27 protein-coding genes are annotated in these 57,671 nt (G+C 74.7%); 11 read left to right on the top strand and 16 right to left on the bottom strand.

Annotated elements, in window-relative coordinates; genetic code table 11:
- The first annotated feature begins 696 nt into the window (after positions 1–696).
- Positions 697–1,794, top strand: coding sequence for a glycoside hydrolase family 11 protein (locus HHX37_RS35090; protein ID WP_182883658.1), 1,098 nt, complete (start codon positions 697–699; stop codon positions 1,792–1,794).
- A 121-nt stretch (positions 1,795–1,915) separates the two neighbouring features.
- Here the strand turns inward: HHX37_RS35090 and HHX37_RS35085 are convergent, their stop codons facing one another.
- Positions 1,916–2,623, bottom strand: a complete 708-nt coding sequence (locus HHX37_RS35085) for a ThuA domain-containing protein (RefSeq protein WP_182888137.1) — start codon at positions 2,621–2,623, stop codon at positions 1,916–1,918.
- A 283-nt stretch (positions 2,624–2,906) separates the two neighbouring features.
- On the opposite strand from HHX37_RS35085, the gene HHX37_RS35080 reads away from it, so the two are divergent.
- From HHX37_RS35080 to HHX37_RS35055, 6 genes are all read left to right on the top strand, one after another.
- Positions 2,907–6,446, top strand: coding sequence for a DUF4132 domain-containing protein (locus HHX37_RS35080; protein ID WP_182888136.1), 3,540 nt, complete (start codon positions 2,907–2,909; stop codon positions 6,444–6,446).
- Positions 6,443–7,519: an ATP-binding protein gene (locus HHX37_RS35075; protein ID WP_182888135.1), complete on the top strand. Its 1,077-nt coding sequence runs from the start codon at positions 6,443–6,445 to the stop codon at positions 7,517–7,519. Before HHX37_RS35080 ends, HHX37_RS35075 begins: the two co-directional genes overlap by 4 nt.
- Before the next feature lie 2 nt (positions 7,520–7,521).
- Complete coding sequence (locus HHX37_RS35070) at positions 7,522–9,765, top strand: DUF5682 family protein (RefSeq protein WP_182888134.1); 2,244 nt, start codon at positions 7,522–7,524, stop codon at positions 9,763–9,765.
- A gap of 14 nt (positions 9,766–9,779) precedes the next feature.
- Positions 9,780–10,898: a VWA domain-containing protein gene (locus HHX37_RS35065; RefSeq protein ID WP_117409468.1), complete on the top strand. Its 1,119-nt coding sequence runs from the start codon at positions 9,780–9,782 to the stop codon at positions 10,896–10,898.
- Positions 10,895–12,868: an SWIM zinc finger family protein gene (locus HHX37_RS35060; protein ID WP_182888133.1), complete on the top strand. Its 1,974-nt coding sequence runs from the start codon at positions 10,895–10,897 to the stop codon at positions 12,866–12,868. Before HHX37_RS35065 ends, HHX37_RS35060 begins: the two co-directional genes overlap by 4 nt.
- 143 nt (positions 12,869–13,011) lie before the next feature.
- Positions 13,012–13,770, top strand: a complete 759-nt coding sequence (locus HHX37_RS35055; protein WP_182883664.1) for an AfsR/SARP family transcriptional regulator — start codon at positions 13,012–13,014, stop codon at positions 13,768–13,770.
- A 112-nt stretch (positions 13,771–13,882) separates the two neighbouring features.
- On the opposite strand, the gene HHX37_RS35050 is transcribed toward HHX37_RS35055, so the two are convergent.
- Positions 13,883–15,310: an MFS transporter gene (locus tag HHX37_RS35050; protein ID WP_182888132.1), complete on the bottom strand. Its 1,428-nt coding sequence runs from the start codon at positions 15,308–15,310 to the stop codon at positions 13,883–13,885.
- 139 nt (positions 15,311–15,449) lie between these two features.
- Here HHX37_RS35050 and HHX37_RS35045 point away from each other — a divergent pair, with 139 nt between their 5' ends.
- The 4 genes from HHX37_RS35045 to HHX37_RS35030 all read left to right on the top strand — a co-directional run bounded on the left by HHX37_RS35045 (position 15,450) and on the right by HHX37_RS35030 (position 20,746).
- A complete protein-coding gene (locus tag HHX37_RS35045; RefSeq protein WP_117409461.1) occupies positions 15,450–16,037 on the top strand; it encodes a TetR/AcrR family transcriptional regulator in 588 nt (195 codons plus the stop codon).
- 239 nt (positions 16,038–16,276) lie between these two features.
- Complete coding sequence (locus HHX37_RS38060; RefSeq protein ID WP_182888131.1) at positions 16,277–19,078, top strand: LuxR family transcriptional regulator; 2,802 nt, start codon at positions 16,277–16,279, stop codon at positions 19,076–19,078.
- 110 nt (positions 19,079–19,188) lie between these two features.
- Positions 19,189–19,734 carry an allene oxide cyclase barrel-like domain-containing protein gene (locus tag HHX37_RS35035; RefSeq protein ID WP_165900865.1) on the top strand — a complete coding sequence of 182 codons (546 nt, stop codon included), beginning with the start codon at positions 19,189–19,191 and terminating at the stop codon, positions 19,732–19,734.
- 13 nt (positions 19,735–19,747) lie between these two features.
- Positions 19,748–20,746, top strand: coding sequence for an aldo/keto reductase (locus tag HHX37_RS35030; RefSeq protein WP_117409459.1), 999 nt, complete (start codon positions 19,748–19,750; stop codon positions 20,744–20,746).
- Between the two features lie 61 nt (positions 20,747–20,807).
- On the opposite strand, the gene HHX37_RS35025 is transcribed toward HHX37_RS35030, so the two are convergent.
- From HHX37_RS35025 to HHX37_RS34955, 14 genes are all read right to left on the bottom strand, one after another.
- Positions 20,808–21,041 carry a ferredoxin gene (locus HHX37_RS35025; RefSeq protein ID WP_117409458.1) on the bottom strand — a complete coding sequence of 78 codons (234 nt, stop codon included), beginning with the start codon at positions 21,039–21,041 and terminating at the stop codon, positions 20,808–20,810.
- 29 nt (positions 21,042–21,070) lie between these two features.
- The gene (locus HHX37_RS38055) at positions 21,071–22,309 is read right to left on the bottom strand and encodes a cytochrome P450 (protein ID WP_182888130.1); all 1,239 of its coding nucleotides are present in this window, start codon (positions 22,307–22,309) and stop codon (positions 21,071–21,073) included.
- Positions 22,310–22,438: 129 nt separating this feature from the next.
- The gene (locus HHX37_RS35015) at positions 22,439–23,545 is read right to left on the bottom strand and encodes an acyltransferase family protein (RefSeq protein ID WP_220499862.1); all 1,107 of its coding nucleotides are present in this window, start codon (positions 23,543–23,545) and stop codon (positions 22,439–22,441) included.
- Positions 23,546–23,661: 116 nt separating this feature from the next.
- Complete coding sequence (locus HHX37_RS35010) at positions 23,662–23,868, bottom strand: ferredoxin (protein WP_117409465.1); 207 nt, start codon at positions 23,866–23,868, stop codon at positions 23,662–23,664.
- 5 nt (positions 23,869–23,873) lie between these two features.
- Entirely contained in the window at positions 23,874–25,061 is a 1,188-nt protein-coding gene (locus HHX37_RS35005) for a cytochrome P450 (RefSeq protein WP_182877272.1), read from the bottom strand.
- 126 nt (positions 25,062–25,187) lie between these two features.
- Positions 25,188–26,840, bottom strand: coding sequence for a dipeptide ABC transporter ATP-binding protein (locus HHX37_RS35000; protein WP_182888129.1), 1,653 nt, complete (start codon positions 26,838–26,840; stop codon positions 25,188–25,190).
- Positions 26,837–27,637 carry an ABC transporter permease gene (locus HHX37_RS34995; RefSeq protein WP_220499863.1) on the bottom strand — a complete coding sequence of 267 codons (801 nt, stop codon included), beginning with the start codon at positions 27,635–27,637 and terminating at the stop codon, positions 26,837–26,839. Before HHX37_RS34995 ends, HHX37_RS35000 begins: the two co-directional genes overlap by 4 nt.
- Before the next feature lie 2 nt (positions 27,638–27,639).
- On the bottom strand, positions 27,640–28,650 hold the full coding sequence (locus tag HHX37_RS34990; protein ID WP_182888128.1) for an ABC transporter permease: 1,011 nt from the start codon (positions 28,648–28,650) through the stop codon (positions 27,640–27,642).
- Positions 28,635–30,311 carry an ABC transporter substrate-binding protein gene (locus tag HHX37_RS34985; RefSeq protein WP_220503399.1) on the bottom strand — a complete coding sequence of 559 codons (1,677 nt, stop codon included), beginning with the start codon at positions 30,309–30,311 and terminating at the stop codon, positions 28,635–28,637. The genes HHX37_RS34990 and HHX37_RS34985 overlap by 16 nt, the downstream gene beginning before the upstream one ends.
- Positions 30,312–30,421: 110 nt before the next feature.
- A complete protein-coding gene (locus tag HHX37_RS34980; RefSeq protein ID WP_220503398.1) occupies positions 30,422–31,408 on the bottom strand; it encodes an LLM class flavin-dependent oxidoreductase in 987 nt (328 codons plus the stop codon).
- A gap of 91 nt (positions 31,409–31,499) precedes the next feature.
- Positions 31,500–33,416, bottom strand: a complete 1,917-nt coding sequence (locus HHX37_RS34975) for an HAD-IIIC family phosphatase (protein ID WP_182888127.1) — start codon at positions 33,414–33,416, stop codon at positions 31,500–31,502.
- Complete coding sequence (locus HHX37_RS34970; RefSeq protein ID WP_182888126.1) at positions 33,413–36,769, bottom strand: type I polyketide synthase; 3,357 nt, start codon at positions 36,767–36,769, stop codon at positions 33,413–33,415. The genes HHX37_RS34975 and HHX37_RS34970 overlap by 4 nt, the downstream gene beginning before the upstream one ends.
- Entirely contained in the window at positions 36,762–47,597 is a 10,836-nt protein-coding gene (locus HHX37_RS36045) for a type I polyketide synthase (RefSeq protein WP_259406975.1), read from the bottom strand. The genes HHX37_RS34970 and HHX37_RS36045 overlap by 8 nt, the downstream gene beginning before the upstream one ends.
- Positions 47,598–47,660: 63 nt before the next feature.
- Positions 47,661–57,659, bottom strand: coding sequence for a type I polyketide synthase (locus HHX37_RS34955; protein WP_259406976.1), 9,999 nt, complete (start codon positions 57,657–57,659; stop codon positions 47,661–47,663).
- Positions 57,660–57,671 lie beyond the last annotated feature (12 nt).

The raw sequence follows: 57,671 nt of genomic DNA, 5'->3' as shown, positions 1-57,671 counted from the left end.
CTCATGAATAAGCCGAGAACGGCCCGGGAGAAGAGTCGCGGCCGGCAATCTTGATCGGCCTGATCCCGAAACTATCGGCGTATTGACGAAAGTATCGGCACGCCTGACTTGGGGTGTCAACGATTTCGGAGGGGACACAGACCCCTTTGGGCAGGTGGCGATTCACGTAAACGCTGGTCGTGGCCGATCGCCCCGTCGCACGAGGGCGAACTCTGGGCGGTGAAGAGCCGGTCAGTCCCGGTGAAAATTTCACGATTCCGGCCACAGCGGGCGGCGAAGCGGGTGCGTCGACTGATCGCACGATGGGATCATGTGCCGTTTTCGGGGACGACCGGCCTCCTCCTCGAAATTTTCATCGTCCGCTCCGCGCCACGACCGGTCGCGAGGGGCGATGGCCAGGGGTGATGACTCAGGCGAGATCGTCGATCTCGGCGCGTCTCACACGCGGCGTTGACAGCGGTGCAGACGCCATCTGACACTTTCGCCGTTCAACCGATAGTTTCGTCGGCGAAGGGCCTCAACCGCTGTCGGAACCGGTCACCGGCCGCGATGTGGTCCTCCGGTGGTCGCCCCTGTGACGACCGGTCACCCTCCGCCGCGTTGTGCGACGCCGACGTCCGGTGGCGACCGTGACCCGTGCAGGCTACCGACGCCGCCTGGCCGCCTTCGGCCTTTTCACGAGGAGGAAGTACGCACATGAACGACGTGCATCGGAGAAGCCGCGGACGCGGCGGGATCAGGCTGCTGGCCGGCCGTGTGACCGCGGTGGTGCTGGCCGCGGCGGTGGCGCTGCTGCCCGGTGTGGCCCACGCGGCCGTCACCACCAACCAGACCGGCACCCACGACGGTTACTTCTTCTCGTTCTGGACCGACAGCCAGGGCACCGTCTCCATGGACCTGGGATCGGGCGGTAACTACAGCACCTCCTGGCGCAACACCAACAACTTCGTCGCCGGCAAGGGCTGGAAGCCCGGCGCGCGGAGAACGGTGACCTACTCCGGCAGCTTCAACCCCTCCGGAAACGCCTACCTGGCCCTGTACGGATGGACCCGCGGCCCGCTGGTGGAGTACTACATCGTCGACAGCTGGGGCTCCTGGCGTCCAACCGGCACCTTCAAGGGCACCGTCACCAGCGACGGCGGCACCTACGACGTCTACCAGACGACCCGCTACAACGCGCCGTCGATCGACGGCAACCAGACGTTCAACCAGTACTGGAGCGTCCGCCAGCAGAAGCGGGTCGGTGGGACGATCACCGTCGGCAACCACTTCGACGCGTGGGCCCGCTACGGCATGCAGCTCGGCAGCCACGACTACCAGATCCTCGCCACCGAGGGCTACCAGAGCAGCGGCAACTCCAACGTCACGATCAACGGCACCACCACGAGCCCCTCCGCCTCGCCGTCGTCCTCGCCCTCCACCCGTCCCTCGCCCTCGGTCACGCCCTCGACCTCGCCCTCCTCGCCGCAGGGCGGCGGGCCGTGCCGCGTGTCCTACGTGAAGAACGAGTGGAACAACGGCTTCACCGCGAACATCACCGTCACCAACACCGGTAGCAGCGCCATCAACGGGTGGGCGGTGACCTGGTCCTTCTCCAGCGGCCAGCAGGTCACCAGCTCCTGGAACGCCGACGTCAGCCAGAGCGGCTCGTCGGTCACCGCCCGCAACGTGTCCTACAACGGCTCGCTGGCGCCCGGCGCCAGCACCACGTTCGGCTTCCAGGGCACGCACAACGGCAGCAACCCCACCCCCTCGGCCTTCAGCCTGAACGGCTCGGCCTGCACGATCGGCTGACCCACCGGGGCCGTACGCCGCGACGTACGGCCGACGTGAAGAACAGAGGGGAGCGGGCGGTCACGCCCGCTCCCCTCTCCATGCCGTTCTCCGTGCCGTCAGCGCCCGCGGTTCCCCGCGTTCACCGGCAGGCCCAGAGCATCCCCCGTTCGATGACGGTGCGCACGCTGTCGTTCCGCAGGACGTCGAGGTTGTGGCCCGGGGTCGCGACGAAGATCTTCCCGCTCCCCCACCGCCGGGTCCAGATCGCCGGCGAGGTGACCTCCCGGTGCCAGGGGTCCCACGGCCGGACCTTCTGGGTCGTCGTCGCCAGCACGTCGACGTACTCGTCGGTCAGCACCCAGTACTGCTCGGTGACGAGGTCGAAGTCGGCGATCCCCTCCGTGATGGGATGCGAGGCCGCCTCGGGCAGGATGTTCACGGTGTAGGGCACGAAGTAGTTCTCCTCCGCGCCCTCGCGCCACTCGGCCGGATCCTTCCCCGGATGGCAGGCGAACTGCCCGCCGATGAGGTGAAGATAGTCGGAGGCGCTGCGGAAGGAGTCGGCGATGCCGCCGTGCCATCCCGCCATCCCCGTGCCCGCCCGGATCGCGGCGTCCAGCCCGCGCATCTCCTCCGGCTCGATGGTGCCCATCGTGTAGCACTGCACGATGAGATCGACGTCCGCCATGAACGCGCTGTCGGCGTACGGCGCCGGGGAGTCGGCCCGGACCACCTCGAACCCGTTCTTCTCCAGGAACGAAATGAACAGCTCGGTGGCCTCCACCGGGACATGCCCTGCCCAGCCACCCCGCACCACGAGGGCCCTGCGGCCCTGGTCACCTGTCATGCTCTCGCCTGTCTCACTCGGGATCAGCATCAGTGATCTTCACATTTCACACCACTGAGGCGACGAAGGCCACAAATCATCCACGACGCCGGCGGAGCGGCCGACGGCCGGAGCCGGATTGTCGGTCCCGCGCGCGATACTCGCGCTGACGATCACGAGGACGAGACATCCGAGTCGGCGCGGTCACTCCGCCGTGCCGCTCGAAGTCGCTCGGAGTCCCTGAAGTCCCCTGAAGTCCCTTGAGCGACGGGGTCTACACCAGACGCAGCGTGGAGGTATCGGCATGAGCGCGGGTCGGATGCTGACCTATGTCGGCGGCGGTTCGGCGAAGTTCTGGGAGGTGCGTCAGGACGGCACGGAGCTGAACATCCGCTACGGGCGGCTGGGCGCGGCCGGTCAGACGCAGGTCAAGTCGTTCGGCTCGGCCGCCGCCGCCACGGTGGCGGCCGACAAGCTGGTGGCGGAGAAGTTGCGCAAGGGCTACACGGAGGACGAAGCGGCCGCCGCGCGGGTGACGTCCCCGCCCGTGACCTCTCCGCCCGTGACCTCTCCGGCAGAGATCGCGGCCGAGGATGAGGACCGGCTGACGATGCCGGCCTCCTGGCTGCGTGCTCTTCATCCGCGGCGGGGTGGCGTCAAGGTCTCCGTGAAGCGGCCGGACGCGGGCGCGCCCAGGGAACTCGCCGCGAGGGTGGACGCCCATCGTCAGCTGATCCGCGACTCTCTGGCGAAGTGCTCCGACCCGGAGATCACCGCCGCTGGCGCGGCACACCTGGCCGGGGAGCCCACACCGCTGGGCGCCGCGGTGGTCGCCTCCGTGGTGGCCGCGCAGCTGCCGTGGAACGAGCGGACGTCGCTGCGCCTGTTCGGCGAAGTCTGGCCGGCCGAACACGGCCTGGTGTTCGCGGCGACCGCCGTGACCGAACTGGCCTCGCTGGGTCTCCATGTCGGCGGGTACGCCCAGCCGCTCCGGCGGCTCGCCACCGATGAGTCCCATGATCACTGGTACGGCTGGCCCTGGATGGAAGTCGCCTCGCGGGTCCGTGCCGTCCTCTCGGTGGCGCCGGACGCCGAGTACGCCGAGGTCGTCGCGGCTCTGGCGGTGAGCCGGGAAGGCGGGCTCCACCATCGGGTGGCGGCCTCCTACCTGGTGCCCACCGAGGTGGAGTGGGTCGCGGACGACTGCGCCGAAGTGAGCCGCGTCAACCCGGATCTCGCCCTCGGCCTGGTCTCCGCGGTCAGCACGCCCGAGCACGCGGCGCTCGTCGCGGGCCACGTACGGGGCTACTCCGTGTTCGGCTCGCTCGCGCTGCCCGCCACTCTCGTGGACGGCATCGGGGAAGCGGCCGTGCCGATGCTGGCCGGATGGTTCGACGACCTCTACGACGCGGAGAGCCGGCGGCGGCTGCTGGGCGTGCTCGCCGACCTGCCGGGCGACGCGGCCATGCGGGCGCTCCTCGACCTGATCGAGCACAAGTACGCCGAGTCGGCGTTCCTGCGCGCGGCGGCCCGCTTCCCGCGCCGGGCGATGCGGATGCTGGCCACCTCTGGCGGCAAGGCCCTGGACACGCTGCTGCGCGCCCACGTGCTGGCCCATCCCGGGCTCGTGGCCGAGGTGCTCCCGAGCGTCGGCGACGACGCCGCCGGGCGGATCAACAAGATCACGGCCGCCGCGGCCGTCCCCGCCGCGCCGCTCGAAGCCCTGCCCGAGGTGCTGGTCAGCCCGCCCTGGACCCGTCCGCGTACGGTCCGCAAGCCGGTCGTGGTGAATGACCTGGTGTGTACCGACGAGCCGGCCGTGCTGTGGCGGCCGGGCGAGCGGGACACGTGGAGTTCCGCCCGCCCGGAGCACCGTTCATGGGACCGGCCCCGGCACGAGTGGAAGAAGGTCGCCTCCCGGATCGCCGCCCAGATCGCCGCAGGCGGGCAGACCCCCTCGTACGCGTTCGACGAGATCGCCCTGTTCGTCGCCGGGCCCGATGAGCTGGCCGCACCGCTCATCGGGAAGTGGCGCCCGGGCGACCTGTGGGGAGTCTCCGAGTGGATGCCGCAGGTCGCCGCGAGGTTCGGGCCGGCGGCGCTGCCCATGATGCTGGACAGCGCCCGCCGCGCCCCCGTCCAGGTCGCTCCGCTGCTGCTTCCCTTCGCCGGTCCGGAGATCGCCGTGCTGATGGCCGAGTGGCTGTCGCGGCTGAAGTCGGTGCGCGCCAGCGCGCTGGCGTGGCTGGCCCGCCACCCCGAGACGGCCGCGAGGGCGCTGATCCCGGCGGCTCTGGGCAGGCCCGGGGTGCCCCGGCGTCAGGCGGAGCGGGCGCTGGCGGTACTGGCCGCGGGCGGCGGCCGCGACGCCGTGACGGAGGCCGCCGCAGGCTACGGCCCCGTCGCCGAGGCCGCGGTCGCCGATCTGCTCTCGGCCGACCCGCTCGACGCGCTGCCCGCCAGGATGCCCGTGCTGCCCGAGTGGGCGGAGGTCGCGGTCTTCTCACCGGTCCACCTGCGCGGCGGCGCGGGTGTGCTGCCGCCCGAGGCGGTCCGCCACGTGATGACGATGCTGGCGATCTCGCGGCCCGGCGATCCGTACGCCGGTCTGACCCTGGTGAAGGAGGCCTGCGACAGCCGCGGCCTCGCGGACCTCGGCTGGACGCTGTTCCAGCGCTGGCAGGCGGCCGGCTATCCGTCCAAGGAGAGCTGGGTGATGGACGCGCTGGGACTGATCGGCGACGACGAGACCATCCGGCGGCTGACGCCGGTGATCAGGGCCTGGCCCGGCGACGGCGGGCACGCGCGGGCGGTCGCGGGTCTGGACCTGCTGGCCGCCATCGGCTCCGACGTGGCCCTGATGCACCTGCACGGCATCGCCGAGAAGGTCAAGTTCACCGGGCTCAAGAACCGGGCCAGGCAGAAGATGAACGAGGTCGCCGCCGAGCTCGGCCTGACGCCGCAGGAACTGGCCGACCGGCTGGTGCCCGACTTCGGACTGTCCGCCGACGGCAGCCTGACCCTCGACTACGGCCGCAGGCGGTTCGTCGTCGGCTTCGACGAGCAGCTCAAGCCGTACGTGACCGACGCCGCCGGGAAGCGGCTGAAGAACCTGCCCAAGCCGGGGGCGAACGACGATCCGGAGCTCGCGCCGGCCGCCTACCAGCGCTTCGCCGGGCTGAAGAAGGACGTGCGCGCCGTGGCCGCGGACAGCATCCGCCGGCTGGAGCAGGCCATGGTGAACCGGCGCCGCTGGACCGGTGCGGATTTCCGCCGGCTGCTCGTCGGCCACCCCCTGCTCTGGCACATCGTGCGGCGTCTGGTGTGGGGGCTCTACGACTCCTCGGGCCGGCTCACCGGCGCCCTGCGGGTGGCCGAGGACCGCAGTTTCGCCGACGTCGAGGACGACACGCTGACGTTGCCCGACGAGGCCGTCGTGGGGGTGGCGCACCCGCTGGAGCTCGGCGAGGAGCGCGCCGGGTGGGCCGAGGTGTTCGCCGACTACGAGATCCTGCAGCCGTTCCCCCAGCTGGGCCGGGAGACCTACGGCCCGGACGAGACACTGCTGGCCGAAATCATGGCCGCCAGAGTCCCCACGGGCAAGGTGCTCGGCCTGGAACGGCGGGGCTGGCGGCGGGGCTACCCGCAGGACGCCGGCTGGCAGGGCTGGATCGAGCGGGATGTGCCCGGCGGCGGGACCGTCACGGTCGGTCTCGATCCGGGCATCTCGATCGGCTATCCCGAGTTCGCCGACGAGCAGACCCTGATGGGCGTGGCCCTCGACGGCCTCGATCCGATCACCGTGTCCGAGATCCTGCGCGACCTCAGGGAGATCACCCGATGAACGAGCACGCCCAGCGGCCCCCGGCCGAGATCCGCTACGCCGACGAGCTGGCCCGGCTGCGGGACAGCGACACCGACGCCCGGCCACCAGGCTGGGCGCTGAGCCTGCGGGCCGCCCGGCGCTTCGTCCTCGGAGACGAGAAGCTCGGCGTCAGCCGCAAGTTCGTGGGTGATCCCTCGCTGATCGATCGATCGCTGGTGACGCTCGCGACCAACCGCGGGCTGATGCTGGTCGGCGAGCCGGGCACGGCGAAGTCGCTGCTGTCCGAACTGCTCGCCGCGGCGGTGAGCGGAACCTCGACGCTCACCATCCAGGGCGGAGCGGCCACCACCGAAGACCAGATCAAGTATTCGTGGAACTACGCGCTGCTGGTCGCCGAGGGCCCGTCCACCCGGTCGCTGGTGGCCGCTCCGCTGCTGCGCGGCATGGCCGAGGGCAAGGTGGTGCGCTTCGAGGAGATCACCCGGTGCCCGCTGGAGGTGCAGGACTGCCTGCTGTCGCCGCTGTCGGACCGCGTGCTCGCCGTACCGGAGCTGACCGGGCCGGAGGCCATGGTGTTCGCCCGGGAGGGGTTCACCGTCATCGCCACCGCCAACACCCGCGACCGCGGCGTCAACGAGATGAGCGCCGCGCTCAAGCGCCGGTTCAACTTCGAGACGGTCTTCCCCATCGCCGACTTCGACACCGAACTGCTGCTGGTGGAGGCGGAGGCCACCGCCCTGCTGAAGCGGTCCGGCGTCGCCGCGCCACCACGGCGCGACGTGCTGGAGGTCCTGGTCACCGCGTTCCGGGAACTGCGTGACGGGCAGACGACGCGCGGCGACGCCACCGACCGGCTGTCGGGGGTGATGAGCACCGCGGAGGCCGTCTCGGTCGCGCACGCCGTCGGGCTGCGCGGATGGTTCCTGCGCGGAGAGCCCGGCACCGCCGCGGACCTGGTCTCCTGCCTGGCCGGCACGGCGGCCAAGGACAATCCGGAGGACCTGGCGAAACTCCGCAGATATCTGGAGCAGCGGCGGTCGGGCAAACAGTGGAAGGCCGTGTACGAGGCCCGTCACCTGCTGCCGGGCTGACGATGGCGGTCACGTTCCTCGGCGTGCGGCACCACAGCCCCGCCTGCGCCCGGCTGGTCGCCGACACCATCCGTTCCCTGCGGCCCGCGTACGTACTGGTCGAGGGCCCGGCGGAGATGAACCACCGGATGGACGAGCTCCTGCTGGCGCATGAGCTGCCGATCGCCGTCTACACGAGCTACCGGGACGCCCAACGACGGCACGGCTCGTGGACCCCGCTGTGCGACTACTCCCCCGAGTGGACGGCGCTGGTCGCGGGCCGGGACGTCGGCGCCGAACTGCGGTTCATCGACCTGCCCGCCTGGCATCCGGCGCTGGCCGGGGTACGCAACCGTTACGCCGACGCGGAGGCCCGCTACACCGAGGTGACCGGACGACTGTGCCGCACCTTCGCCGTGGACAACGTGGACGCGTTGTGGGACCACCTGTTCGAGATCGAACCGGCCGACGGGCTGGCCGAACGGCTGGCGACCTACTTCGACCTGGTCCGCGGCGACACACCGACCGGTCCGGACGACACGGCCCGCGAGGCGTACATGGCGCGGTGGGTCCGGGCCGCCGTCGCCGACGCGGGCGACCGGCCGGTGGTCGTGGTCACGGGCGGCTTCCACCGCCCCGCGCTGGTCCGGCTGGCCGGGCAGGGCGGCCGCGACTGGCCGGAGGTGCCGCGGCCGCCCGCGGACGCGGTCGTCGGCAGCTACCTGGTGCCGTACTCGTTCCGGCGGCTGGACGCCTTCGACGGCTACCAGGCGGGGATGCCGTCGCCGGGCTACTACCAGCGCCTGTGGGAGTCGGGCCCGGCCGAGGCCGCCCGCGGGCTCACCGAGGCGGTGACCGCCCGGCTGCGCGCCCGGCGGCAGCCGGTGTCCACCGCGGACCTGATCGCCGCCCGGGCCACCGCGGACGGGATCGCGTCGATGCGCGGCCACCCGCATCCGGCCCGGGTCGACGTGCTGGACGGCCTGGCGAGCGCGCTGGTCAGCGAGGCGATCGAGACCCCGCTGCCCTGGGCGTCGCGCGGCCCGCTGCCGGCCGGTAGTCATCCCGTGATCGTGGAGATGATCGCGGCCCTCAGCGGTGACCGGGTGGGCCGCCTGCATCCCTCGACCCCGTTGCCCCCGCTGGTCCACACGGTTCTCGCGGTGCTGGGCGGTCCGGGCGAGGAACGGCTCGACCTCGGCGAGGACACCGGCCGCGAGCGCAGCCGGTTGCTGCACCGGCTGCGGGTGCTGCGGATCCCGGGCGTGGTGCGCACCTCGGGACCCAGCCCGGCAGGCCGCGCGGAGCTGGCCGAACGATGGACGCTGACCGAGTCCGACGACCGGCTGCCCGCGCTGATCGAGGCCGGCGGGTACGGCGTGGACCCGCAGGAGGCGGCGGCCGCCGCCCTCGCCGCACGGATCCCCGGGGCGGGCCTGGACGAACTGGCCGAGGTGCTGTTCGACACGGCGCTGTGCGGCGTCGGCGACCTGACCGGGCAGGTGCTGGACGACCTGACGAGGGCCGTCGAAGCGGCGGCCGACCTGGGGGCGCTGGGCCGCGTCCTCGCCGTCGCCCTGGCGATGTGGCGCCACGACGACCTGTTCCACACCAGCGGCGGCACCACCGTGGGCACGGTGGTCCGGGCCGCCACCCGCCGGGCGCTGTGGCTGGCCGAAGGCGTGCGCGGCGGCCCCGCCCCCGCCGATCTCCGGCGCGTCGACGCCATGACCGCCGTCCGCGACGCACTCAGGCACGCGGGCCCGTCGCTCGGGCTGGACACGCCCGCGGCGCTGGGCGTCGCGGACCGGCTCGCCGCCTGCCGGGACGCGCCGCCCGACCTGCGCGGCGCGTCTCTGGGACTGGGCTGGTCGCTGCGTGGTACGGCCGCCGCGGACCCCGTGCGGGCCGTGCGCGGCGCGTTCGTCCCGGCGTCGGCCGGGGACTGGCTGACCGGATTGTTCGCGCTCGCCCGGGAGGAGGTGCTGCACACCCCCGGGATGCTGGAACTGCTCGACGACCTGGTCGGGGCGATGACGGACGACGACTTCCTGGTGGCCCTGCCCGCCCTGCGCCAGGCGTTCGGCTTCTTCCCGCCCCGCGAACGGCACCTCATCGCCACCCGCCTGGTCGAGCGGCGCACGGGCGGCGCGTCGGGATGGGACCTGATGCGGCTGGACGCGGCGCCGGAGCTGGTGGCCGCCGGTAGGGCTCTGGACGAGCGGGTCGAGGCGGCGCTGCGCCGGGAGGGACTGATCACACCTTGACCTCGGAGGCTTCGATGACCGACCCCACTCTCGAACGGTGGCGTCTGCTGCTCGGCGAGCCGGGCGGCGCCTGCCTCGGCGGGCAGTCGCTCGACGCGGGGGCCGCCGCCCGTGACGCGGCCCTGGACTGGCTCTACGGCCGCGACGAGGACCTGCGCCGACGTGGTGTGCGGCAGGGCGGGACGGGCGCGTCGGTGCTGACCACCGTCGACTGGCTCGACGACATCACCCGGCTGTTCCCCAAGGAGACCGTGGAACGACTGCAACGCGACGCGGTCGAGCGGTACGAGATCCACGACGTGGTGACCGACCCGGACGTGCTCGCGCGCATCGAGCCCAACCCCGCGCTGCTCAAGGCGGTGCTGCGGACCAAGCACCTGATGAACCCGCAGGTGCTGCGGCTGGCCAGGCGGATCGTGGAGCAGGTCGTCCGGCAGCTGACGGAGAAGCTCGCCACCGAGGTCCGGAGCGCGTTCTCCGGCAGCAAGGTGCGACGGCGCGGCCGGCTGCGGCTGGCCCGCAACTTCGACGTGGTCAGAACCCTGCGCGCCAACCTCGGCCGCTACCAGCCCGAGACCGGCAAGGTGGTGATCGAGACCCCGTACTTCTTCTCCCGCACCCGCCGGCACCTGGAGCAGTGGCAGGTGATCCTGCTCGTCGACCAGTCCGGCTCGATGACCGGCTCGGTGATCCACTCGGCGGTCACCGCGGCCTGCCTGTGGGGCCTGCCCGGTGTGCGCACCCACCTGGTCGCCTTCGACACCGAAGTGGTGGACCTGACCGCGGACGTCGACGATCCGGTGGAGTTGCTGATGAAGGTCCAGCTCGGCGGCGGCACCGACATCGCCCGCGCGGCGGCGTACGGCGCGGGCCTGGTGGACCAGCCCCGCCGTGCGATCGTCGTGCTGATCTCCGACTTCTACGAGGGCGGCGACCCGCGGCGGCTGGTGCGCGTCGTACGCGACCTGGTGACCCAGGGCAGCAAGGTGCTGGGCCTGGCCGCGCTCGACGAGCAGGCCAATCCCGACTACGACCGGGACCTGGCGCAGCGCCTGGCCGACGCCGGTGCCCACATGGGTGCGATGACCCCCGGTGAGCTGGCGTCCTTCGTCGCAGAGCATGTGGGCCGATGAGGGCCGATCTGCTCGGGCTCACGGCCGACTCCCTCGCCGCGCTCACCAATCGCGGCCTGGTCAAACGGGCCGGCAAGGAGGCCGCGCCGGAGCTCCGGACCGACGACGACGGCACCGTGCACGGCGGCTTCCCCGACGGCGTGACCACGGCCGTGCCCACCGGCGGGCTCGACGCGGCCCGCTGCACCTGTGGTTCCGCCGGCGTCTGCCGGCATGTCATCGGGGTGATCCTCGCCTACCAGCGCCTGCCCGCCGAGGCCGCCCCGGTGTCGGTAGAGGATGTCGTGCCTGTAGAGGCCGCTGCCGAGCCCTCGCCGCCACCGCCGCCCTGGTCGCCGGGGCAGGTGACCGACGACGAGCTCACCGCCAGGATCGGCGCCCGGCTGATGGCCGCCGCCCGCCGTACGGAGAGGACCGGGTTCACCGCGCGGGTCCGCCGCGCGACCGCCGGCGATCCGGTGCCTCAGGTCGAACTGGCCACCGCGACCGTGCGCTTCCTGGTCCCCGGCGACCTCGGGTTCGTCCACACCGACGCCGTCGCCGGCAGCCGCGACGACGTCATCGCCCTGGCGGTGTGGGCGTTCCGGGTCGCCGACGCGCTGCACCCCGGCGCCGAGGAGGCGCGGGTCGACGTCGGCGGCGCGCCCGGGCCGGGCGCCGGATCCGGGCTGGAACGGGCCCTGGGCCTGGCCGGCACGGTCCTGCGCGAGGGCGCGGCGCATCTCGGTCAGGGCCTCGACGCCGCCATCGCCGACGTGCGGCGCCACCTGGACGCCGCCGGGCTGCGCTGGCCGCTGCTGGCCGTCACCGACCTCGCCGAGCAACTGGCCTCCTACCGCGACCGGAGCTCCCACTACCGTCCCGAACTGCTCGCGAGCCACCTCGCCGAACTCCACGCCCGGCACCGGGCGGTGACCCGCCCGGACGCCACCCTGCGCAGCAGCGTGCTCGGCACCGCCGAGGCCGCCGAGACCCCGTTGCGCCGGGCCCGGCTGGACGGCCTCGGCTGCCGGATCCGCACCCTCGGCGACCAGCGGATCTCCGAGGTCTACCTGGCCCACGGCGACAGCGCCATGGTGCTGGTCCTCCGCCGCCGGTGGGACGGCGACGACGACGGGGCGGCGCTCGCCCGGCGGCGGATCGCCGCGTCCACGCTGGCCGACCTGGCGACCGGCACCGTGGTCACGGAGTCGGCCGTGCGCAGCGCCAGCCGTACGGTGCGGCTGGCGACCGGGCGGATCTCGAAGACGACGGTCAGCGCGTCGCGGGGCGCCTGGGACGAGCTGCCGCCGTCCCTGCTGGTGACCGACCTCGCCGCGCTCGGCCGTGAGCTGGACGCTCTCCCGCTCCGGCCGATCCGCCCCCGGGTGGAGGCGGAACTGGTCCGGGTCGTCGCCGTCGCCCGGGTGGTGTCCGTCACCTACGCGCCCGGAGACCAGCGTCTCGACGCCGTCATCGCCGACCGGGCGGGTAACACCGCCACCGTCAGGGCCACGCACACCGGCGCCGCCCCCGGGCGTCTCGACTCGCTCGCCGCCGTGCTCGCCGGCGAGGAGGGCGAACCGCGTTTCGTCAGCGGCGTGGTCGGGCGGACCGCGGGCGGGGTCGTCGTCGAACCGCTCGGCCTGTCGGCCGGCGGCCGGGTCGTCGTCCCCGACCTTCGGCCTCCCGGCGGCAGCGGCCGGCTCGCGGTCGCCGAGGACCACCGGCACGAACCACTCACCGCGGCACTGATCGACACCCGGGGACTGCTCGCCGAAGCGGCCCATCACGGCCTGTCCCACCTGCCGCCGACGTACGACGACCGGCTCGCCGCGGCGGCGCGGCGGTTGACCGTGCTCGGGCTGCACCGCGTCGCGCGGGCCGTCACGGCCTTCGCGGCGGCGCGGGCCGACACCGGCGACGAGACGGCCGAGCGGGCCTGGGTCGACGCCTACCTCCGCCTGGACGTGGCTCTGGACCTCCACTGATCCACCGCGTACGCACCCGCGGAGACCGCCGTACGCACTTTCGCTGATGTCAGCGCGTGGACCGATCGCAAAAATGTCGTCATCGGGTGGATAAGTGCGGCTTTCAGTACTGCTGTCCCGTAAGAGCCGCGAGGAGGAGACGCGTGAGATACGAACTGCTCGGGCCACTGCGCCTCGTGGACGAGGCGACGCACACCATCAGCGCACCCAAGGTGGAGACCCTGCTGGCCGCGCTTCTCATCCGCGCCAACCAGCCGATCTCGACGGACGAGCTGCTCGACGAGCTGTGGGGGAACGAACCGCCGAAGCGGGCCCGCGCCGCCCTGCACGTGTACATCTCGCACCTCCGCAAGAACTTCGTGCAGCCCGCCGTGGACGGCGCGGCCATCCGGACGCACGCCCAGGGATACCTCCTGGAGGTCGACCAGGGATCGGTGGACGTGTTCCACCTCAAGTCCCTGCACGCGCGGGGGCGGGACATGCTGGACCACGACCCCGAGAGCGCGCTGGAGGCGTTCACCGCCGCCGCGCGCCTGTTCCGGGGGCCCGTGCTCGCCGGCATCGACAACGGGCTCATCGTCGGCTCCTTCGCCCGCTGGGCGGAAGAGGCACGGCTGGAGTGCCTGGAGGTGATCGCGACGTGCTCGCTGCGGCTGGGACGGCACCGCGAGCTCATCGGCGACCTGTCGCGGTGGGTGGAGGAGTACCCCCTGAACGAGAACCTGCGCGAGCAGCTCATGCTCGCGCTCTACCGGGCGGGGCGGCGCGCCGAGGCCCTGGACGTCTTCCAGTCGGCCCGCCAGGTGCTGCGGGAGGAGCTCGGGCTCGATCCCCGCAAGACCATGCGCCGGCTGCAGTTCGCGATCCTCTCGTCGGACGCCGAACTCGCCGTCGCCGGCTGAGGGTCCGTACGGCCGGCCATGGGGCGCCGTGCGGGAGCACGTGAGGGGCGGGCCGGCTGCGGACGGCTCGCCCCTCACCACGGGACCCGGGGGAACGGCCCCGTCAGCCCCGTCAGGCGGCGGAGGTGGCCCTCCGCGCTCCGGGGCGGTACCAGAAGACGAGCGCGACGAGCAGCGCGATCACCAGGGCGGCGGCGGCCCAGACGAAGACCGACGAGATCGTCTCGGCGAGGCCGCCGGAGCCCTGGGTGAGCGGGATCAGCATCGCGGCCAGGCCGAGCGATCCGCCGATCGTGAGCGCCGTCTGCAGCACTCCGGCCGTCACACCCGCGTACTCGGGCGGTGCGGTGGTGAGCACGATCATGTTGAACGGGATGATCGCCACGCCGACCCCGAGCCCCATGACGACGAGGGCCGGGAGCACCCCGGTGAGGTAGGTGCTGCCGCCGTCGAGCCGGGTCAGCCACGCGACTCCGGCCAGCACGACCACCAGGCCGGCCACCGCGCGGGTCTTGAGGCCGATCTTGGCGATGTACGAGGTGAGGATCTGGGTGCTGACGAGCAGCGCGAGGCCGAACGGCAGGATGGCCAGGCCGCTTCGCAGCGCGTCGAGGTGGAGCACGCCCTGGAGGTACTGCACCAGGTAGATCAGGAAGCTGGTCAGGACCGCCGCGAGCAGCACCAGGTTGAGGAAGGCCCCGGCCCGTTCGCGGCCGGCGAGGACCGCCAGGGGCAGCAGCGGCTCGGCCGAGCGCCGGTCCACCAGCAGCAGGATCACGGCCAGCACGACGGCCGCGCCGAGCGCCGCGAGTGTCCAGCGGTCGCCCCAGCCCTTCTCGGCGGCGTGGACCAGGCCGTACACGGCGGTGGTGAGGGTGGCGGTGCTCAGCAGCGCGCTCGGCAGGCCGAGCGAGCGCGACCGCCTCGTCTCGTCGCGCAGGCCGAGGGCGCGGGCGGCGACCACGGCGAGGACCAGCCCGATCGGCACGTTGACCAGCAGGCTCCAGCGCCAGTCGCCGACCCAGGTGAGCAGGCCGCCGAGGACCATGCCGGCGGAGGCGCCGAGCCCGGTCACCGTGGAGTAGAGGCCGAAGGCGCGCTGCTGCCGCTCCCCCTGGAAGACGATCGCCAGCAGTGCCAGGCCGGTGGGCCCGCAGATCGCCGCGCCGGCGCCCTGCAGGATCCGGCCCGCGAGCAGCACTTCGAGGTTGGGCGCGAGACCGGCGATCAGCGACGCCACCACGACCAGCCCGATCCCGGCGAGGAAGACCCGGCGGTGGCCCAGCACGTCGCCGAGGCGTCCGGAGAACAGCAGGAGCCCGCCGAAGGCGAGGAAGAAGCCGTTGGGCACCCAGGATCCCCCAGCCACCGTCAGGTGGAGGTCGGACTGCAGGGTCGGCAGCGCGACGTTCACGATGGTGCCGTCGAGCTGGAGCATGAACTCGGCCCCGACGATCGCGGCGAGCGCGAGGGCCCAGCCGCGGTCGGGGACGTCCCGGGGTGTGCCGGAGACGCTTTCGGGGGTCGTTTCGGTGGCCATGGAACCTCCACGGTCCGCTGATGGGGGGCAGGGGTGAGGCGCGATCGGATTGCAGGCCGCACCTATACTGAGGTCGTCTCAGGTTAATCGGGAGCATTCAAGCTGAGGCACCCTCAGGATGTCAAGCGGGAGGTAGCCGATGGACGGCAAGCCCTACATCGCCCAGCGCCCCAAACGGGCGGACGGCCGGCGCAACTACGACGCGATCCTGGCCGCGGCCCGCAAGGCGTTCGAGAGCACCGGGGCCGACGCGTCACTGGAGGACATCGCGAGCCAGGCCGGGGTGGCGATCGGCACGCTGTACCGCCACTTCCCCACCCGTGCCTCACTGGTCGAGGCCGCGACCCGGGACGGCCTGGAGAACCTGGTCTCCCACGCCGAGCGGCTGTCCGGCGCCCCGGACCCGCTCGACGCGCTCACCGCGTGGATGCGCGAGGCCGTCGCGCACTTCAGCACCTTCCGCGGCCTGGTCGGCATCCTCGCCCGGAGCATGTACGACGAGGGGACGCCCTCGCACACCATGTGCAACGCGATGCACCGCAGCGGCGCCGACCTGCTGCGCGCCGCGCAGGCGGCGGGCAGCGTACGGCCCGACCTCACCCCCGACGAACTGTTCGACCTCCTCAGTGGCGCCGCCTGGGTGCGGGAGCAGGCGGCGGGCGGCAGGGACGGCAGCCCGCGCTTCCTGCGACTGGTGCTGGAGGGCATCACGATTCCCCGCGCCTGACCCCCACCGGAACGGCAAGGGGAAAGCGACTGGTGTTGACAAAACCGACTAAGGCGCTAGGTAATGTAGAGTAAGTCGGAGCTTCTCTCGCAGGCCGGATTCGAGAAGGAACCGGCGTCCGATCCTTCACTCTCCGCTACCACTGGAAGTTTCGGCCCAGAACGCGAGAAAGGAGCGACTTACGGGCCGAAATGCTCTTTTCGGTCACGAAACGCCTGGGGTCGTCACAGACAATGAGCGTGTATGAAGAACGAATCTCCGAGACCGCATCGTCCACAGTGGTGCGCACGGCCGAGCTCGACCTGCTGCGGTCCCTGACCCAGGAGCCGGGCTCCGAGGGACGGCTCGTCGCCGTCCTCGGCGAGCCGGGCTCCGGCAAGACCCACCTGCTGTCGGCGCTCGTACGCGAGCGGCAGTGGACCGCCCTCCCCGCCACCGTCCACCGATGCTCCTCCGGCGACCGGGAGCGGGCGATCGACGCCGTCCGCAAGGCGCTGTGGCGGGCGCGCCGGGCCGGTGAGCGCGAGGAACCCGCCCGCCCCGTGATCGGTCTCGCCCGGCGGCGTAGCCGGCCGGACCGGGAGCTGGTGGTGATCGAGGACGCCCACCTCGCCGACGACGAGACCATCGGCGAGCTGGCCGCCATCGCCGGCGGCGATCCCGTGCCCCTGGCCGACGTCGTCGTCTCGCTGCGCCCGCGCCAGACCCCCGATCTCCTGGCCGAGGCCATCGCCGCCACCACGGCCTTCGGGCGCACCGCGCGGATCGAGCTCGCCCCCCTCGACGACGAGCGGATGCTGGCGATGTCGCCCGTTCCCGCGCCGTACGAACTGCGCCACCGCAGCGGCGGGAACCCGTTCAACCTGCGCGCGCTGCAGGCTCTGGAGCGCAGCGCACGCTCGGGCGGCGACGGCGCGCTCGCACCGTTCGAGTTCGCCGTGATGAGCGAGGTGCGCGACCTGACGCTCACCGAGCGGTACGCGCTGCACGCCGCGGCGATCCTGCGCTCCCGGTTCGACGCGGACCTGCTCGCCGAGGTCGCCGCGCTCGACCCTCTGGTGGCCTCCGCCGCGCTGCGCCGCCTCGTCCGGCGGGACCTGGTGCGGGTGGAGCCCGTCGGCACCCTGTTCTCGATCAGGGACGAGGTGTTCGGCTCGCTGCTGCGGCAGATGATCGACCCCTGCTGGGCGGCGCTGGCCCACCAGCGGGCGCTGCACCGGCTCTCGGCCCGCGGCCAGGCCGGCACTCAGATCGGCTTCCACCTGGTCAGCTCGCTGTCGAGGGCGCGCGCCGGCGAGCTGACCCAGATCGTCGACGCGTCCCAGGAGATCATGGAGACCGACGTCAGCGAGTGCGTCTCCTGGCTGACGCCCGTGCTCGCCGAGGCGCCGCCCTCGACCGAGATCGGCGCGCGCGCCCGGCTGGCGCTCAGCACCGCCTTCGGCCGTCTCGGCCGGATGCCCGAGAGCCGCGACCTGCTGTTCCTGGTGGACGAGTCGGACGCGCCGGTGGACCCGGCCGTGTTCGCCGAGCACGTCGCCTTCGTCTCGGTGGTGGAGGGCGTGCTCAGCCAGGACGTGCAGATGCTCGACCTGCTGGGGCACCTCCTCGACCGGCCCGGACTGCGGGACTCCCCGGTCTGGCCGCGCCTGGTCCTGGCGCGCAGCTTCCGCGTGTCGATGCTCGGCCGCGCGGTCGACAGCGCGGAGGCCGACTCCGCGCTGCGGGCCGCCCGGGCGGCCGGCGACGACCTCGTCGCGGCGGGGCTGCTCGGGCTCAGGGCCCTGGCGTCGGTGGCCGCCGGGGACGTGGAGCGTGCCCTGGCCGACGCCGACGCCGCCGCGGAGTCGCTGGACCGCACCCCTGAGCATCTGGTGGCGCGTCACGTCGAGTGCCTGCTGCTGGCCGGGCTCGCCTACATCTACCTCGGCCGCAACGCCGACGCCCAGCGGCAGGTGCGGCGCGGCGTCGACGTCGCCCGCAGGCGCCAGCGGCCGTTCCTGCTGCCGACGCTGCTGGTCATGCTCAGCGAGGCCGAGCGCCACCTCGGCCGGCTCAGGCAGGCCCGCGACGCGGCGGACGCGGCGATCGTCGAGTCGGGCCCGGGCAACCCGCTGCGGCACGCGCAGGCGGTCGCCCTCAAGTCCGCCGCCGAGGTGTGGATGCAGCCGGTGGCCAGCGGGCGGGCCAAGTCCCTGGCCCAGCAGGCGCTCGCGCGGCAGGCGCTGACCGGGACCCACGTGAACGGCAGCGCCTCGATCGCCGCGCTGACGCTCGCCAAGTGCGCCTGGCTGGACGGCGACCCGACGCACTGCGTCACCCTCCTGCTCAACGAGGGCCGGGGGCCGGACCTGCGGGTCATCCCGAGCGGCACCCGCCCCACGATGTGGGAGACGCTGTGCGCCGCCGGCCTGGACGCCGGGATGCCCCTCGACGAGTGGGCGCGCCGCGCCCAGGAGCACGCCCGGGCGGTTCCCATGCCGCACAACCTCGCCTACGCCGCCATGACCGGCGGCCACCTGCTGCGCTCGCGGTCGGCGCCCGGTGAGGCCGCCCGGCGCTACCGCGAGGCGGCCGAACTGTTCGCCACGGCCGGCATGCCGATCGAGCAGAGCTACGCCCTCGGGCAGGCGGCGCGGGCGCTCGCCGAACAGGGCCGCGCCGACCAGGCGGCCCACACCGTGCGGCTCGCCGCGGAGATCGCCCGGCGGTCGGAGGCGGTGACGCTGCTCCACTGGCTGGACAGGCAGACCGGCAGGCGCCCTGCGTCGCGGCCGGCGCCGCAGCCCTCCTCCCGTCAGGAGGTGTTCGGGCGGCTGGAGGTATTCGGCCGGCTGACCCACCGCGAGCGCGAGATCGCGTTGCTGATCTGCTCGGGAATGAAAAGGCGCGACATCGCCGACCGGCTCACGATCAGCACGCGGACGGTCGACGTTCACCTCACCCGCATTTACCGGAAAACCGGCGTGAGTTCCCGGATGGAGCTGGCGCTCGCCATTCAGCGGAAGGCGGCCGGACAGGAGTACGCGATCGGCTTTTAGGGACGACCGGCTTTTAGGCGCGACCGGCTTTTAGGCGCGATGGCTTTTAGGGGCGCTTGAGCGCCGCCGCCTAGGGTCGGAAACGTAACTTTCCGTCTCGGGAGGCGAATATGGATCTACGCGCGTTGTCCGACCGGATCGCGCCGGTGCGCCACGCGGTGAGCTCCTTCCTGCTGCCGTTCCTGGCCGCGCCGCCGGAGACCGTGTCGGACCGGGTCGGGGCGCTCGCCCGGCCCGGCCGCTCGCTCATCCTGCGCGACCTCACCGAGAAGGTCGTGGAGTACCGCTCCAACAACGCCGACCCCACCGGCACGACGCCCACCGAGAAGGACTTCGCCACCGTCCGGCTGGAGATCTTCGGTCCGGACGGCGAACCGCTCGGCGAGACGTCCGGCGCGGGCCGGATGCTTTTCAAGCAGGAGCACGACGGCCACTTCGTCGCGTACTTCGGCGAGGAGATCCGGCTGCGCGACGGCAACGTCATCCGCGCCGGGGGCCTGGTCGACGACGCCAGGCTGACGGCCGGCGAGGCCGCGACGTTCCCCGCCGTCGTCGTCGCCGGGCCGCTGCGCGGAGCCATCGGCTTCCGCTGGTTCCGGCCCGTGGCGAAGGAGACCCACGACACGTACGAGTCCGCGATCGTCGTCTACCGGTAGCGAGGGGGACGCCATGACCCTGACCCGGCTCCCCACCCGCCGGATCGGCCCCCTGACCGTCGGCGCCCAGGGGCTCGGCTGCCTCGGCATGTCCGAGTTCTACGGCGCGACCAGCGAGGGCGAGGCGATCTCGACCATCCGGCGCGCCCTCGACATCGGCGTCACGCTGCTCGACACCGCCGACGTGTACGGCCACGGCGCCAACGAGGAGCTGGTCGGCCGCGCCGTCGCCGGGCGCCGCGAGTCGGCCGTGCTCGCGACCAAGTTCGGCGTGGTGCGGCCCGGCCCCGGTGTCGGCGCCGGGGTGCGCGGCGACGCCCTCTATGTGCGGCGGGCGTGCGAGGACTCCCTGCGGCGGCTCGGCGTCGACCACGTCGACCTGCTCTACCTGACCCGCGTGGACACCGAGGTCGGCGTCGAGGAGACGGTCGGCGCGATGGCCGAACTGGTGGCCGCCGGGAAGATCCGCGCCATCGGGCTGTGCGAGGCGGCGCCGGAGACGATTCGCCGGGCTCACGCCGTCGCCCCTGTCTCCGCCCTGCAGACGGAGTGGTCGCTGTGGTCGCGGGACATCGAGCGGCGGATCCTGCCGGTCTGCCGGGAGCTCGGCATCACCGTGGTGCCGTACGCGCCGCTCGGGCGGGGCTTCCTCGCCGGTGCGGTCCGCTCCCGCGACCAGCTCGAGGAGGGCGACTTCCGGCGTTTCGGCCTGCCCCGGTTCTCACCGGAGAACCTGCCGCGCAACCTGCCCCTCGCCGACCGGCTCGGCGAGCTCGCCCGGGAGCTGGGGATCACACCGGCCCAGCTCGCTCTCGCGTGGCTGCACCACCAGGGCCCGGACGTCGTCCCGATCCCCGGCGCGAAGCGGCGGGACCACCTGGAGGAGAACGCCGACGCGGTGTTCCTGAGCCTGACCCGGGCCGATCTGGCGGCGGCCGCGGCCGCCGTCCCGGCCGGCGAGGTGCACGGCGAGCGCTGGAACGAACAGAGCATGCGCTTCGTCGACCGCTGAGGCGGCCGGGGACGGCCCATGGGTCGTCCCCGGCCGCCTCGGCGTCCAGCCGTCTGTCCGGTCAGCCCGCGGGCGGGGCGCCCTGTGCCGGGGCCGCGGCCGAGGCGTCCAGGAGGGCGATGGCCCGGGACGGGCACAGGTTCTCCGCCACCTCCACGGCCCGCCGCTGGTCCTCCCCCGGCTCCGCGTCGAGCACCACCACCAGGCCGTCCTCGCCGTGGTCGAAGACGGCCGGCGCGCTGATCGCGCAGTGCCCGGCGGCCATGCAGCGGCTCCGGTCGGCGGTCACCTTCATCGCGACTCCTCTCTCTCCCCTGCCGGGGTTCACCACTCGACCGGCAAGGTGTGGACGCCCTGCATCGTGCCGCCGCTGCGCGTGGGCAGCGCCTCCAGCGGAGTGCCCAGCCGCAGGCCCGGGATCTCCTCGAACAGGACGGAGAAGGCGACCTCCAGCTCCATCCGGGCGAGGTTCTGCCCCAGGCACTGGTGGATGCCGAAACCGAACGTCAGGTGCTGACGGCCCGACGCCGCGTTGTCTCCCACGGTGCGGTGGACGTCGAACTCGTACGGCCGGGGGAAGACGGCGGGGTCGCGGTTGGTCATCGAGGAGGACACCAGGACGCCCTCTCCGGCCCTGATGACCTCCCCGTCGATCTCGATGTCCTCGGTCGCCACCCGGACGCCGGAGACGTCGGTGATCGAGACCAGCCGCAGCAGCTCGTCGATCGCGGCGGGAAGCGCCCCGGGGTCGGCCCGCAGCGCGGCGAGCTGGTCAGGGTGCTCCAGCAGCGTGACGACGCCGAGCGCGATCATCTGGGAGGTCGTGTCGTGCCCGCCGATGAGCAGGGCGAGCGCGATGCGCAGCAGGTCCTCGCGGGTGAGGTCGCCGTCCTCGGTGACCTGCCCGGCGAGCCTGCTCAGCACGCCGCTCCCGCCGGGCTCACGCTCCTTGCGCGTGATCAGGCCGTCGAGGTAGTCCCACAGCTCGCGGCCCGCCCTCTCGGCGTCCTCGGCCGACTTCGCCTGCAGCAGGCCCACCGTCTTGGCCTCGAAGAACTCGTGGTCCTCGTACGGCACGCCGAGCAGGTCGGAGATCACCATCGAGGGGATGGGCAGGGCGTAGGCCTGCACGAGGTCCACCGGCGGGCCCGCCCGGAGCATGTCCGCCGCGAGCCGCCGGGCGAGCTCCTCGACCTGCGGGCGTACGGCACGCACGTGCTTGAGGCTGAAGTCGGGGGCGAGCAGGCGCCGGTGCACGTCGTGGACCGGCGGGTCGAACCCGATGATGGCGATGGGCTTGAAGATGGGCGCGTCCAGCCGGGGCAGGACCGCGGGGAAGTCGTCGCGGGACCGGTCGGCCGACATGCGCGGGTCGGCGAGCAGCCGCCGGGCCTGTGCGTGGCCGGTGACCATCCAGATGGTGCGGCCGTCCCACAGCCGGACCCGGTGGAGCGGCCCCCGCCGCCCCAGGTCCTGGTATCCGGGGGACGGCTGCCAGGGACAGGCCCGGTCCTGCGGGTAGGCGAACGGTTCCTCGTTCGCGGTGGTCGGTGGGGCGTTCACGATGTGGCTCCTTCGTCCTTCCGTCTCGGTGGGTGAGCGGCCTCGGTGGGTGAGCAGCCTCGGTGGGTGAGCCGGCTCGGTGGATGAGTCGGCTCGGTAGGTGAGCCGGCCTCTGGGGTGGGTGCGGGGTCAGGTGGTCGGTTCGGGCGAGCGGGCCTCCGGCAGCGGCGCGGGCCCGGGCCGGACGGCCCGGGCGCCGGCCCAGGCGCGCATGGCGGGCTCCTCGACGAACCGGGTGAGGAGCCAGGCCAGCAGCGTGGTGACCCCGAACAGGGCCGTGACGAGGAACAGCGCGGACGGCGTGTCCCAGGTCCGGTCGGCCCCGAACGCGATGTGGGAGTAGCTCAGGACGAGAAAGTGGACCAGGTAGGACGCGTACGAGATCTCCCCCAGCCGGATCAGGACGCGGGAGCGGAACGGGCTGAACCGGCCCCTGTGGTCGGCGACGGCGACGGCGGCGATGAGCAGCGCGAGCGGCAGCGCGACCGGCGCGGTGAGTCCGTAGACCGTCGGCCACAGGTACATCTGCAGGCCGAAGGCGGCGACCAGGATCAGCAGCGCCGGGGCCCAGCCCAGCCGGATCCACCGGCCGGTGACGACGATCCTGGCCATCAGGATGCCGAGGACGAAGTCGAGCGCCCGGGTCGGCGGGAACGACACCAGGAACCAGTTCTGGGTGAGCGACATCTCCTGCCCGGGCAGAGCAGGCGTGCCCGGCAGGACCGCGAGGGCGACGGCGGGGAGCACGGCGATCACCGCGACGACGGCGGCCACGGCCGTCCAGAGTCGCTCGGCCGGGATCCGCCGGACGAGCGCGTACAGGAACGGGAACGCCAGGTAGAACAGCAGGTCGCAGGCGAGCGACCAGGTGACCACGTTGATGGAGATGATCAGATCCGCGCGCGGGAGCCAGGTGTGCACGAGCAGCAGGCTGGGCAGCGCCTTGACCAGGTCGACGGACTGGCCGGCCCAGATCGCCAGCGCGAGGGCGGCGAACCAGGTGACCACGTGGTTGGGGTAGACCTTGACGAGCCGCCGCCGCCACATGCGGGTGCGCGACTCGCCCTCGGACACCGACCAGGTCAGTACGAATCCGCTCAGCACGAAGAAGAACTCCACGCCGAGCCACCCGGACGTGAAGGCGTAGGTCTGGAGCGAGGCCGCGACGTCCGGGTGGAAGTAGCCCAGCACGCACGCGTGGCAGACGAACACGAGGAACGCCGCGACGAATCTCATTCCGGTCAGTGAGGGGAGGGGGGAGGCTTCCTGTGCCGCCTCTGTCGTCATATGCGTTCCGCCTGTTTCCTAGTGCGTGAGCCGTGGGCCCGGCCGGGCCCGGGGGCGGACGGGCGTCAGCCCCCGGCGGGGCCGTCGCCGATCCGGATGGCCCGCGACGGGCAGAGGTAGGCCGCCTTACGGACCCGGTCCTCCTGCTCCGGTGCGGGGTTCGAGGTGAGGACCACGACGATTCCGTCCTCGTCCTGGTCGAACACCTCCGAGGTGGCGGCCATGCAGCGGCCGCCGCTGATGCAGCGCTCCCGGTCCGCCGACACCCACATCGCCGTCACCACTCGACCGGGAGTTCGAGGACCCGCTGCACGGTGCCGGCGCCGAGAATGGGCAGCTCGCCGACGGGGGCGGCCAGCCGGATCCCGGGGATCCGGCCGAACAGCTCCTTGAACGCGACCTCGAGCTCCAGCCGGGCGAGGTTCTGGCCGAGGCACTGATGGATGCCGAAGCCGAACGTCAAGTGGTGGCTGTCCTCGCGCAGGAGGTCGAGTTCGTCGGCACGACGGTGCACCGCCGCGTCGCGGTTGGCCAGCGTGCCCGAGACCAGCACCCCCTCCCCTTCGCGGATGAGGTGCCCGGCGATCTCGATGTCGCCCTTGGCGACCCGGGTGGCGACGAGGTCGGTGGTGGCGATGTAGCGCAGCAGTTCCTCCACCGCGCCCGGCAGCCGGTCGGGTTCCCCGTGCAGCAGGGCGAGCTGCTCCGGGTGCTCCAGCAGGGTGATGACACCCAGCGCCAGGGAGGAGGAGGTGGTCTCGTGCGCGGCGATGAGCAGCACCAGGGCGATGGACACCAGCTCGTCGTGGCCGATGTCCCCGGTGACGACCCGCTCCCGGACGAGCGTGCCGAGCAGCCCGTCGGAGGGGTTCTTGATCTGCTCGGCGACCAGCCGGTCGATGTAGTCGAACAGGTCCTGCGCCGCCGTCGCCGACTCCTCCTCGGTGCCCAGCATCACCTTGCCGCTGGCGTCCTGGAAGAAGTCGTGGTCGTCGTACGGCACGCCGAGGTGGCGGCAGATGACCAGCGACGGCAGCGGCACCGCGAGCAGCGGCACCAGGTCGGCGGGCGGGCCGTGCTCGACGATGCGGTCGACGAACCCGGCGACGATCCGCTCGATCTCCGGGCGCATCCGGCGGACCGCCTTGAGGCTGAAGTGGGGGTTGAGATACCGGCGGTAGACGTCGTGGACCGGCGGGTCCATGGCGATCAGCGCCAGCGTGCGGGCGATCTGGGAGCGGAACCGGGGGGCCACGATCGGGAACCCGGGGTGGGTGCGCTGCGAGGACAGGTTCGGGTGGGTGAGGATCTCCCGGGACTCCCGATAGCCGGTCACCATCCACGCCTCGCGCCCGTCGAAAAGGGTCACCTTGAGCACCGGCCCCCGCTCCCCGATCTCGCGGTAGCCCGCGGGCGGCTCGTAGGGGCAGGTGCGCTTCTGCGGGTACGGCGGAGCTTCCGTCATTTCCCTTTTTCCCTTCGGCGAGAGTTGGGGAACCGGGCGTCACAAATTGCCGTGAACGGGACGCCGCGATGGTATGCAGGCCGCCATTCGCGGAACAAGTCGCCTTGAGCCCGGCCTTAGAACGGCTTATGCGCCGGTCGCGCCCACTTCCTTGAATTCCGCCGCCGATCGCGGCCGGAAATGCGGAACCGCGTCGAGAAGCGCTTTCGTGTACGGATGCTCGGGATGGTCGAATACCTTTTCCATTTCACCGCTCTCCACCACCCGGCCGTCCTTCATCACCACCACCCGGTGGCTCAGCCGGCGGATGACGCCGAGATCGTGGGAGATGAACACGTACGCCACCCCGAGCCGCTCCTGGACGTCGGCGAGCACGTCGAGGACCTGGGACTGGATGGACGCGTCGAGCGCGGAGACCGGCTCGTCGCAGACGATGACCCGCGGCCCGGGGGCGAGGGCCCGGGCGATGGCGAGGCGCTGCCGCTGCCCGCCGGACAGCTCCCGCGCGCGCCGGTCCAGCACGCCGGGCGCGAGCCCGACGTGTTCCAGCAGCCGCGCCACGTGCCGGTCGCGTTCCTCGCGTGGCGTCCGGCCCGCGCGCAGCGGCTCCTCCAGGATCTGCCGGGCGGTGTAGCGGGGGTCGAAGGACGACAGCGGATGCTGGTAGATCATCTGCACCGCGCGGCGGGCCGTGCGCCGCGCCTGGCCGTGCAGCCCGCTCCACGGTGCGCCGTCGAGCAGCACCCGCCCGGTGTCCGGCTCCAGCAGGCCCATCAGCAGCCGGCCGAGGGTGGTCTTGCCCGAGCCCGACTCGCCGACGACGCCCAGCGTCTGCCCGGCCTCGACCGTGACGGACACGTCGTCCACCGCGGTGAGCGTGCCCCGCCCCGGAAGGGTGTAGCGCTTGGCCAGGCCCTCGGCCCGGAGCACCTCGTCCGTCCCCCGGCCCGGCCGCCCGGCCGGCCGCGGCGCGCGGCGGCCGTGCCCGAGCGCCGCGCCCACCAGCGTCCTGGTGTAGGGATGCGACGGCGACTCCAGAACCGCCGCGGCCGGGCCCTCCTCGACGAACAGGCCGTCCTTCATCACGTACACGTAGTCGGCGATCTCCACGACCACGCCCAGGTCGTGGCTGATGAGCAGCACGGCGGTGCCGTCGCTCACCCGCTCGCGCACCAGCGCGAGCACCTGCCGCTGCACGGTCGCGTCCAGGGCCGTCGTCGGCTCGTCGGCGATCAGCAGGTCGGGCCGCGCGGCGAGCGCCGAGGCGATGAGCGCGCGCTGGCGCAGTCCTCCCGACAGCTGGTGGGGATACTGCCGGGCGCGGCTGCGCGGGGCCGGGATCTCCACTTCGCCGAGCAGCCGCTCGACCTCGGCGTCCACCTGCTTCGGGGGCACGACGCGGTGCGTGCGCAGCGGCTCGGCCACCTCCGCGCCGACCCGGCGCAGCGGGTCGAGCGACCCCAGCGCGTCCTGCAGGACGAACCCCAGGCGGCGCCCGCGCAGCGACCGCCAGGCCCGGCCCCGCACCTGGCGCAGGTCGATCCCGTCGAACGTCAGCTCGGCCGCCGCGACCCGGGCGCCCTCCCCCGCCAGGCCGGCGAGGCTGCGCGCCGTGACGCTCTTGCCCGAGCCGGACTCGCCGACGATCGCGACGACCTGGCCGCGGTCGATCCGGAACGACACGCCGCGCACCGCCTCCACCGTCCCGTGCCGGGTGGGGAAGCCCACCGCGAGGTCCCGTACGGCGACGAGGGGGCGGTCCCCTCCCTCGGTGGTCACGACAGCCTCCCTTCGGCGCGGGCGTTGAGATGGCGGCCGACGAGCGTGACGGCCAGGACCGCGAGGGTGATGGCCACTCCGGGGAACACGGCGGGCCACCAGGCGAGGGCCAGGAGCTCGCGGCTGTCGGAGAGCATGGCGCCCCACTCGGCCGTCGGCGGCCGGGGGCCGAGGCCCACGAAGCTCAGCGAGGAGCTGGCGACGATCATGGCGCCGAGGCTCACCGTCGCGAGTGCCAGCACGGGGGCGGCGGCGTTGGGCAGCACATGGCGGACGACGACCTGCGCGCGGGACCAGCCGAACCCGTGGGCGGCCTCGACGTACTGCGCCGCGCGGAGGCGGATCACCTCGGCCCGGGCCACCCGGGCGAAGCCGGGCGTGGAGATCACCGCCAGGCCGACGGCGGCGGTGCCGCTCCCGGGGCCGAGCACGGCGACGACGAGGAAGACCAGCAGCAGGCCGGGGACGGACAGGACCACGTCGAGCGACCGGCTGAGGACCTGGTCGGCGACCCGGCCGAGCTGGGCGGCGGCGACCCCGATCACGACGCCGGCCAGGAGGGCCAGCAGGACCGCGCCGGCTCCGATCAGCAGGGACGGCCGGGCTCCGTACACGATCCGGGCGTACAGGTCGCGGCCGTTCTGGTCGGTGCCGAGCCAGTGCCCGGCGCCGGGCGGCCGCAGCGTCGCGTCCAGGTCGGCGGCGTCCGGGTCGATTCCCGTGAACAGCGACGGGACCGCCGCCATGGCGGCCAGCAGCACCAGCACGGCCGCCCAGGGCCACAGGCTTTTGGGCACCGCTACCTCCCCGAGTCCCGCGTCCTGGGATCGATCACCCAGGTGAGGATGTCGACCGCGATGGTGACCAGCACGAACGCGATCGCCGTCACCAGGACGACCGCGACGACCACGGGCATGTCCTTGTTCGCCACGGCGGACAGCGCCAGCCGCCCGATGCCCTGCCGGGAGAAGACGATCTCGATGATGACCGCGCCGCCGATCAGGGAGCCGGCGATCCAGCCGAGCAGCGTGGTGACGGGGATCAGGGCGTGGCGCAGCACGTGCCGCAGGCGCAGGGCCGTCTCGCCGAGGCCCCGGGCACGGGCGGTCACCACGAACGGCTCGTCCGCCGCGCGCAGCAGCCCCTCCCGCAGCACTCCGGCGACGACGGCCGCGGGCCCGGCAGCCAGGGCGGCGGTCGGCAGGACCAGCCCGGCCGGCGATGAGGACCCGATGGCCGGGAACCAGTGCAGGGTGAAGGAGAAGACGGTCAGCAGCAGCAGCCCCAGCCAGAACGGCGGAAGGGCCACGACCAGCGACTCGGCCGACGCGAACAGCGAGCGCACCCAGGCCCGGCGGTTGGCGCTCACCACCCCGAGCGCGACCGACGCGACGATCGTCGCCAGCAGGGTCGTGGCCACCAGCAGCAGCGTGGAGGGGAGCTGTGCGGCGATCTCACCCCACACCGGCCTGCGCAGCACGTACGACTCGCCGAACTCGCCCTGCACGATCCGCCCGAGGTAGGTGAGGTACTGCACCGGGATCGGGTCGTCGAGCCCGTACTCCGCCACGATCCGCTCCCGGACCTCGGGGCTCACCGAGGTCCGGGCGAGCAGGACGTCGGCCGTGCTCCCGGGCATGACCTGCAGCAGCACGAACGTCACCGTCACGGCTCCCCACAGCACACCGGCCGATGCGGCCAGGCGGACGAGGACCAGCCGTACGAGCGACCCGTGACCCCGGCCGGAGCGGCGGTCCTCGTCCCGCGCCGCCGCCGCTCCCGCCGGGGACGTCTTCAGGACGCCAGCCATATGCCGGACAGGTCGGGCGTGCCGTCGACGTTGAACCGCACGTCCCGGACGCCCTCGCGGGCCGCGACGGTGGACAGCGGCGAGTAGATCGGCAGCACCGCCGCATCGTCGGTGACCCGCCGCTGCACCTCGGCGTAGACGCCGAACTGCTCGGACTGGTCCCGGGCGTCGAGTGCCCGCTTGAAGTAGGCCTCTACCTGCGGGTTGTCGTACCTCGCCATGTTGTTGCTGATCCCGCGCTTGGGCGTCGGGATGTTGTCGGCGCCGAACAGCACCCGCAGCACGTCCGGCCCGGGTGAGGAGAAGCTCGTGTCGATCAGCTCGTAGTCGCCGTCCAGCAGCCGGTTGACGAAGGTGCCGCCGTCGAGGTTCTCCTCGACCAGCTCGACGCCGAGCTGCTTGGCCGAGGCCTGGATCTGCACGGCGAGGGTGCTCACCGACGGGTCGGACCACATGTGGCGCAGGGTGAGCCGCCTGCCGTCCTTGGTCCGGTAGCCCTGCGCGTCCCTTCGCGTCCATCCGGCCTGGTCGAGCAGCCGGTTCGCCTCGGCCGGGTCGTAGCCGTACGCGGAGGAGAGCGAGCCGTCGAAACCGGGTGTGCTGGCAGACAACGGCCCCTGCGCACCGTCGTACACCCCGAAGTAGACGTTCTTCACGATCTGCCGCCAGTTGACGCCCGCCCGCAGGGCCTTGCGCACGTTGACGTCGCTCAGCGGGCCCTTCGCGGTGTTGGGCCAGTAGCTGTAGTTGGCGCCGGGGAACGGCGTGGTGTGCAGGGCGAAGCCCGGGGTGCCCTTCAACGTGCCGACGGAGGACGGCGCGAGGCCGGTGATCACGTCGACCTGGCCGCTCGTGAGCGCGCCGAGCCGCGCCGAGTTGTCCGGCACGACCGTGACCTCGATGCGGTCGAGCGGCGCGGGGCCCGTGCGCGGCGCCCCCTCCGGGGCCCAGCCGTACGCCGGGTTCCTGACGTAGTCGATGCCCTTCTGCGGGGTGAGCCCGCCGTCGCTCTTGAACGGCCCGGTGCCGACGACGGTGGCGCACAGCTTCGAGGCCGGGCCCTTCAGCGTGGCCGGGGACTCGATCCCGAGGTTGGGCTGGGCGAGCGCGGCGAGGAAGCCGGAGTCGGGCCGCTTCAGCCGCACCTCCACGGTCAGCGGGTCGACGGCCTTCGCCGAGTCGTAGGCCGCGACCAGGCTGCCGGCGAGCAGCGACTTGGTCTCGGGGGCGACCACGTGGTCGAGGTTGGCGACGACCGCCGCCGCGTCGAACTTCGCGCCGTCGGTGAAGGTGACGCCCTCCCGCAGCCGGAACGTGTACGTCCGCCGGTCGCCCGAGACCGTCCACTCGCGGGCGAGCCAGGGATGGAGACCGCCTCGCGGGTCCTGGTAGACCAGGGAGTCGACCAACGGCCGGGTCAGCAGCCTGGCCGACTCCGTCGGGCTCTGGTGGGGGTCCAGGCACTCCGGTTCCTTCTCGACCGCCAAGCGCAGCGTGCCCCCGGTGCGGGGGGACGCCGCTCCCGCGGCCTCCGCCTTCCCCGGGGCGGCGGGGGCCGGGTCGTCCGCTCCGGAGGAGCAGGCGGTGAGAGCCAGCATCAGCGTGGCGGCCCCCGCCATGACGGCGGAGGCGGTGGTTCCGGGCCTCGGGGCAGCACCCATCCTCGTCCCAATCGTTGCGACGTCCAGGCCGGAAGGGATCTCCGGCCACAGACACAGTGCTCGCCGGTTCTAAAGCCGTGCTGAATCGGCGGCGCCGTCGCGTGAGGGGACTACAGCGACGAGACGATCTTGGCGATCAGCTCGTAGGAGCGGATCCTGGCCTGGTGGTCGGGCACCTGGGTGAGCACGAACAGCTCGTCCGCGCGGGTGGCCCGCAGCAGGTCGCCGAGCCGTGGGGCGATCCGCTCGGGGCTGCCGACGAACTGGGGGCCGATCTTGTCCCGCAGGAACCGCTCCTCCTCCGGGGTGAACCGGTGCGCGGCCGTCTCCTCCTCCGTCGGCAGGACGGTCGCGGGGTCGACCGTGCGCATGAGGATCTGGCCGTACACGAAGGACGTGGCGAGCCGGTGCGCGCGCTCGTCGCTGTCGGCCGCGACCGCGATCACGGCCACGCAGGCGTGCGGCTCGGCGAGGGCCGCCGAGGGCCGGAACGCCCGGCGGTAGGCCTCCAGGGCCTCCGGCGCGCCCGCGCCGACGATCGCGTGCGCGTACACGTACGGCAGGCCGAGGCGGCCCGCGGCGGCGGCACTGGACGCGCTCGACCCGACCAGCCAGATCTCGGGCGGCGTGGCCGGCTCGGGGATCGCCCGGACGCCGCCGCTGCCGCCGGCGAAGTACTCGCCCAGCTCACGCAGCGCGCTCGGGAAGTCGAGCCCGCGCGGGTCGCCCATGCGGGCGGCGGCCTCGCCGGAGCCTCCGGCGGCGCGGCCGAGCCCGAGGTCCACCCGGCCGGGGTAGAGCCCGGCCAGGACGCCGAACTGCTCGGCCACCACGTACGGCGAGTGGTTGGGCAGCAGCACCGCGCCGGAGCCGACGCGGATGGTGGAGGTCGCCGCGAGGATGGACCCGGCGAGCACGGCCGGGCTGGAGGTCGCGAGCGCCGGGGTGTTGTGGTGCTCGGCGACCCAGTAACGCCGGTAGCCCAGCGCCTCCACGGCCTGAGCCAGATCGACGGAGCGGCGCAGCGCGTCGCCCGCGCTGTCGCCACGCCAGACGGGTGCGGTGTCGTGCACGGAGACGGCGATTCCCTCGGCCAACGTCCTCTCCTTCAGGGGAGTCAAAGGGGCATATGCGGAGGATTCCTCATGTTACGTCGCCGGACAGTCAAACTGAGGTTGCCTCAGATTGTCAACGGCTCAGGGACGGCTCCGGGACCACCCGCCCCTCGGTGTGCAACGTGAGGTGGGCGGGAACGCCGGTGAGGGCCTCCAGGCCGTGCACGAACCACGCCTCCCCCGGCGACTCTCCCGGCGTCTCCCCGTCGGCGGCGAAGCCGTAGTGCGGATAGAGGTCGCGTACCTTGCCGTTCTTGGCCGTCGGCAGATAGCGGCCGCGCACGGCGGGGAAACCGGCGTCCCTCGCGGCGTGGAGCACCGCCGACAGCACGGCCTGTTCGATCCCCCGCGCGAAGACCCGGCAGCTCAACAGGAAGTTCTCGATCAGCAGGCCGTCGGGCCGGGCCCGCAGGAAGACCGCGCCGACCAGTCCGTTGCCGCCGAAGCGGTCAGCCGAGGAGATCGTGAGCACCCGGGAGTCCGGACGCCCGGCGCGCTCCCGCACCTCCTCGGGCGACAGGCGCTCGGTGGTGAGGTTGAACTGGTTGGTCCGCAGCGTGATCTGGGAGAGGCGGGCGACCTCCTCCGGCCGCGCCGGGGCCAGCCGCACGGACACGCCCAGACCGGCCAGGAACCTCTCGGCCGAGCCTGCGGCCGCCAGGAAGTCCGACCGCGCCGCCTCCTCGTGGTAGCGGCGGGTCCGCACCCGGTCCTCGGCGGTGACCTCGGTCGTGGTGAACCACCCGTCGGCCAGCAGCACGTCCGCGTGCGTCGCCGGGTCGCCGTCCAGCTGGACCACGACGGTCTCCGGCAGCTCCGCCGCGACCGCGGCGCACTCGTACGGGCTGTCGTCGGCGAAGACGACGCTGTCACCGCCGAGGTTGAGCTCCTCCACGAGCGTGCGCAGGTTCCCCGGCTTGGGACTCCAGTTGGCGAGGACGCGGACGAAGTCGTCCTCGCGCAGCACCATGCCGGGGTGGTCGCGCAGGGCGGCGAGCACCGGCTCCCGGTCGTTCTTGCTCACCGCGGCGAGCAGCACGCCCTGGGAACCGAGCTGTTTGACCACGTCCTGGAACCGGCGGAACGCCTCGCCGCGCGGGCCGCGGCCGACCTCGATGCCCTCCACGCCGTCGTCACCGAGGACGCCGCCCCACAACGTGCCGTCCAGGTCGAGGGCCAGCACCTTCTTCGCCCGGCCGGTCCGCGCCCTGACGAGGTGGGCGAGCTCCCGCGCGTACGCGCCGAGCAGCCCGTCGGACAGGTTCGCTCCGGCGTACGTCGCGAAGCGGGAGTCGGCCAGCTCGGTCGCGGACGTCAGGAGCGGGTCGAGGTCCGTCACGACCACCCGGCCGGAGGACGCGCCCAGCTCCAGCAGCTCCGCGTTGGCCCGCCGCCAGGCGGCGCCCAGCCGGGCCCGCGACCCGTGGTCGAGCAGCCGCGCCTGCCACAGGCGGGGCAGCGGCACCGTGTTGAGCACGAGCGTCCCCGAGCCGCCGCTCGCGGCGTACCGCGCGGCGAGTCCCCGCCACAGCGCGAGCTTCTCACCGAGCACCCGCTCGACGTCCTCCGCCGTGAACGGCACGCCCACCTCGTCGAACACCGTGGCGTGGTCGAGCACGCAGACCACGAGGTCGGGCCGCTCGGCGTACAGCTCGCTGCCCGGGTCGCCCAGCTCGAAGACGTACGACCCGAATCCGGCCGGCCGCACGGACGGCACGTACCCGTGGCGGGCCAGCTCGCCGACGAGCGCGACGCGCAGCGCCTCCAGCGTGCCGTGCCCGGTGACGGTCACCCGCACCCGCGGCAGATCCGGATGGCGCTCCCGTACGGCGTCCAGGTCGGCGTGGGCGAGCAGCCGCGCCGCCCGGGCGGCGTCCTCCGTGGACATCGCGGCGAGAAGCGGGGCAACCTCGTCGAAGCGCTCGGCGAGCGCCCCCTCGCGGTGCAGCCGGCGCAGCCGCGCCAGCGCCGCGGCGGTGTCAGTGGTCATCGGGACTCCAGGTCGTCCGCACCGTGGGTGCCTGTGGCCGTGGGGGCGAGCAGTTCGTCCAGGCGGGCCGCCAGCTCGTGGGCCGTGCGGTGGTCGAGCACCAGGCCCGGCGGGACCTCCAGGCCCGTCTCGCGGGCGACGCGGCCCGCGATCTCCAGGGCGCCGAACGACGTGATGCCGGCCTGGGTGAGGTCGTCGTGCGGGCCGACGGCTCCGCCCGCGTGGCCGAGGGCGCCGTCCACCGCCGCCAGGACGATCGCCAGCAGCACGCCGTGCCGCTCCTCGGCCGGCACGCCGTCGAGCGCCACCGACGGCGTCCCGGCGGCTCCGGCTGTTCCGGCGTTTCCGGCTGTTCCGTCCGGCGGCGTCCCGGCCTCCTCGGACCGCCACCGCCGCAGCGCCGTCACGACCTCACGCAGAGCACCCGGCGGCGCGTCGACGCCGCCGACGAGGGCGGCGAACCTCTCGGGGTCGAGGTCGTCCACCGCGCTCCACAGCTCGCGTTCTCGCGGCGAGCCGCCCCGCGCGCGGGGGGAGGCGGTGATCCAGTGCCGCTCGTGCCGGAAGGGATAGGTCGGGACGGCGGCGGGGTCGGCCGCGGGCCCCTCGCCGACGACCCTGCCCCAGGCGACCGGCACGCCCCGGGCGTACGCCTGGGCGAGCCCCCGCAGGACCGAGCGGGCCTCGGCGGACGGGTCGCGCAGGAGAGGGACGGCGGCCACGTCGTCGCCCTCCTGGGCGAGGCAGTCGGCGACCATGCCGGTCGTCGTCGTGTCCGGGCCGATCTCCACGAAGGTGTCCACGCCGAGGTCGCGCAGCGCGCGGACGCCGTCGTGGAAGCGGACCGGTTCACGCACCTGGGCGGCCCAGTGCTCCGGCGCGGCCAGGTCCTCGCGGGTGACGGGCCGTCCCGTACGGGTCGAGACGAGGGCCGTCGCGGGTTCCCGCACGGTGAGCGCGCGGGCGGCCTCCACCAGGCCGGGCAGCACGGATTCCATGTGCGGCGAGTGGAACGCCTGGCTCACCGCGAGAGCCTTGGTGCGCACGCCTTTCGCCCGCCACTCGGCCGCCAGCCTGCGTACCGCGGCGGCGTCCCCGGAGATCACCGTCGAGCGGGGCCCGTTCACGGCGGCGACCGACACGAGGCCGGCCATCCCGTCCAGCGAGGCCGCGACCTCCGGCTCCGGCGCCCGCAGCGACACCATGCCGCCGCCCTCCGGCGCCGCCTGCATGGCCAGCGCCCGCGCGACCACCAGGGACGCCGCGTCGTCGAGCGACAGCGCCCCCGCTGCGTGCGCCGCCGTGAGCTCCCCGATGGAATGGCCGAGCAGCGCGTGCGCGACCAGGCCCAGGTCCTCGGCCAGCCGGACGAGCCCGATCTGCACGGCGAACAGCGCGGGCTGGGCGTACTCGGTCCGCCGCAGCGACGCCGACTCCGGCGATCCCGCGGGGGCGAACACGACCTCCGCCACCCGCGGTCCCCGCGCTTCCCGCAGCGCACGCGCGCGGTCCAGGGCGGCGCAGGCGGCGTCGAACGCCTCCGCGTAGGCGGGGAACCGCCGGTGCAGCTCCTGACCCATGCCAGGACGCTGGGTCCCCTGGCCGGAGAACACGAACGCCACCGTGGGGGCGGGCCGGGCGGCGGTGACCGGCGATCCGGGCGCGGCGAGCGCGTCCAGCTCACGCGCCAGTTCGGCGGCGTCCTCGCCGAGCGCGACCGCCCGGTGGCGGAACGACGACCGCGCGCCGATGAGCGTCCGCGCCACCGCCGCGAGGCCGGCCGCCTCCCCGTTCCACGCCTTTGAGAGGGCGGTCGCCTCACCACTCCGCACCGTCTCCCCGGTCCGCGCGTCGCTCCGCGCCGCTTCCGCGCGCTCGCCTGGCCGGTCCTGCGCACGCAGGAGGTCGCGCAGGCGGGCGGCCTGCGCCCGCACGGCCTCGGGAGACCGGCCCGACAGCACCCAGGGGACGGCCGACTCCGGCTGCGGGGCGGAGACCGGCGACGGCTCCGGGGCCTCCTCCACGATGAGGTGGGCGTTGGTGCCGCTGATGCCGAACGAGGAGACGCCCGCGCGGCGGGGCCGGTCGCCGCGGGGCCAGGGCCGGGGCCGGGTCAGCGGCGCCACCCCGCCCTCGGCCCAGTCGACCAGCTCGGACGGCTCCTCCGCGTGCAGCGTCGCCGGCAGCACGCCGTGCCGCAGCGCCTCGATCATCTTGATCACTCCGGCCGCTCCGGCGGCGGCCTGCGTGTGGCCCAGGTTCGACTTCACGGACCCGACCCACAGTGGCTCGCGCCGCCCGGAGGCGGCGCCGTACGCCTCGATCAGGGCGCCCGCCTCGATGGGGTCGCCGAGGGCGGTGCCGGTGCCGTGCGCCTCGACGGCGTCCACGTCCGCCGGGGACAGCCCCGCGGACCGCAGGGCGGCCTCGATGACCCTGCGCTGGGCGGGGCCGCTCGGCGCGGTGATCCCGTTGCTCGCGCCGTCGGAGTTGACCGCCGAGCCGCGGATGACGGCGAGGACCGGGTGGCCCGCGCGCCGGGCGTCGCCGAGGCGCTCCAGCACCAGCATGCCCACGCCCTCGCCGAAGCCGGTGCCGTCGGCCGTACGGGAGAACGCCTTGCAGCGGCCGTCGGCGGCGAGCCCGCCCTGGAGGGCGAACTCCACGAACACGCGGGGGGTGGCCATCACCGTCACCCCGCCGGCGAGCGCCAGGTCGCACTCGGACTCCCGCAGCGACCGGACGGCCAGGTGGATCGCGACGAGGGAGGACGAGCACGCCGTGTCGACCGTGAGGGCGGGGCCCTCGAACCCGAAGGTGTAGGACAGCCGGCCGGAGGCCATGCTGGTCGCGTTGCCCGTCATCAGATAGCCCTCGGCCTCCGGAGGCACGCCGTCGAGCGGCGGGGCGTAGTCGTCGTTTATCACCCCCGTGAACACGCCGGTCCGGCTGCCGCGCAGCGAGGCCGGGACGACGCCGGCCCGCTCCATGGCCTCCCAGGACACCTCCAGGAGCTGGCGGTGCTGGGGGTCCATCGCTACGGCCTCCCGAGGGGCGATGCCGAAGAAGGCGGCGTCGAAACCCGCCGCGTCGTCGAGGAACCCCCCGGCCTTCGCGCGCTCACGCAGCGCCGGGTCCCAGCCGCGGTCGCCCGGCGGCTCCCCCACCGCGTCGGCGCCCTCGGCGACCACCCGCCACAGGTCCTCGGGCGAGCGCACCCCGCCGGGAAACCGGCAGGCCGTCGCGACGACGGCCACGGGCTCGGGCTCCGTCAGCGCGGCCAGTTCCCTCTTCACGCGGGTGAGCTCGGCGGTCGTCCAGCGCAGGTACTCGACCAGCCTCTCGTCAGACATGCCGCCGCCCTTCGGACCGGAGCTCGGAGTCGATGAACCGGAACAGCTCCTCCGCGGTCGCGGGGATCTCCTCCGTGGCGTCGGCGGCCGACGGCGCCGGGGCCGCCGGCTCGGGGTCGTCCGGGACCAGGCGCCGGAGCAGGTACGCCGCCAGGGCGTCCGGGGTCGGCTGGTCGAAGACCACGGTGGCCGGCAGCCGCAGGCCGGTGGCTTTGCCGAGGCGGTTGCGCAGCTCGACCGCGGTCAGCGAGTCGAACCCCAGCTCCTTGAAGCTGCGCCGCTCCCCGGCGTCGTCCTCGGGCGCCCGGCCCAGGACCGCCTCGACGTTCCGCAGCACGGTCTCGGTCACCAGCTCCCTGCGCCGTTCCGCGTCCGCCGCGGCGAGCAGGGCGGGCAGCCCGCCGGAGTCCCCCGAGTTCCCATCGCCCGTGGGGGCGGCGGGCGCCGGCGCGGAGGCGCCCCGGCGGGCCAGGGCCCGCAGCGGCGCGGCGAGGTCGGGGATCGCCGCGAGCCGCGCCGGGTCGAGCCGTACGGCGGCCAGGGCGGGCGCGGCGGCGTCCAGCGCCGCGTCGAGCAGGGACAGGGCGTGCTCGGGGGCCAGCGGCAGCAGGCCGGAGCGCGCCATCCTCGCCCGGTCGGCCGCCGTGAGCGCGCCCGTCATGGCGCTGTCGGAACGCCACAGCCCCCAGGCGACGGAGGTCGCGGGGAGCCCCTGCCGGGCCCGCGCGGCGGCGAGCGCGTCGAGGAAGACGTTGGCCGCCGCGTAGGCCGCCTGCCCGGGGCTGCCGACGATCCCGGCCGCGCTGGAGAACAGCACGAACGCGGCCAGGTCGAGCTCCCGGGTGAGCTCGTGCAGGTGCCAGGCGCCGTCGGCCTTGGGCCGCAGCACCGCGTCGAGCCGTTCGGGGGTGAGGGTGGCGAGCGTGGCGTCGTCGAGGACGCCGGCCGCGTGCACGACCCCGGTGAGCGGATGCCCAGCGGGCACCGCGCCGAGCACGCCCGCCAGCGCGGCGCGGTCGGCGACGTCGGCGGAGACGACGGTCAGGTGCGCCCCCAGCGCGCCGAGTTCGGCACGCAACGCCTCCACCCCCGGCGCCCGCTCGCCCTGCCTGCTCACCAGGAGCAGATGCCGGATGCCGTGGGCGCGGGCCAGGTGGGTCGCGACGAGGCGTCCCAGGCCTCCCGTGCCGCCGGTGACCAGGACCGTCCCCTCCGGATCGAGCGGGCGGGGGACGCGCAGCGCCACCTTGCCGACGTGGCGGGCGAGGCCGAGGTGCCGTACGGCCTCGGGGGCCCGGCCGGTCTGCCAGGCCGTGACGGGAAGCGGCGTGAGCACCCCTTCGGCGAGGAGCGCGGCGATCTCGGCGAGCATGGCGGCGATCCGGTCCGGCCCGGCCTCGGCCAGGTCGAAGGCCCGGTAGAGCACGCCGTGCCGGTCGCCGATCTCGCCGGGGTCGCGCACGTCGGTCTTGCCCATCTCGACGAACCGGCCGCCCGGCGCGAGCAGCCTGAGCGAGGCGTCGACGAACTCCCGGGCCAGCGAGTTGAGCACGATGTCCACGCCGCGGCCGCCGGTCGCGGCACGGACGGCCTCCGTGAAGGACAGGTCGCGCGAGTTCGCGACGTGCTCACGCGGCAGGCCCGCCCGTTCCAGGTGCGGCCACTTGGCGGGACTCGCGGTGCCGAAGACCGTCAGTCCCCAGTGGCGGGCGAGCTGGATCGCCGCCCCGCCGACGCCTCCCGCCGCCGAGTGCACGAGCAGCCGTTCCCCGGGCCGCGCGCCGGCGAGATCCCTCAGCGCGTAGTAGGCCGTGAGGAACACGGCGGGCACCGTGGCCGCTTGGGCGAACGTGAGCCCGGGCGGGATCGGCGCGAGCAGGCGGTGATCGGTGACGGCCGAAGGGCCGACGCCGCCGGGGAGGAGCCCCATCACGCGGACCCCGGGGGCGAGGCCGGTGACGCCGTCGCCGACCTCGGCGACGACCCCGGCGCCCTCGGTGCCGAGGTCGGCGGAGCCCGGATACATGCCGAGCACCAGCATCGCGTCGCGGAAGTTGAGCCCCGAGGCCCGTACGGCCACCCGCACCTCGCCGGGCCCGAGCGGCCGTTCCTCCACCGGCCGGCACACCAGGTCCTCGGCGACGCCGCCCTCCCCCGCCTCCAGACGCCAGGCGCCGCGGGGCCGTACGAGGTCGGGACGGCGGGTGGTGAGCCGCGGCGCCAGCGGGAGGCCGTTCCGGACGGCCGTCTGCGGCTCTCCGGTGGCCACGGCGTCGAGCACCCGGGCGAGCGGAGCGGAGCCGGCGTCCACCAGGGCGATCCGGCCGGGCTCCTCGCTCTGGGCGCTGCGGACGAGGCCCCAGACGGCGGCGCCGTCGAGCGCGTCCACCGCGTCGCCCGGGGCCGCCGCCACGGCGTCCCGGGTGCGTACGGCGAACAGCGTCCCGCCCAGCCGGGGGTCGGCGAGGCCGAGCCGGAGCGTGCCGAGCACCTCCAGCAGGGCCGCCCTGACCGTCTCCGGCACGTCGCCCTCCCGTGGCGCGGAGGGGACGTCGAGAACCAGCACGTCCGGAGCGGGGCTCCCGGCGTCCAGCGCCGCGAGCGCCGCGTCCAGGTCAGGGTGGTCGGCCTCGGCGTCCGTGCCGACCACCCACGCGCGCTCGCGGGGCACCCCCGAGCCGGGCGACACGGCCTCCCAGACGAGCTCGTGCAGCGCGTCGCCGACGGAGGCCGCGGCGAGGTCGGCCGGGTCGGCCGCGCGGAGCGTCACCGCCTCGACGGACGCGACCGGCACGCCCTCGGCGGTGGCAAGTTCGACCGCCACCGCGTCGTCGCCCGCCCGGCCGAGGCGCACCCGCACGGTTCCCGGCGCCCGGCCGTGCAGGGTGAACCCTCTCCAGGTGAAGGGCAGTCGTACGGCGCCGTCGTCGGGGAACAGCCCGGCGGGGGCGAGTGCGTGCAGCGCGGCGTCCAGCAGCGTCGGGGCGACGCGGAAACCCGCAGGGACCTCCAGGGACACCTCCGCGACGACGTCGTCCCCCGACCGCCACGCCGACCGCAGGCCGCGGAAGGCCGGTCCGTAGTGGTACCCCCTGACCGCGAGGTCCTCGTACAGCCCGGCCACCGGCAGCGGGACGGCGCCGGCCGGCGGCCACGCGCCGCCGGGCCGTTCGCCGCCCGGGCCGGTTCGGCCGTCCGGCGCCGGACTGTGGGAACCGTTCACCCGCGCGGGGACGGCGGGGGCGAGGAAGCCGGTCGCATGGGCGGTCCAGGGAGGACCGAGGGGATCGGCCGCGAAATCGGCCACGGGACCGGCCACGGAATCGGACGCGGAATCGGCCGCGAAATCGGCCGCGAAATCGGCCGCGAAATCGGCCACGGAATCGGACGCGGCGGTGGCCGGGCCGGGCGCGGGCCGGGCGTGCAGAGCGATCTCGCGGCGGCCGTCCGGCTCGGCCGGCCCGACCGTCACCTGGATCTCCGCCGCGCCGGACGGCTCCAGGACGAGCGGCCGGGTCAGCGTCAGCTCGTCCACGCGTGGCACCCCGGCCGACTCTCCCGCGAAGGCGGCCAGCTCGGCGAGCACCGCGCCGGGCACCAGAACGGCGCCGTCCACGGCGTGGCCGGCCAGCCAGGGGTGGTCGTCGAGGCCGACCCTGCCGAGGAGCAGCACGCGGTCCTCGCCCGCCGGCCGGACCACGGTGTCCAGCAGCGGATGGTGCGGACGGCCGGTCCCGCGGGCCCTCGGCGCCGCGGCCGGTCTCGCGGGCTCCAGCCAGTGGCGGCGGCGGTCGAACGCGTAGGTCGGCAGGGTGGGGATCCGCCGGGGCGTCCGGACCCGCCGCGCGATGGGCGGATGCGCGGCCCAGTCGACCGGCACGCCGTTCACCCACGCCTCGGCGACCGAGACGAGCACCCGGCCGAGACCACCGTCCTCCCGCCGCAGGGTTCCGACGACGGCCGTCGAGCGGTCCTCCGCGGCCGCCTCCAGGATCTCCTGGACGCCCATGCCGAGCACCGGATGCGGGCTGACCTCGATGAAGACCTCGTGCCCGGCCGCGAGGGCGGCCTCCACGGCGGACTGCAGCAACACGGGGCTGCGCAGGTTGCGGTACCAGTACGCGGGCCGCCCGAACCCCGTCTCCCCGCCGGGCTCGACCCGCCCCCCGGTCACCGTGGAGAACACGTCGGCCGTGTACTCGGGCAGCGGCGCGGGCTCGGGCAGCACCTCCAGCAGTTCGGCCTCCAGCGGCTCCACCTGCGGGGAGTGGGACGCGTAGTCCACCTCGACGAGCCGGACGCGTACTCCCCGCTCACGCAGCGCCCGCTCCAGCCGGTGCACCGCCCCGGCCTCTCCCGCGACGACGGTGGCGGCGGGCCCGTTGATAGCGGCGACCGCGATCCTCGTCCCGTCGCCCGCCGCCTCGACTGCCGCGCGCACCGTGTCCGCCGGGGCGGCGATCGAGAGCATCGCGCCCTGTCCGGACAACGCCAGCAGCGCCCGGCTGCGCAGCGCCACCACCGCCGCCGACTCCTCCAGCGACAGCGCGCCGGCCGCCAGCGCGGCGGCGATCTCGCCCTGGGAGTGCCCGACGACCACGGCGGGCCGTACGCCGAAGGACTCCCAGACGGCGGTCAGGCCGGTCATCGTGGCCCACAGGACGGGCTGCACGACGTCGACCCTCCCCAGGTCGGCGCCGCCGAGCAGGGCCTCCCGCAGGGACCGGCCGGTGACCGGGTCCAGGGCGGCGGCGCACTCGGCGATCCGCGCGGCGAAGGCGGGCGACTCCTCCAGCAGCGCGCGGGCCATGCCGTCCCACTGCGTTCCCTGCCCCGGGTAGACGAAGACCGGCCGGCGTGCCTGCCGCGCGTGTCCGGTGACGACGGTCGCGGAGGGCGTCCCGCCGGCGACGGCGGCGAGCCCCTCGATCGCCTCCTCCCTGCCGGTGGCCACCACGACCGCGCGGTGCCCGAACTCGGCCCTGGTGCGCACCAGCTCCGCCGCGACGTCGGCGAGCGGGACGCCGGGGTGCCGTTCCAGGTATTCGCCGAGCCGCCGCGCCTCACCGCGCAGCGCCCCGGCCGACTTGGCGGAAAGGACCAGCGGAACCGCGACGGCCGGCTCCGGCTCGACGTCCGAATCGGGGTCCGGGTCGATGCCCGGGGCGAGGTCCGGCGCGGGCGGCTCCTCGACGATCACGTGGGCGTTGGTGCCGCTCATCCCGAACGCCGAGACGCCGAACCGCCGCGGCCGATCCCCGGACGGCCAGGGCACGGCCTCGGTGACCAGTTCGAGCCCGCCGCCGTCCCAGTCCACATGGCGGGAGGGCGCGTCGACGTGCAGCGTGCGCGGCAGCGTCTCGTGCCGCAGCGCCAGGATCATCTTGATGAGGCCGCCGGCCCCGGCCGCCGCCTGGGTGTGGCCGATGTTCGACTTGAGCGAGCCCAGCCGCAGCGGCGGCCGGTCGCCCCTGGCCGCGCCGTACGTGCGGAGCAGGGCCCGCGCCTCCACCGGGTCGCCGAGGGTGGTGCCCGTGCCGTGGGCCTCGACCGCGTCCACGTCGGCGGGGGCGAGGCCGGCGGCGCGCAGCGCTTCGGCGATCACCCGCTCCTGGGCTGGGCCGTTCGGGGCGGTGAGGCCGTTGCTCGCGCCGTCCTGGTTGACCGCCGTCCCCTTCACGACGGCCAGCACCGGGTGGCCCTCGCGGCGGGCGTCCGACAGCCGCTCCACCAGCAGCAGGCCGACGCCCTCGCTGAAGCCCGTCCCGTCGGCCGCGTCGGCGAACGCGCGGCACCTGCCGTCGGGCGACAGCCCCCGCTGGCGGCTGAACTCCACGAACGTCGCGGGCGTGGCCATCAGCGTCGCCCCGCCGACCAGGGCCAGGTCGCACTCCCCGGCCCGCAGCGCCCGTACGGCGAGGTGGAGGGCGACGAGCGAGGACGAGCACGCGGTGTCGACCGTGATGGCCGGCCCCTCCAGGCCGAAGGTGTAGGCGATCCGGCCGGACGCCACGCTCCCGGCGCTGCCGGTGCCGAGGTAACCGCCGTGCTCGCGGGGGTCGTCCTGGGCCCGCGCGCCGTACTCGGTGTAGATGAGGCCGACGTAGACGCCGGTGCGCGAGCCGCGCAGCCGTGTGGGGTCGATCCCGGCGCGCTGGAACGCCTCCCACGACGTCTCCAGCAGCAGCCGCTGCTGCGGGTCGGCCGCCCGTGCCTCCCGGGGGTTCATCTCGAAGAAGTCCGCGTCGAAGTCGGCGGCGTCGTGGATGAAGCCTCCGTGGCGTGCGTAGGACGTGCCGGGCGTGTCCGGGTCGTCGTCGAACAGCGTCGCGAGGTCCCAGCCGCGGTCGGCCGGGAACTCCCCGATCGCGTCGCCGCCCGCCTCCAGCAACTCCCACAACTCCTCGGGGGTGGTGACGCCCCCGGGGTAGCGGCAGGCCATGGACACGATCACGACGGGGTCCTCCGCGTCGTCGCGCGCCTGCGGGACGGCCGGGGCGGCGCCCGTCTCAGCCACCGTCTCAGCCACCGTCTCGGAGCCCGCCACGGACTCGGACAGGTGGCGGGCCAGGGCCCGCGGGGTCGGGTGGTCGAACACCAGCGTGCTGGGCAGGCGCAGGCCGAGCGCGCGCCCCAGGTGGTCGCGCAGTTGCACGCCGGTCAGGGAGTCGAGCCCCAGGTCCCGGAAGGGCCGGTCGGGCCGGACCTCCCCCGCGGAGTCGTACCCGAGGAGGCCCGCGATCCCCCGGGACACCAGGTCGAGGAGGCGTTCCTCCCGTTCCCGCGCGGTCAGCCCCTTCAGTTCGGCGTGGGCCCCGGCGTGACCGCCGTCGCCGGCCGCGAGTGTGACGGCCGGTCCGCCCGCCTCTCCCGGGTGGTGCCCGGCGAGCGCGCGCTTCCGCGGCGGCCGCAGGCGCAGGGCCGGGCCCGGGTGCGGGTGCAGGTGCGGGTGGGGATGTGGCCTGTCCTCGTACGCGTCCGGGGCTTCCGGCCGCTCCGGCCGCCCGGCCTCCGGCGCGGGCACCGGCCGTACGCGGACCTCGTCGGCCGTCAGCACGACCCGGCCGTCCGGCGTGGTGAGGAGCAGGGCGTAGGTGTCGGGACCGGTGCGGGTCACCCGGGCCCGCAGGGGCCCGGCCGCGGGCGTGTGCGCCCGCACGCCGCTCCAGGCGAAGGGGACGACCGGCTCGGGCGGGCCGTCGTCCCCAGCCCGCAGCACGCGGTCGAGGAAGGCGGCCTGGACCGCGCCGTCCAGCGCGGCGGGGTGGATCGCGTACCCGTCCGCCTCCGTCGCCGGGCCCGTCGCGTGCTCGCCGGACCTGGCCACCAGGTCGGCCGGATCGTTGACCGGATCAGCGGCCGGATCTGTGACCGGATTCGTGGCCGGATTCGTGGCCGAGTCGGCGACCACCTCGGCGAACACCTCGCCGTCCCGGGCCCACGCGGCACGCACCGCGCGCAGGGCCGGGCCGTAGTGGGCCCCCGCCTCGGCCAGCCGTCCGTACCCGGCCTCGACGTCGAGGGACTCCGCGCCCTCCGGCGGCCATTCGCCCGGGGGTCCGGCCGCGTCGCCGTCGCCGTCGCCGTCGCTGTCGCCGGGAAGAACACCGGAAAGGTCTCCGGGAACGTCGCCGGGAAGGTCGTTGGGACCGTCGCCCGGAAGATCGCCCGGGGCCAGGGAGCCGGACGCGTGGAGCCGCCACGGACCTGCGGCGTCCCCCTCCCCCGTCCTGGCGTGGATCGCGAACGTCGCGCCGCCCGGCGCGGCCTCCACCTCGACCTGCAGACGGACGGCGGCCTCCGCCACCTCCACGGGGGCCAGGAGCGTCACGTCCTCGATCCGGGACAGGCCGACGCGCTCCCCCGCCGCCAGCGCCAGCTCGGCCAGCCCGCTCCCGGGGAGCAGCCGGCGCTCCCCCAGCCGGTGCTGCCGCGACCACCCCTCCGCCGGCAGGACGCCGGAGAACAGCACCCGCCGGCCACCGGTGTCCTCGACGGCGACGCCGAGCACGGGATGGCCCGCCGACGGGAGCCCGGACGGGCCGGGGGCGGCGGCGGGCGGCGCGGCGGTGACGGTGTCCAGCCAGAACCGCCGCTCCTGGAAGGCGTAGGTGGGAAGATCGACCCTGCTTCCGGCGGTGAACGGGCCCCACTCCACGGGAACACCGGCGGCGAACAGCGCCCCGGCGGAGGTGAGCAGCCGGTCGAGCCCACCGTCGTCGCGACGGAGCGTGCCCACGACGTGCGCGGCGGCCCCCGCCTCCTCGGCCGTGTCGCGCAGCGGCGCCGTCAGCACGGGATGCGGGCTGACCTCCAGGAAACACCGGTGTCCCGCCTCGACCAGGGCGGCGACGGTCTCGCCGAGGCGCACCGGCTCGCGTAGGTTGTCGTACCAGTACGCGGCGTCGAGCGCGGCGCCGTCCACCTCACCGGCCAGTACGGTCGAGTGGAAGGGGACGTGACCCGGCCTGGGCCGGATCCCCGCCAGCCGGGCGAGCAGCGGTTCGCGCAACGGCTCCACGGCCGGTGAGTGGGACGCGTAGTCCACGGGCACGAGCCGCGCCCGCACGCCCTCCGCCTCACACCGGCTGACGAGCTCGCGTACCGCGCCCGCCTCTCCCGAGACGACGGTCGCGGCGGGCCCGTTCACCGCCGCCACGGCGATGCCGTCCACGTCTCCGAACCGGCGGCGCAGCTCGGCGGCGGCCAGCTCGACCGACGCCATGGCCCCGCCGCCCGCGATGTCCGCGATCGCTCGGCTGCGCCGGGCCACCAGGGCGGCCGCGTCGGCCAGGTCCAGGATGCCCGCGGCGTACGCCGCGGCGATCTCCCCCTGGGAGTGCCCCACGACGGCGGCCGGTTCGACGCCGAGGGAGCGCCACGCGGCGGTCAGCGACGCCATCACGGCGAACAGTGCGGGCTGCACCACGTCGACCCGGTCCAGCAGGGCGCCGGTCGTGCCGCCTGCGGGCGCGGTCACCACCTCGACCAGGTCCCATTCGACATGCGGGGCGAGGGCGGCGGCGCACTTGAGCATCTCCTCGCGGAACGGCTCCCAGGAGGCGAAGAGCTCGCGCGCCATGCCGGCCCACTGCGACCCCTGGCCCGGGAAGACGAACACCGGCCGCGCCGGGGCCCCCGCCTCCCCCGACGCCGCGTACGGAGACGGGAGTCCCTCCTCCAGTGCCGCGAGCGCCCCGGTGAGTCCCGGCAGGTCCGTCCCGACCGCGACCGCGCGGTGGAGGAGATCGGCGCGGCCGGTGCGGAGCGTGTGGGCCACGTCGGCCGGGCGGGTGTCCGGATGGCCGTTCACCCACTCGCGCAGCCGGGTGAGCTGGTCACGCAGGGCCTGCTCCGTGTCGCCCGACACCGTCCAGACCACCGGCCGCCCGTCCGGGTGCTCCTGGCCTTCCGGATGTTCCCCGCTCTCCTGGTCCGCCTCCGCGGGGGGCTGCTCGATGACGACGTGGGCGTTGGTGCCGCTGATGCCGAACGAGGAGACCGCGGCGCGGCGGGCGCGGTCCCGCTCGGGCCAGGGGCGGGCGGCGGTGAGCGGGGCGAGGCCGCCCGCGGCCCAGTCGACGTGCGGCGTGGGGGCGTCGATGTGCAGGCTCGCCGGGAGCACGCCGTGCCGCATGGCCAGGACCATCTTGATGACCCCGCCGACGCCCGCGGCGGCCTGCGTGTGCCCGATGTTCGACTTGAGCGAGCCCAGCCACACCGGGTCGCCGGCGGGACGCGCGCCGCCGTACACCTCCATCAGCGCGTTCGCCTCGATCGGGTCGCCGAGGCCGGTGCCGGTGCCGTGCCCCTCCACGGCGTCCACCTCGCCGGGGTCGAGACCGGCGTCGGCGAGCGCCGCCCGGACGACCCGCTGCTGGGCCGCGCCGTTCGGGGCGGACAGGCGGCTGCTCGCGCCGTCCGAGTTGACCGCGCTGCCGCGCAGCACCGCGACGACCGGATGGCCCTTCCGCCGCGCCTCCGACAGCCGTTCCACGAGCACCAGGCCGACGCCCTCCGCCCAGCCGGTGCCGTCGGCCGCCGCGGCGTACGCCTTGCACCGGCCGTCCGGTGACAGCCCCCGCTGGCGGCTGAACTCGACGAAGGTCGCGGGCGTCGCCATGACCGTGGCGCCGCCCGCGACGGCCATCTCGCAGTCGCCCCGCCGTACGGCCTGGGCCGCGTAGTGCAGGGCGACGAGCGACGACGAGCACGCCGTGTCCAGCGTGACCGCCGGCCCCTGCAGGCCGAAGGTGTACGCGATGCGGCCGGAGGCGATACTCCCGGCGCTGCCGGTGCCGACGAACCCTTCGAGGCCCTCGGGGGCGCGGGCGTGCCGGGACGCGTAGTCGGAGTACATGACCCCGACGAACACCCCGACCCGCTCGCCCGTCAGCCCGCGCGGGTTCAGCCCGGCCCGTTCGAACACCTCCCAGGTGGCCTGCAGAAGCAGCCGCTGCTGGGGGTCGACGGCCGGCGCCTCACGGGGGCTGATGCCGAACAGCTCAGGATCGAACCCGGCGGCGTCGTGCAGGAACCCGCCCTCCGTGGCGTAGCTGGTGCCCTCACGGTCCGGGTCGGGGTCGTACAGCTCGTCGAGGGGCCAGCCGCGGTCGCGCGGGAACGGGGTGATCGCGTCGGTTCCGGACTCGACCAGCCGCCACAGATCCTCCGGGGTGCGCACCCCGCCGGGGTAGCGGCAGGCCATTGCGACGATCGCCAGCGGCTCGCGCGCGGCCTGTTCCAGCCGTTCCAGGTCCGCCCGGGCGCGCAGCAGGTCGGCCGTGGTCCGCCGGAGGTAGTCGCGCAGCCTGTCTTCATTCGCCATCGATGAACCGCTCTCCGTTGTCATCCTGAAAGGGCCGTTCGTGATCCGTCCGCGACTGTGCGGTCACTCGCTCAGCTCCCGGTCGAGCAGCCCGAACAGCTCGTCGTCCGAGGCCGCCTCGACCCCGTCGAGGGAGCCGTCCAGGGATCCCACGGGGTCGTGGCCGTTCCCGCCGTTGCCTCCGTTGCCGCCGTACGCGCCCCGCGTCGCGCCCAGGGCGGTCAGCGCGCCTCGCAGCGCGCGCACGAGCCCGGCCCGCCGGCCGTCGTCCGCCATGAGGTCCGCGGCGGCCGACACCCACCCGTCCAGCGCCGCCGGGTCGAACACCTCCCGCTCCGGGCGCAGCCGCTCCAGCAGATGCGCGGTCAGCTCCCGCACGGTCGGGTGGTCGAACAGCACGGTCGCGGGGAGCCGGTCCCCGATCTCCTCGCCCAGCCGGTTGCGCAGCTCGATGGCCGTGAGCGAGTCGAGACCGAGGTCGAACAGCCCGCGGTCGTCCGGCACGCGCGCCCCGCCGGCGAGGCCCAGCACCTCCGCGACCCGGCCGGCGACGACGTCCCGCACCAGGGCCCGCGCCGCGTCCTCCGCCAACCCGTCCAATCGCCGCGACAGCGGCAGGGCCCGTACGGCGGGCCTGGCCGGCGCCAGGTCGGCGAGCACCTCGGGCAGGTCGCCGGACCGCCGGGCGAGCGCTCCGCGGTCGAACCGGGCCGGCACCAGCACCGCCCGGCCGGCCCCCAGCGCGTCGTCGAGCAGGCCGAGCGCCTCCTCGGAGGTCAGGGCGCGCACGCCCATCCGGGCGAGCCTGCTTTGGGCGGCCTCGCTCAACTCCCCGGCCATGCCCCGGCCCGGCCCCGTGTCCCACAGGCCCCAGGCGAGGGACAGGCCCGCCAGCCCGGCCGCCCGCCGCCGCTCGGCGAGCGCGTCCAGGAACGCGTTGGCCGCGGCGTAGCCCGCCTGCCCCGCGTTGCCCAGCACGCCCGCGACCGACGAGAACAGCACGAAGGCCCGCAGCGGCAGCCTCGCGGTGAGCCTGTGGAGGTTCCAGGCGCCGTCGACCTTGGGACGCAGCACCCGGTCGATCCGCTCGGGGGTCGCGTTCTCCAGCACCGCGTCGTCCAGGGCGCCCGCGACGTGGAACACGGCGGCCAGGGAACCGGCCACCTCGCCGACCAGGGCGCCGGCCGCGGCGGGGTCGGCCACGTCGCAGGCGGCCGTACGGACCTCGACGCCGTCCCGGGCGGCCAGTTCGCCGGCCAGGGCGCGCAGGGCCGGGTCGGCGTCACCGCGCCGGCTGACGAGCAGGAGACTGCGGACGCCGTGCCGGGTGACCAGGTGGCGGGTCACCTCCGCGCCGAGCGCGCCGCCGGCGCCGGTGACCAGGACGGTGCCCGCACCGAGGTCCGGCGGGGCGTCCGGGGCGCCGGTCACCGGGCGCAGGCGGGGGCGCAGCGTCTCGCCGTGGCGGAGGGCGAGCTGGCCGGGCTCGGCCGCCAGCACGCGGGGCAGGAGTGCCAGGGACTCGGGGTGGGCGTCGACGTCGACCACGCCGATCCGGCCGGGGAACTCCAGCCGGGCCGTCCGGACCAGCCCCCACAGCGCCGCCCCCACAAGCCCGGCCCGACCGACGCGGCCGGTCTCGTCGGTGTGGTGGTGGTTTGTGAGATCGGCGGGGTCGGCGGGGACCGCTCCCTGGGTCACCACCACGAGACGGCCGTCGGCGGGCAGCCCGAGGATGGCCTCGCGCGCCCGGCGCAGCGCCTCCCGGACCGCGCCCGCCACGTCGTCCGCTCCACCGGCGTCCACTCCGCTGGCGTCCGCTCGATCGGCGTCCAATTCGTCGGCGTCCGCTTCGCTGGGGGCGCCGCCCGTCCCGGCCGGGTATGCCAGCACCGGGAAGGGCCCGTCGGCGAGTAGCCCGTCGGGGGCCAGGACAACCAGGTCTCCAGAGCCCGCGGTCGGGTCCGCGAGCGCGTCCGGCCGCGCGTCCGCCGGCTCATCCGGCGGCGCGGAGACCCACACCACCTCGTACGGCCGCGTGGCCGCCCCGGCCGCGCCCAGCAGTGCGCGCTCCTCGACCGGGCGCACCCGGGCCTCCGCCACGGACAGCACCGGGCTCCCCTGGGCGTCCACCGCGTCGAGCGCGAACGTCTCCTCGCCGGTGTGCCGGATCCGGACCAGCAGCCGTCCGGCGGGCACGGCGTGCAGGCGCACCCCCCGGAAGGCGTACGGGACGGGGATGTGCCCCTCGGGAGGGTCCTGCGCGGCGGCGATCCAGGGGTGGAAGGCGGCGTCGAGCAGCCCCGGCGTCAGGCCGGCGCCGGTCTCGACCTCCGCGTACAGCTCGTCCCCGGCCCGCCACAGGGCCCGCAGCCCCTGGAAGGCCGGGCCGTAGCCGTAACCGCGGGCGGCGAAGAGTTCGTACGCCCCCGTCACGTCCACGGGCTCGGCCGCCGGGGGCCGGTGGCCGGACCAGACCGGCGCGGCGGCGTCGCCGTCGAGCGCCGCCTCGGCGTGCTGGATCCACTCCTCGGTCCCCGCGGGACGGCCGTGCACGCGGACCCGGGCGCCGTCGACCGTGATCCTCAGGTGGACCTCCCGCTCCGCCGGGATCGTCACCGGGGAGCGCAGCTCCAGTTCCCGGACCGCGCGGCCGCCGTGCCGGTCGGCGAGCCAGGAGGTCACGTCGAGGAGGGCGGCCGCCGGGAGCACCGGGACACCGGCCAGGAGGTGGTCGGCCAGCCAGGGCTGCCGCGCGGCCGAGAGCACCCCGGTGTAGACGGTCTGCCCGCCGTCCGGGACGGCGACGGCGGCCATGAGCAGCGGGTGATCGGGTTTCTCCGCGCCGACACCGGCCGCGGACCCGTCCTCGCCCGGTGCCGCGAGCCACAGGCGCTCGCGGCGGAACGGGTAGGTGGGGAGCGGCACGACGGTCCCGCCGCCGAGCAGCGCCCGCCAGTCCCAGGCGACCCCGGCCACGAAGGCGCGGGCCACGAACGACCACAGCGCGGCCGCCTCGTCGTCCCCGCGGCCGAGCGCCGCCGCCGCGACGGCGTCCTCACCCAGGTCGCACTGCCGGACCATCGCGGTCAGCGCCGCGTCGGGGCCGATCTCCAGGAAGCGGACGGCGCCGAGCCCGCGCAGCCGCGCGACCGCGTCCGCGAACAGGACGGTTCCCCTGACCTGCTCCGCCCAGTGCTCCGCCGATCCCAGGACGTCCGCGCCGGCCTCCTCGGCGGTGAGCGTCGACACGAGCGTGCGCCGCGGGGGCGCCGCGGACAGACCGGCGATCTCCGCGCGGAACGGCGCCAGCATCGGCTCCATCAGCGCGGAGTGGAAGGCATGGCTCACGGTGAGCCGCTTCACCCGGTGCCCGAGCCCGGCGAGGTGGGTGGTCAGCCGCTCCACGGGACCGGCTTCGCCGGAGATCACCACCGAACCGGGGGCGTTGACCGCGGCCACGTCCACCCGCACACCCGTCTCACGCGCCAGCAGCTCCACCGTCGCCCGGTCGGCCTGCACGGCCGCCATCAGCCCGCCCTCGGGCAGCTCCTGCATGAGCCGCCCCCGCGCCGCCACGAGCGCCGCCGCGTCGGGGAGGGTCAGCGCTCCGGCGACGTGCGCGGCGGCGACTTCGCCGACCGAGTGCCCGGCGAGGGCGTCGACCGGCAGGCCCCACGACTCCAGCAGCCGGAAGAGGGCCACCTCCAGGGCGAACAGCGACGCCTGGGTGTAGCGGGTCCGGTGGATGAGCCCCGGCTCGCCCTCCCCCGCGACCACGGCCGCCACGTCGACGCCGTCGGCGCGGCGCAGCTGCTCGCACACCTCGTCGAACGCCCTCGCGTAGGCCGGGAACGTCCGGTACAGCTCCGTGCCCATGCCGGTCCGCTGGCCGCCCTGCCCGGCGAACAGGACGGCGGTCCGGCCGCGCACCGCCGTACCGGTGACGACGGCGGGGAAGGCGCCGGGCGGCGGCGTGGTACCCGCGATCAGGTGATCGAGCCCGGCGATCAGCTCGGCGCGGTCCCGGCCGAGGACGACGGCCCGCCGGTCGAACGCGGTCCGGGTGACGCCGAGCGACAGGGCGACGTCGGCGATCCGCAGGCCGGGGTCGGCCGCCACGTGCCGCCTCAGGCGTGCCGCCTGCTCGCGCAGCCCTTCGTCGGTGCGCGCGCTCAGCACCCACGGCACGACCGGCGTCGCCTCGTCCGGTGCGGGGCCCTCCACCCGGGGCTCGTCACCCATCTCCAGGATGACGTGCGCGTTGGTGCCGCTGATCCCGAACGACGAGACCGCCGCCCGGCGCGGGCCGGGAGTGCCGGGCCAGGGCACCGCCTCGGCGGGCACGGCCACCGCGCCGCCGGACCAGTCCACGTGCTCGGTCGGCCGGCTCAGGTGCAGGGTCGCGGGCACCCGCCCGTGCCGCATGGCGAGCACCATCTTCATGATCCCGGCCACCCCGGCGGCGGCCTGGGTGTGCCCGATGTTCGACTTGAGCGAGCCCATCAGCAGCGGTGCGCGCCCGTCCCGGTCCTGTCCGTACGTGCCGAGCACCGCGCCCGCCTCGATCGGGTCGCCCAGCCGGGTGCCGGTGCCGTGGGCCTCCAGCACGTCGACGTCGGCCGGCCGCAGCCCCGCGCTGCGCAGGGCGGCCCGGATGACCCGCTCCTGGGCGGGGCCGTTCGGCGCGGTGAGGCCGTTGCTCGCGCCGTCCTGGTTGACGGCGGACCCGCGGACCAGGGCGAGCACGCGGTGCCCGTTGCGGCGCGCGTCGGCCAGGCGCTCCAGCACGAGCAGCCCCACCCCCTCGCCCCAGGCCGTGCCGTCCGCGTCCGCCGAGAAGGGCTTGCAGCGGCCGTCGGGGGCCAGCCCTCGCTGGCGGCTGAACTCGACGAACGTGGCCGGGCTCGCCATCACGGTCGAGCCCCCGGCGAGGGCCAGCCCGCACTCGCCCAGCCGCAGCGCCTGCACCGCCTGGTGGACGGCGACCAGGGAGGAGGAGCAGGCGGTGTCCACCGTCACGGCCGGGCCCTCCAGGCCGAGGGTGTAGGAGATGCGGCCGGAGGCGACGCTTCCCGCGCTGCCGCTCACCAGGTAGCCCTCCAGATCGCGGGCCGCGCCGCGCCGCTGGTGGACCCGCGCGCCGTAGTCGGAGTACATGACGCCGACGAACACCCCGCTCTGGGATCCGCGCAGCGTCGCCGGGTCGATCCCGGCGTCCTCGACCGCCTCCCACGCGGTCTGCAGCAGCAGCCTCTGCTGGGGGTCGACGGCCAGCGCCTCGCGGGGGCTGATCCCGAAGAACTCGGGGTCGAACTCGGCCGCGTCGTGCAGGAAGCCGCCGTGCCGGGTGATCGACGTGCCCGGGTGCTCCGGATCGGGATCGAACAGGTCGGGGTCCCAGCCGCGGTCCGCGGGGAACTCGGTGATCGCGTCCGTGCCCGAGACGAGCAGCTCCCACAGCTCGGCCGGGGTGCGCGCGCCGCCGGGGAACCGGCACGCCATGCCCACGATCGCGACGGCGTCGCCGTCCGGGTCGTACGGCTCCCGCTCCCGCGCGCCCGCGCCGGGGCGGGCGTCGCCGTCCGGCGCTCCCGTCAGATCCTCGGAAGGATCGCCGGCCAGGGCGTCGAGGAGCCCGATCAGGGCGGCCGGGGTGGGGTGGTCGAAGACGACGGTGGCGGGCAGGCGCACACCGAGTTCGTCGCCCAGCCGGTTGCGCAGCTCCAGGGCGGTCAGCGAGTCGACCCCGAGGTCGGTGAACGGCCGGTCCGGGTCGATCTCCGCGCCGTCGGCGTGGCCCAGGACCGCGGCGACCGCGTCGAGGACCAGCCGGGCGGTGTCCCGGCGGCCGGGCCCTGCGACGATCGGAACAGCCGGAGTGGCGGCCGAGGCGGGGGCGGGCGTCGCGGCCCGCGGGCGGTGCCGGGCCGCCGCGACGGCGAGGTCGAGGCTGCCGGCCACCACGACCGGGACGTCCGACCGCAGGGCGTCGTCGAACAGGCCCAGTCCGTCGGCCGGGGCCATGGGGCGGATGCCCGCCCGTCCGAGCCGGGCGACGTCCACGTCTCCCAGGGCGCCGCTCATCCCTTCGCCGAGGTCCCACAGGCCCCAGTGAACGGTCACGGCGGGCCGGCCGGCCCGCCGCCGTCGCCGCGCCACCGCGTCGAGGGCGGCGTTCGCGGCGGCGTACGCGCCCTGCCCGGCGGTGCCGAGGACGCCCGCCACGGAACCGAACAGCACGAACGCGTCGAGGTCCGCGTCGCGGGTGGCCTCGTCGAGGTTGCGGGCGCCGGTGAGCTTCGCGTCGAGCGCCCGCCGCAGGGCCGCCCCGGTGAGCCGTTCCAGGGTGGCGTCCTCGGCGACGCCCGCCGCGTGGACGACGCCCGTCAGCGGAGCGTCCAGGCCGCCGAGCAGGGCGGTGAGGGCCTCCGCGTCCGCCGGGTCGCAGGCCCGCACGGCGACCGCGGCGCCGAGGGCGGCCAGCTCCGCCTGGGCCGCACCGGAATCCGGATGGTGCTCACCCCGGCGGCTCACCAGCAGCAGGTTCCGTACGCCGTGACGGGTGACGAGGTGGGCGGCGATCCGCCGGCCGAGTGCGCCGAGCCCGCCGGTGACGAGCACCGTGCCGCCCGCGGCGCTGCGCGGCCACAGCGGTCCGGACGACGACGGCGCCGCGGGTGCGGGGCCGAGACGCGGCACCAGCGGCGCTCCCGACCGGATCGCGGCCTCGGGGAACGCCGCACCCGCAGCCGCGAGCAGCTCCGGATCCTCCGGCCCGTCCTCCGGGCCGATGTCGAGCAGGGCGAACCGGCCGGGGTGCTCGGCCCGGGCCGCCCTGACCAGGCCCCACAGGGCGGCCGTGGACGGCCGGGCGGACTCGGCGTCGTCCACCGCGAGGCCCCGGGTCAGCACCACCAGGCGCCCGCCGTCACCGGCCGCCCACCGCCGCAGGACCTCGCGGGCCTCGTCCAGCGCGGTGTACGGGTCGTCGTCGCGGTCGAGCCCGTGCAGCAGCGCGAGCGACGGAGGCCGTTCGAGAAGGTCCGCCACGGCGGCGACGCCGGCGAGGACGGCGCCCGCCGCCGGCTCGGGCCGGGGCCTCGCCTCCCAGTGCAGGCCGTACACGGCGGCGGCGGACGGGAGCGGCCGCAGCCGCAGCCGCTCCACGGTCAGGACCTCCCGGCCGTCGTCGCCGATGAGGTCGGCCCGGTAGGCGTCGGTGCCGAGCGGGGTGAACCGGGCGCGGATCCGGGTGAGGTGCGGCGGCCGTCCTCCGGACGCGGGCGCCGCGTGCGCCCGGACGCCGCTCAGCGCGTACGGCACGCGACGCGGGCCGTCGATCCCGTCCAGCGACAGGGCGTGCAGGGCCGCGTCCAGCAGGGCGGGCCGGGCCGCGTGACGCGCGGCGTCGCCGCGGAGCGACGGCGGCGACGCCACCTCGGCGTACAGGTCGTCGCCGTCCCGCCAGGCGGACAGCAGCCCCTGGAACGCCGGGCCGTACTCGTACCCGTGCTCGGCGAGCAGACGGTAGGTGGCCTCGGGCGTTCCGGGGTCGACGCGATGGCCGGGACCGGACCCGACGGGGGCACCGGGCGCGACCTCCTCCCGCGTGAGCGTGGCGGTGGCGTTGACGGTCCACTCCGCCGCCTCTCGCGCCCGGCTGCGCACGGTGAGCTCACCGTCCGGGGACAGGGCCGCCTGGAGCCGGACCTCCCCCGGGCCGTCCAGTTCGAGCGGCGCGCGCATCACGAACTCGCCCAGCGTCGGCAGGCCGGCCTCCACGCCCACCGCCAATGCCAGGTCGGCCAGGGCCATGGCCGGGACCAGCACGCGGCCGCCGATCCGGTGGTCGGCCAGCCACGGCTGGCGGCGGGTGGACAGCACGCCGGTGAACAGCCGGCTCCCCCCGGGCAGCTCGGCCGTCCCGGCCAGCAGCGGATGCGGCGGGGCGTCCAGCCCGAACGCCGCCGGAGGGCCGTCGTCCGCGGCGGGCAGCAGCCAGTAGCGCCTGGTCTCGAAGGGGTACGTCGGCAGGTCCGTGAGCCGGCCGCCCGCGACGAGCGGCCCGAAGTCGACCGGCACGCCGGCCACGTGCAGCCGGGCGAGCGCGGCCCGCACCGCCGCCGCGTCCGGGCGGCCCGTCCGGAGCAGCGGCACGGCGACCACCTCGGCGGCGACCACCTTCGCTGCGACGACCTCCCCGGCTTCGCCCTTCACGGCCTCTCTCCTCGCCGCGTCTCCCCCCGCCGTGCCGCCTCTCGCCGCGTCTTCCCCCGCGGTGTCGCCTCTCGCGGTGTCTCCCTGCGCACCCTCTCCGTTCGCGGCGTCTCTCCTCGCCGTGTCTCCCCCCGCCGTGCTGCCTCTCGCGGTGTCTCTCTGCGCGGTGCACGTCTCCTGGGCGTGCGCGGCGAGCGACCCGTCGGGGCCCAGCTCGGCGAAGCGGGTCACGCCCGCCTCCCGCGCCGCGCGGACCGCGTCGGCGAACCGCACGGTGCCGCGCAACTGCGCCACCCAGTAGTCCGGGCCGGACATCTCACGCTCGCCCGCGAGCGCCCCGGTCGCCGTCGAGACGATGGGCAGCCGGGCCGGGGCGAACGTCAGCCCGGCCACCACCTGGCGGAACTCCTCCAGCACGCCGTCCATGTGCGCCGAGTGGAAGGCGTGACTCACCTTCAGCCGGGTGGCCTTGCGGCCCTCGTCCTTCCATCGGGCGACGAGCCGGTCGATCTCGTCCGCGTCGCCCGACAGCACGACCGACGCCGGGCCGTTGACCGCGGCCACCTCGACTGTCCCGCCCGCCGAAGCGGCCAGCCCGGCCGCCTCCTCCGGGGTGGCGGCGAACGCGGCCATCGCGCCGTCGTCCCGGGCAGCCTGCATCAGGCGGCCCCGGGCCGCGACCAGCGCGCAGGCGGAAGGGAGGTCGAGCACGCCCGCCACATGCGCGGCGGCGAGCTCCCCGACCGAGTGGCCGATCAGGAAGTCGGGCCGCAGGCCGTACGACTCGGCGAGCCGGTAGAGCGCGACCTCCACGGCGAACAGCGCCGGCTGGGCGTAAAGCGTCTGTCCCAGGCGCTCCGGGTCGGCGATCAGGTCGCGCAGTCCCGCGCCGATGTGGGGCTCCAGCAACGCGGAGATCTCGTCGAAGGCGGCGGCGTACACCGTGGAGGCCTCCAGCAGGCCCTCGCCCATCCCGGCCCGCTGCGCGCCCTGCCCGGAGAACAGGAACGCGAGCCGCTGGTCCGGCAGGGCGCGTCCGGTGACGACGGCCGGGTGACGCATGCCGTCGCGGAGGGCGGCCAGAGCCCGCACCGGGTCCCCGAGCGCGGTGTCCACCACGGCCCGGCGCTCCAGCCGCGACCGGCGAGTGAGGGTGAACGCGACGTCCCTCGGCGCGGCGGACCCGCCTGCGAGGACGTCGTGCAGGAGGCCCGCCTGCGCGCGCAGCGCGGTCTCCGTCTTCGCCGACAGCAGCAGCGGCACGCCCTCCTCCGCCGAGGGGCCCGCAGTCGTCGTGGTGACGGACGGCGCGGTGGCGGACGGCGCGGTGGCGTCCTGGCCGGTGGAAGGGTCGTCGCCGGTGGCGGGTGGCTGTCCGAGGGTGGTGGCGGGTGGCTGTCCGAGTGTGGTGGTGGGGGGTTGTCTGGGGGTGTCGGTGGGTGGTTGCTGGAGGATGACGTGGGCGTTGGTGCCGCTGATCCCGAAGGAGGAGACCCCCGCCCGGCGCGGCCGTTCCCCCTGCGGCCAGGCCACCGGCCCGGTCAGCAACGCCAGCCCCGAACCCTCCCAGTCCACATGCGGCGTCGGCTCGTCCACATGCAACGTCGCCGGCAACACCCCATGCCGCAAGGCCATCACCATCTTGATGACCCCGCCCACCCCCGCCGCCGCCTGAGCATGACCGATGTTCGACTTCAACGACCCCACCCACAACGGCGCCACCCGATCACGCCCATAGACCGCACCCAACGCCCGCGCCTCGATCGGATCCCCCAACCGCGTCCCCGTCCCGTGCGCCTCCACCACATCCACATCACCCGGACCCAGCCCCGCCTCCGCCAGCGCCCGCCCGAT

Origin of the sequence: Microbispora sp. H10885 (genome assembly GCF_014161415.1) — a bacterium.
GTDB classification, from domain to species: domain Bacteria; phylum Actinomycetota; class Actinomycetes; order Streptosporangiales; family Streptosporangiaceae; genus Microbispora; species Microbispora triticiradicis.
The sequence above is the reverse complement of the archived record's forward strand: the minus strand, read 5'-3'. Positions and strand labels throughout refer to the sequence as shown.

Coding starts and splice junctions, on each gene's coding strand:
- HHX37_RS35090 (WP_182883658.1), top strand. CDS start 697: ATGAACGACGTGCATCGGAGAAGCCGCGGACGCGGCGGGATCAGGCTG.
- HHX37_RS35085 (WP_182888137.1), bottom strand. CDS start 2,623: ATGACAGGTGACCAGGGCCGCAGGGCCCTCGTGGTGCGGGGTGGCTGG.
- HHX37_RS35080 (WP_182888136.1), top strand. CDS start 2,907: ATGAGCGCGGGTCGGATGCTGACCTATGTCGGCGGCGGTTCGGCGAAG.
- HHX37_RS35075 (WP_182888135.1), top strand. CDS start 6,443: ATGAACGAGCACGCCCAGCGGCCCCCGGCCGAGATCCGCTACGCCGAC.
- HHX37_RS35070 (WP_182888134.1), top strand. CDS start 7,522: ATGGCGGTCACGTTCCTCGGCGTGCGGCACCACAGCCCCGCCTGCGCC.
- HHX37_RS35065 (WP_117409468.1), top strand. CDS start 9,780: ATGACCGACCCCACTCTCGAACGGTGGCGTCTGCTGCTCGGCGAGCCG.
- HHX37_RS35060 (WP_182888133.1), top strand. CDS start 10,895: ATGAGGGCCGATCTGCTCGGGCTCACGGCCGACTCCCTCGCCGCGCTC.
- HHX37_RS35050 (WP_182888132.1), bottom strand. CDS start 15,310: ATGGCCACCGAAACGACCCCCGAAAGCGTCTCCGGCACACCCCGGGAC.
- HHX37_RS35045 (WP_117409461.1), top strand. CDS start 15,450: ATGGACGGCAAGCCCTACATCGCCCAGCGCCCCAAACGGGCGGACGGC.
- HHX37_RS35035 (WP_165900865.1), top strand. CDS start 19,189: ATGGATCTACGCGCGTTGTCCGACCGGATCGCGCCGGTGCGCCACGCG.
- HHX37_RS35030 (WP_117409459.1), top strand. CDS start 19,748: ATGACCCTGACCCGGCTCCCCACCCGCCGGATCGGCCCCCTGACCGTC.
- HHX37_RS35025 (WP_117409458.1), bottom strand. CDS start 21,041: ATGAAGGTGACCGCCGACCGGAGCCGCTGCATGGCCGCCGGGCACTGC.
- HHX37_RS35015 (WP_220499862.1), bottom strand. CDS start 23,545: ATGAGATTCGTCGCGGCGTTCCTCGTGTTCGTCTGCCACGCGTGCGTG.
- HHX37_RS35010 (WP_117409465.1), bottom strand. CDS start 23,868: ATGTGGGTGTCGGCGGACCGGGAGCGCTGCATCAGCGGCGGCCGCTGC.
- HHX37_RS35005 (WP_182877272.1), bottom strand. CDS start 25,061: ATGACGGAAGCTCCGCCGTACCCGCAGAAGCGCACCTGCCCCTACGAG.
- HHX37_RS34990 (WP_182888128.1), bottom strand. CDS start 28,650: ATGGCTGGCGTCCTGAAGACGTCCCCGGCGGGAGCGGCGGCGGCGCGG.
- HHX37_RS34985 (WP_220503399.1), bottom strand. CDS start 30,311: ATGGGTGCTGCCCCGAGGCCCGGAACCACCGCCTCCGCCGTCATGGCG.
- HHX37_RS34975 (WP_182888127.1), bottom strand. CDS start 33,416: ATGACCACTGACACCGCCGCGGCGCTGGCGCGGCTGCGCCGGCTGCAC.
- HHX37_RS34970 (WP_182888126.1), bottom strand. CDS start 36,769: ATGTCTGACGAGAGGCTGGTCGAGTACCTGCGCTGGACGACCGCCGAG.
- HHX37_RS36045 (WP_259406975.1), bottom strand. CDS start 47,597: ATGGCGAATGAAGACAGGCTGCGCGACTACCTCCGGCGGACCACGGCC.